Here is a 56497-nt window from a genome sequence, read left to right on the forward strand (position 1 = left end):
TTTGAGCAAATCCTGCCCGCGATAATAGAGTTCACCGCCGGTCGGCACTTCAATCATGGTCAGCAAACGGCCCAGCGTGGATTTACCACAGCCGGATTCGCCCACCACGGCCAGCGTTTTGCCGCGTTCAAGCGTAAACGACACGCCGTCGAGCGCTTTTACCGTGCGTTCCGGGGCAAACATCCCTTTCTTCACCGGGTAATGCTTTTTCAGGTCAATCGCATGCAACAACGGCTGCGATGCGGTGTTATCAGGACTCATAAAGTAGGTCTCCCGGCATCATCCAGCGGATAATGGCACTTCGACTGACGCCCGTTCGCGAGGTCACGCAGCGCCGGTTCTTCTTTGCGGCAAAGATCGGTGGCATACGGACAACGTGGATTGAGCAGGCAGCCGTCAGGACGGTCATATTTGCCCGGTACCACGCCCGGCAGGGACTGCAAACGCGCCTTATCTGCCGCGAACTCCGGCAGCGAGCGCAGCAGCGCCTGGGTGTACGGATGGCGCGGCGCACGGAAAATCTCCGTGGCTTTTGCCGATTCCACCACCTGACCGGCATACATCACGATGATGTGTTGTGCGGCTTCCGCCACCAGCGCCAGGTCATGGGTGATCAGCATCAGTGCCATGTTCTCTTGCTGTTGCAGCTCAAGCAGCAGTTCGATGATCTGCGCCTGAATGGTGACGTCGAGCGCGGTCGTCGGCTCATCGGCAATCAGCAGTTTTGGACGGCAGGCGATCGCCATCGCGATCATCACGCGCTGGCTCATGCCGCCGGAAAGCTGGTGCGGATAGACGTCGAGGCGTGAAGCCGGGTCAGGAATACCGACCAGGTTCAGCAAATCGATGGTGCGCTGACGACGGGTCTTTTTATTGCCACCCTGATGCACCTTGATGGCTTCCATGATCTGGAAACCTACGGTGTAACACGGGTTGAGGCTGGTCATCGGATCCTGGAAAATCATCGCGACTTCGGCACCGACAATCTGGCGGCGCTCTTTTTCGCTCATGCTTTTCAGGTCGCGGCCACCAAACTCCAGCTTCTCAGCCATCACTTTGCCGGGGAAGTCGATAAGGCCCATCAGCGCCAGTGAACTCACCGATTTGCCGGAGCCGGATTCACCGACAATCCCGACCACTTCGCCCTGTTTTACGCTGTAGCTGATACGGTCCACGGCGCGAAACGGCGTGCCTTCATCACCAAAGTGTACGGAAAGCTTATCAACGGTCAGCAGCGTTTTGCCGACCGGTACGTCTTGAATCAATGTGGTTTCCATCTCTCGTCCCCTACTGCTTGAGTTTAGGGTCAAGGGCGTCGCGCAGGCCGTCACCCATCAGGTTAAATGCCAGTACCGTCAGCAGGATGATCACGCCGGGGAAGGTCACAACCCACCAGGCACTTTGAGCAAACTGTAAGACGTCGGACAGCATCGTGCCCCACTCCGGCGTAGGCGGTTGCGCGCCCATGCCGAGGAAGCCGAGAGCCGCCATGTCGAGGATGGCGTTGGAGAAACCGAGCGACGCCTGAACAATCAGCGGCGCTAAGCAGTTAGGTAAAATGTTGATGAACATCTGGCGGGCCGCACCGGCCCCCGCCACGCGCGATGCGGTCACGTAGTCGCGGTTAACTTCCACCAGCACCGCTGCGCGGGTTAAACGCACGTAGTGCGGCAAGGCCACGAAGGTCAGCGCCAGCGAGGCGTTAACGATCGACGGGCCGAAAATCGCCACCAGCACCAGCGCCAGCAGCAGGCTCGGCAGGGCCAGCATGATATCCACCACGCGCATGATGATCGCATCGATCACACCGCCGTAATAACCGGCAAACAGGCCGAAAATCACGCCGAGGATCAGCGAAAGCACCACCACCAGACAACCGACCAGCAGCGACAGGCGCGCGCCGTACATCAGACGCGACAGAATATCGCGACCCACGTCATCGGTGCCGAGCAGGAATTTCCAGCTGCCGCCTTCCATCCAGACCGGCGGACGCAGCAGCGCGTCACGGAACTGTTCAGCGGGCAGATGCGGCGCGATCACATTCGCCCCGATCGCAATCACCAGCATGATGATGATGTAAGCCAGGCCGGTAACGGCCCCTTTATTACGCTTGAAGTAATGCCAGAATTCGCGCAACGGCGGCATCGGCACTGGCGCAGTCGTCACGATTTCATTCGCGACGGGCTCTGTAACCTGAGACATTTTGCGCCCCTTATTTTCTGTGACGAATACGCGGGTTGACCACGCCGTAGAGCACGTCTACCAGCAGGTTAACCACGATGATCAAAGTCGCGACCAGCAACACCCCGCCCTGCACGACCGGATAGTCGCGGCGCTGGAGTGCGTCGATCAGCCACCGGCCTAGCCCCGGCCAGGAGAAGATGGTTTCCGTCAGGATAGCGCCGCCGAGCAGCGTCCCGACCTGCAAACCAATGATGGTCACCACCGGCAAAAGCGCATTGCGCAGTGCGTGGACGACAATCACCCGCATACGGCTGACGCCTTTGGCGCGCGCGGTACGGATATAATCTTCACCCAGCACTTCCAGCATGGAAGAACGGGTCATACGCACGATAACGGCCAGAGGAATGGTGCCAAGCACCAGCGCCGGCAAAATCATGTGCATTACGGCGTCTTTAAAATCGCCCGGCTCGCCCCAGATGAGGGAGTCGATCAACATAAAGCCGGTCAGCGGCATGCTGTCATCAAGGAAGACCGTATCGCTTATTCGCCCCGATACGGGCGTGAGGTTGAGCTGTACCGAAACCAGCATCACCAGCATGATCCCCCACCAGAATATCGGCATCGAATAGCCGGTCAGTGAGATACCCACCGCCGTGTGGTCGAATATCGATCCCCGTTTTACCGCTGCCAGTACACCCACCGGGATGCCGACAAGGATCGCGAAAATCATCGCGCAAATGCCCAGCTCCAGCGTCGCTTTGAAACGCGGTACAAACTCCTGCCAGACAGGCGTTCGGCTTTTTAAGGACGTGCCCAGGTCGCCGTGCAGCACCCCGTTCACATAGTGGAAGTATTGTTGATAAAGAGGCTTATCGAGCCCCATATCTGCCATTAACTGGGCATGACGCTCGGGGGAAACACCGCGCTCGCCTGCCATGATGGTGACCGGGTCGCCTGGTATCATGTGTACGAAGGCAAAAGTCAGCAAAGTTATGCCGATAAACGTTGGGATAACTAACCCCAAACGTCGGAGTATGAACTGAAACATATCCCGTACTCTCTGTATAAAATGCCCGGAGAACCGTAGCTCGCCGGGCTTATTGTGGCTCACATTTCTTTCTTGAGAATCAAAGCTGTACTGAATGGCCCGTGAGCACCACACAACGCAGCTCACGGGTTATTATTCAGCAGGCGATCACTCCATTGAGACGTTTTCGAAGTGATGCTTGCCAAGCGGATCAACCACATAGCCTTTGACTTCTTTACGAACAGGTTCGTACACAGTGGAGTGAGCGATGATCAGCGCAGGTGCCTGGTCATGCATCACAACCTGAGCCTGCTGGTACAGCGCAGCACGTTTGGCATGATCGGATTCAGCACGAGCAGGCTGGATCAGATCTTCAAACGGCTTGTAGCACCAGCGGGAATAGTTGGAACCGTCTTTAGCTGCGGTGCAGCTGAACAGCGTGGCGAAGAAGTTGTCCGGATCCCCATTGTCCCCGGTCCAGCCCATCATCACAGACTGGTGTTCGCCCGCTTTTGCACGCTTGAGGTATTCACCCCACTCGTAAGTGACGATGTTGGCTTTCACACCCACTTTCGCCCAGTCAGCCTGGATCATTTCAGCCATACGACGTGCGTTCGGGTTGTACGGACGCTGTACCGGCATTGCCCACAAATCGATAGTGAAACCGTCTGCGTGACCTGCTTCTTTCAGCAGCTCTTTGGCTTTTTCAGGATTGTATTCGTAATCCACCACGTCTTTGTTGTAGCCCCACATCGTTGGTGGGATCAGGTTTTTAGCCGGCTGGCCAGCACCCTGATAAACCGCATCGATGATGGCTTTTTTGTTCACAGCCATGGTCAGTGCCTGACGCACTTTCACTTCATCTAACGGTTTTTTCTCAACGTTGAAGGACAGATAACCGACGTTCAGACCTGGCTGTTGCATCAGGTTGATGGTTTTATCTTTCTTCATGGCAGCGATGTCAGCCGGGTTCGGGTACGGCATTACCTGGCATTCGTTTTTCTGCAATTTCGCATAACGCACGGAAGCGTCAGGCGTGATGGAGAAGACTAAACGGTCGATCTGCGGCTTGGTGCCCCAGAAGCCTGGGAAGGCTTTGTAGAGGATGCGTGAATCTTTCTGGTATTGCACAAGCTGGAACGGACCGGTACCGATCGGATCCAAATCGACTTTCTCAGGGGTTTTGGCTTTCAGCATGTTGTCAGCGTATTCCGCAGACAGGATTGACGCGAAGTCCATCGCCAGGTCAGCCAGGAATGGAGACTCAGGGCGGTTCAGTACGAACTGCACGGTGTTGTCGTCCACTTTCACGATCTTATTGATCAGATCGCCCATGCCCATACCTTCGAAGTATTCGTAGCTGCCGCCGGACACACCGTGGTAAGCGTTATTTTTGTCCAGCTGACGCTCGAAGGAGAACACAACGTCGTCCGCGTTGAAATCACGGGTCGGTTTGAATTCCTTGTTATCCTGCCACTTCACGCCTTTGCGCAGGTGGAAGGTGTAGGTTTTGCCGTCTGCCGACACGTCCCACTTTTCAGCCAGACCGGACTGAATTTCTGTGGTCCCGATCTTGAACTCAACCAAACGGTTGTAGATAGGCACGGAGCTGGCGTCATACGTGGTGCCTGAGGTGAACAGCTGAGGGTTGAAGCCTTCAGGTGAACCTTCAGAACAATACACTAACGTTTTTGCCTGCACGCTTGCCGCAACGGTCAGCGCAATCAGGCCCATACTGAATTTCAGTAGCCCCGACTTACCTAAAGAGATTGTCATCGCTTCTGCTCCATTGATGAATGGTGATGTGGATGTGTGTGTTGTGTTTTGCAGCTCACGGCACCCTTTATTTTTATTTGCGGGTGACTGTGTTGGTTGTGCGCTGCAATAAGTCCAACCAGAGCATGGTGAACTGCCATTTTTTTTCCATCGAACTGTAAAGCGGGCTTTACAGATCTTTACCGGAAATAATCACTGGTCTTCCTTGGGGCTATCAATTTGGCAACTCCTATCCCTGACGTCAATATAACCATCAGGCATTTACACAGACTGTGAGTAACAGCAAACAAACATAAAAAAACATTCTGTTAACCAAATCAGGATGAATGTTCATTTTTTGAACCCAAAACCCACACAATCAACTTTGTAAAAGAATATTCACGGGTGTTTCACTCATATTAAATCCCTAAAAATTTCTCGCTAAATGATGAATATATGAACGGTTATTTTTGAGATAGGGGTGGAAACCAGCGGAAAATGCTGGGAAGAGCCGCGATTGTCGCAAAGCTGTCATAAAAAGCGTCCGCCAGTGGCACCGGCAAAACACCCCAAAATGGCGCAAATGTGCCGTGGTGGTGCATCTCCTCCGACACCCACTCCCTGCTTATTTTTTCAACGAAAGAGCGCGCAAGGGCTGAAATATATCGAAACGATCATGTTTCCCAAATTTGAATTCTGGCGTGTTTATTGCTTTGCGCGACATATGCAGTATCCGGTCAGCGTTTTGCAAAACGAAAATGCAGGTTTAAGAGGCAATCTGACGCAGATTTGCGGCACGTAACGCATAAACGATCACGTACATTCGGGGCATTTGCATTACCAATGCATTTGCATTACCCTGCCGAAATCGCTCAATTAAGCATCACAAGGAGTCTCGTCTATGCCTGCCTCAGTCACATGGGGAATCAAACTCGAAGCCGAGTCTAAAGTGACCCGTCGCTTTCAAACCACCATCCCCGCAGCCATACGCAAGGCGTTAAATCTCAGCGGGAACGATCGCATTCAATACAAGATTTTACCGGACGGACAGGTGGTTATTTCGAGGCAACTCGAAGAACCGGAAGATCCTGTCATCAATGCCTTTCTGGATTTCGTGGCGACGGATATGCTCAATCATCCGGAAAATATGCAACCGGTGACCTTATCTGTGCATGAAAAGATGAGTGTACTGACCACTGGCGTTGCCGTTGACCTTGAGAGCCCGCTTTCTGACGATGATGAGTAAAGGACTATGCATAATCAGGCCATGGAGAGTAATGGGTGGACGCTGCTCGCTCACCCGTTGATTCTGCAACAGATAGAGAAACTCACCGAGCAGGTCGTACAGCTGCGCCGTAAAGACCCTGTGGGTTACAAAAACAGGAATGCGACCAAGAGACTGGCGGCCATTAATAAGTTGATGTTTGAAGTCATCCCGCAAGACCCTGCCCGGGCGGAGTTTCGACAGGGAGATACGTTAGGCGGGGAGTTTACTCACTGGTTCAGGGCAAAATTCTTTCAGCAATACCGTCTTTTTTTTCGCTACAACTTTAAAAGCCGGATCATCATTTATGCATGGGTTAATGATGATAAAGAACTGCGAGCCTATGAGAGTAAAACAGACGCTTACCGGGTATTTCGCAAAATGCTCAAAAGCGGTGAGCCGCCTGACAGCTGGGTGGCGTTGTATGAAGCAGCAAAAAAGGAAAACCTGAAGGAAGAAACAACCTGAGGGGTATCGTACAAAACAAAAAGCCCGCAACCAGAAGGCTGCGGGCTTTTCGTTATCTGATGACTGAATGCATCATCAGACGGGGATATGGTCGGCGAGAGAGGATTCGAACCTCCGACCCACTGGTCCCAAACCAGTTGCGCTACCAAGCTGCGCTACTCGCCGAGTGGGGCGCATCTTACTGCGACGGTTTCAGAGCGTCAACGGCTTTTTAATGCATATTCACCGACTGCCCAGAAATCATCCGATACGCCGCCAAATTAACCTATAACTTCTGATCCGTCTGAGGTTTTGCACACCAGTTGTTCGCCGGATTGATGCCACCGTCCGGAGAGGTGTAACCCAGGCAGCCTAAAATCGAATCGAACAACTCAACATGACGCTTCTTCGCCCCGACGCGTTGCTGCGCCTGGAGCTGCTCGAACGCCTCTTTATGATCCGCCTGCTCGAGAAAACTGTCGGATGCCCACACCATCATCGGCACGCGGAACTGCTCCGGCGGCGCCATCTCGCGCGGTGTTCCGTGCAGATGTGAGTTTTCATCAATGGATTCGCCGTGATCGGATGCGTAAAACACCAGCGCTTTCTTATCACGCAGCTGATCTATCACGTTGTCGATAAAGGTGTCGGTGTACAACACGCTGTTATCGAAGGCATTTATCAGCTCATCTTTGGTACAGGTGTTGCTCTTACACTCCGGCGTATAACGTGCGTAGCTGCGCGGATAACGCTGAGAGTAGAGATAATGCGAACCTTTGGTATGCAGGATCACCAGATGTTTGCCTTTCGGATGATTTTTCAACGACTCCTGTAATTCATTCACCAGCAACATATCGTCCACCGGCTTACCGTCATTACGCTTTTCAGAGGCGATGATTTCACGGAAGGAGAAATTGTTGGTGTTGGCGTTGTTGTAGAACCACAACTCGCTTTGCATCGCGAACAGTTCAGAGGTGAAACCTAATGATTTCATCACTGCAAAAATGTTCTGCTCTTTCAGGGTGCGCTGAGGATTATCTTCCGTACCGCCTTCCCTCACGAACATACAGCGCAGAGAGAGCTTGGTCGCCGTGTCGCACGACGTCCCGCGAAACGCCACCAGATTCTTCTCTTTCGACAGGCGCGGCGTAGTGTCGCGCTCGTAACCCAGAATACCCATATGATCCCAGCGCGTGGTTTCACCGATGATAAATACCACATAGGTATCGTCGATATCTGCCGGTGGCACGTAGGTAAACTCTTTCGCCGGATCAAGGAAATGGCTGGCATCCTGACCTTCATCCACCTGGGTATAAGCATATAAACCCAGCGCGGCCAGCCAGTTAGACGGTAAATAAGAGTGGGCAACAACGCCGCCATAGCTCGGCAAATCGACGTTGGTTTTCTTCTCGTTCACACTTTGTTCGTGATCGAGATAACGCAGCGGCAGCCAGACCAGCAATGCCGTTGCCAGCAGAACCATCAGCGGCAACGCGCGCTGCCCCGGTGTTTTAATCTGCTCAATCAGCGTCAGCCGCAGGTTGTTTTTCCAGATCAGGAACAGCGGGATCGCACTGACCAGCGCCATCCAGACAAACAAATGCAGGCCAATGATCTCTTTGCTGAGGTCAATGTCAGTGGTCATCACCGACACCACGATGCCGTAGCCGATCACCACATTGAACATCACCATGTAATAGCTGGCGGCGACGGAAATCAGCACCAGCAGGCTGGCGACGATGCGGAAAAACAGCCGTCCGCCCAGTGACACAAGGCGCAGTACGAAGAAGGTAAACAGCACGATGGCGCAGACTTCAGTGACAGCCTGCATCAGTTCAATGGAAGTGAAGTGATTAATTAAGGCGGCAAAGCGGCGCTGAAACACGGAGACATTGAGGAAAATGCCAATATAAATCGCTAACAATAATGAAATATTTTGCTGCGATAGAGTCTTCACTCTATTCATGTAATGTGGTTTTCCGGGAAGTTTTTTGAAAGATTCTGAATCATTGTGACATGTTTATGCCCGGCGAGTTCACAGATTATGCTGAGATTACGTTTATATACATAGCGGCCAAATGCCTGAGCGCAAGCGCCCTGCAGAGGAGATGAGAAGATCGTGCCGGGAATTTCAGACAGGAAAAGGGAGGCCGAAGCCTCCCGGATAGTGCATTAAAACGCCCTGGTGAAGGCGGTACTTCTCTAAAAATTACTTAATATTCAAGGTTACATCGATGTTGCCACGGGTGGCATTGGAGTACGGACAAACCTGATGTGCTTTGGCCACCAGCGCTTCTGCGTCGCTGCGTTCAAAGCCCGGCAGGGTGATATCAAGCTGAACTTCGATACCGTAACCGCCCGGGATTGCCCCGATACCCACCGCGCCTTCAATTTTCGCGTCAGCAGGGATCTTAATTTTTTCCTGTGCAGCCACGGCTTTCAGTGCACCGAGGAAGCAGGCTGAGTAACCGGCAGCAAACAGCTGCTCAGGGTTGGTACCGCCGCCCATGCCGCCCATTTCCTTTGGTACACCCAGTTTGATATCCAGCACGCCGTCGTCAGAAACAGCGCGGCCGTCACGGCCACCGGTTGCAGATGCATGAGCACGATACACAACTTTTTCGATAGACATATTTCGTTCCTTTTCGGGTCAGATGACTGAATGACAAGAGTGATGTAATCAGAAATTTATACACGATTTAATCGTGCGCTATGTATTAGATACTAGCAGACAAATTCGAAAGCGCACGTCGTATTTATCTGCTTGCTGCAATAGGTACCATCAATCACCGAAAGCGGCGGGCAACACCTTGCCCGCCGTTCAGGATTTGTCTTTCAGATTCTCGCGCAGAGATTCGAGCTGCTGTTTGAGCGTCATCATTTCACTGAGCTCGCACTCGGTCGCACACAAAATCGCTTCAGGAATGCCCTGAGCTTTCTCGCGCAACTGCCTGCCCGCCTCGGTCAGGGTAATAATGACCTGGCGCTCATCGGCTTTCGCCCGACGGCGCAGCAGTAAACCGGCGGTTTCAAGGCGTTTGAGCAGTGGCGTCAGCGTCGCCGAATCCAGAAACAGCTTGTCGCCGATCTCAGAGACGGTCACTTCGTCGCGCTGCCAGAGAACCAGCATCACCAGATACTGCGGATACGTCAGCTCCAGCTGGCTGAGCCATTTGCGGTAAACCTTATGCAACGCAAGATTCGCGGAATACAGTGCGAAACACATCTGTTGATCCAGATGCATGCGGTTGGGCGTGGAATCGTTGTCTGTTTTCATGTTCATGCCGCCAATCTATATAGCGCGCGATATAATCGCAATCGCTTTCTGGGGGAAATATCCGCTGACGCCATCAGTGCAGGCGCCCGGCAATCAGAATCCGTTCACTCTGTGCAACAGATAAGGATAAAACGGATTCGACGATACGCGCATCAGTTGATCCATACTGACCACCAGCGCGCCGTTTTCACCGCGGGCCGCCAGTGTACCCAGCCGGATGCCAAACTGTGCCGGCCCCTGAGGAGTACGGCCATACAGCGAATCATCTGGCGGGAACGGCAGCGCAACGTGCGAAAGCGAGAAGAACTCCGCGGGATAATCCAGCCCCAGCGGCGTCGTCACCACGGCAGTCTGACCTGCCGCCGTGATCTGCGCGACCGTCGCGGCCTGATCGGGCGCCGCATTGGTGATCACCGTGGTCTGGTAACGCCGTGGCGCAGGCGGAAGTAAACGCCCTACCGCCGTCTCTGACGCCACCCGCAGCAGCGGACCGACGTACGCGCTGCGGTTAATATCAAACAGCACCAGCTGGCTGCCGTTCGCAGGCAGCTGATTAAACAGCGCCGTCACGACTGCCCGGCTACTGACGGTGGAATCAACCACCGACTGGAATGCCAGCACCGGTGGTAACTGCGCCAGCTTGCCGGATTGCGCATCCCGGGTGATTTGCTGCTGCAACACATGGGTCAGCAGATAAGACTGGCGGGCGGCTTTGACCGGAAACGAGTTGTATTTAAACGGATTGAATTCCGGCATCAGGTTCAGCCAGGCGGTTTTGGCAAAGGCGGGGAAAATCGCAGGCCAGCCTGCATATCCGGCAAAGCGCGCGAAGCTCGTCACGCCGATCATCGGGGAAATCAGCACCACGCGGGAGGGCCGCACCAGCGCGGAGTCATCAAGCGAATCCAGCGTATATTTCATCGCCAGCGCACCGCCGTTTGAAAAGCCCACCAGTTGCAGCGGCACATCCGGCCCGGCGACACGGCGCGCCTCGCGCACCGCCAGCCGCGTTGCCGCCATCCACTGCTCCCAGTCCACCCGCGTCAGGCCACCGGGCACCGTTCCGTGGCCCGGCAGGCGAATACCGACGGCCACGAATCCGCGACGGCGATAATCCTGCGCTATATGGCGCAGGCTGTAAGGGGAATCGGTCAGGCCGTGCAATAACACCACCGCGCCGACCGGTTTGCCGTCAGGCATCAGCTCATAAGACCGGTTCCAGTCCTGTGCAAAATGCTCAGGGTAAATCGGGCTGCGGTCGTAATAGCGGTTAAGCGGAATACGTTCTTCGGCGTCCAGCTTGTCCGTCACTTCCTGCTTCACTTCAAGAAATGCCTGCTGTTCCGCGCGTAAATACGCCGCCCAGTCACTCTTATCCAGCTGTTCCGCACTCAGTTCGTCCGGCACCAGTTTGTGCCACGGCTCAAGCGGCGGCCCCTGTAAGGCGTCATAAGTGCGCACGGCCAGAAGCGTAATAATCACCAGAATCAGCGCCAGCAGCAGCTTTTTCAGGCGTACATAGAGACGACGAAGTTGCATTAATTAGGGGTTTCCTCTGGCTAATGTTGCGAGGTATGCACCAGCCTCTGCCAGGCACATTACTGCGCAATGATGGATCGTTTTCTGGACATGAATCCGCCCGCTTTTCTGCCAAGAATAATAAATCATCAGTTCATACAACTGTATACCGGAACCTTTATCGGGCCACGTTTATCTTTTTCCTGCGGGACATCGCGCAAATTTTCGCCCCATTTTTGCTCAGTTGCCTTACGTGCGTGGTGCAACAAACGTACAACGCTTTCACGCGATAAATAATAAATCATTTAAAATCAACAAATAATGATTTGGCACAGGCCTTGCTTAAGTGAATTCAATCTTGTGTACCAGATGGAATTCAACTTATGACCGACGCCTCACATTCTACCAGCTCACCTTATCGCGGTTTTACCCTGCGGGACTGGCAGCAGCATTACCGCACTGCGCCGGGCAGCCTGCGTACCACGCTGTCGATGGTGTTGGGTAGCCTGAGCCCCACCGATAACGCCTGGCTTTATCGCGCCAGCGCCAACCAGCTTGAAGATCAGATTGCGCATCTGGAAAGCCTGCGCCAGAAGGCCGAAGGCTCGCTGAAAGACCTGCCTTTATTTGGCGTCCCCTTCGCTGTCAAAGACAATATTGATATTGCCGGCTGGCCGACCAGCGCCGCCTGCCCGGCGTTCACTTACACCGCCGAAGCCGATGCCACCGTGGTCGCGAACCTGAAAGCCAAAGGCGCGATCGTCATAGGCAAAACCAATCTCGACCAGTTTGCCACCGGTCTGGTAGGAACCCGCTCGCCGTTTGGTGCCGTGCGCAACACCTTTAACCCGGACTATGTCAGCGGCGGCTCCAGTTCCGGGTCGGCCTCCGTTCTGGCACGCGGCCTGGTGGCCTTTTCCCTCGGGACCGACACCGCCGGCTCGGGCCGTGTCCCTGCCGGATTCAACAATGTCGTCGGGCTAAAACCGACCAAAGGCTGGCTGTCGAATACCGGCGTGGTGCCTGCCTGTCGCCTGAATGACTCGGTATCAATTTTTGCGCTGACCGTTGCCGACGCGCAAACCGTCGCCCATGCCGCAGGCGGATACGACGCCACGGACGCCTATTCGCGCCGAAATCCGCGCACTGCGCCGGTGGCAATTTCGGCTCATCCACGCTTTGCGGTGCCGGACAGCCTGGAATTCTTCGGTGATGCGCTGGCCGAATTTGAATTCGATCAGGCACTGGAACGCCTGAGCAGCAGCGGCGTCACGCTGGTCCCGGTGGATTTCACGCCGTTCCGTGAACTCGCGGAGCAGCTGTATTACGGCGCATGGGTAGCAGAACGTACGGTTGCGGTCGGTCAGATTTTCGAAGAAAACCCGGAAGCGATGGATCCGGTGGTGCGCGGCATCGTCGCCAGTGGTCTGAACTACAGCGCCTGCGATGCCTGGCGCGCCGAATATTTACGCGCGGAGCTGTCGCGCAAAATCAATCTGGCGCTGGAAGGGTTTGATGCGCTGGTGGTGCCGACCTCACCGACCATCCGCACTCAGGCAGAAATGGCGCAGGAGCCGGTGCTCTACAACTCGCAGTTCGGCATTTACACCAACTTCACCAATCTGGCGGATTTGTCTGCTCTTGCGCTGCCGTCCAGCCTGCGCGCCGACGGCCTGCCCGCCGGGATCACCCTGGTCGCCCCGGCCTGGCACGACGATGCGTTAGCCAGCTTTGGCCGTCAGTGGCAGCGCAGCCTGAGCCTGCCGCTGGGCGCAACCGGGCTGGCGATGAAGCCCGAAGAATTCATGACCTCCGCGCCGGTCAGTGCTGCCAGCGTGCGCGTCGCCGTGGTTGGCGCGCACCTGACCGGCATGCCGCTCAATGTTCAGCTCACCAGCCGCAACGCGGTGCGCGTCGAGCAAACCACAACCGCCGCGACCTACAAACTTTACGCCCTCGCGAATACCACGCCGCCAAAACCGGGGCTGGTACGCGCCGGATCGGGCAGCGCGATTATCGTCGAACTCTGGGATATCCCGCTGGCGCGCTTCGGGGAATTCGTCGCTGAAATCCCGGCACCGCTGGGTATCGGTTCGCTCGAACTGGCCGATGGCCGCACCGTGAAAGGCTTTATCTGCGAGCCGTGGGCGATTAGCGAAGCCACAGACATCACTCATTTTGGCGGCTGGAGAAGTTATATCCAGAGCCTGAATTCACCGGTCAGAAGCTGAGGGCGCGCACATGTTTACTACCGTGTTAATTGCTAACCGTGGCGAAATCGCCTGCCGCGCGATCCGCACGCTGAAACGTCTGGGCGTCACCAGCGTGGCCGTGTATTCCGATGCCGACCGCAATGCACCGCACGTCACGCAGGCGGATATCGCCATCGCGCTGGGCGGCGAAAAGGCCAGCGAAAGCTACCTGATGATCGACAAAATTCTGGCCGCCGCGGCAGAAACCGGCGCGCAGGCGATTTATCCGGGATACGGTTTTTTGTCCGAGAGCGCAGAATTTGCCGATGCCTGCGAAGCGGCGGGCATTGCGTTTATCGGGCCGACCGCCGGGCAAATCCGCGAGTTTGGCCTCAAGCACCGCGCCCGTGAATTAGCCGGTGCCGCGAATGTGCCGATGACGCCGGGCACCGGTTTGCTCGCAAGCCTGGAAGACGCCGTGAAAGCGGCCGCAGACATCGGTTATCCGGTGATGCTGAAAAGCACCGCAGGCGGCGGAGGCATTGGCCTGACGCGCTGTGACGACGAAGACGCCCTGCGCGCAGCGTGGGACAGTGTGAAGCGTCTCGGCGAGCAGTTTTTCCGCGACGCCGGGGTGTTTCTGGAGCGCTTTGTCGACCGCGCCCGTCACGTCGAAGTACAGATTTTTGGCGACGGCAAAGGCCGCGTGGTGGCACTCGGCGAACGCGACTGTTCATTGCAGCGCCGTAATCAGAAAGTGGTGGAAGAAACGCCTGCGCCGAACTTGCCGCAGGCCAGCCGCGAAGCGTTACATCGCGCTGCCGTGGAGCTGGGCGAATCGGTGAATTACCGCAGCGCCGGAACCGTGGAATTTATCTATGACGCCGCGCGCGACGAATTTTATTTTCTCGAAGTAAACACCCGTTTGCAGGTGGAGCATCCGGTCACCGAAATGGTCACCGGTCTGGATCTCATCGACTGCATGCTGAAAGTCGCCGCAGATGAGCCGCTGGACTGGCCTGCGATGGAAAAAGCCCCGCAGGGCGCGTCGATGGAAGTGCGCATTTACGCCGAAGATCCGCTGAAGAATTTCCAGCCAAGCCCCGGCGTGCTGACCGAGGTGTTCTTCCCCGAAGACGTGCGCGTCGATGGCTGGGTATCCACCGGCAGCGACGTGTCGGCGTTTTACGATCCGATGATCGCCAAACTGATTGTTCACGGCACCGACCGTCAGGACGCACTGGCGAAAATGTCGGTCGCACTGGCCGCCACGCGTCTGCACGGCATCGCCACCAACATTGATTATCTGCGTCAGGTGGTCGCCACGCCGGTGTTCCGCGACGGCGACATGTGGACGCGCATGCTCGACAGTTTTGCTTATGCACCCAACGCCATCGAAGTGATCGCGCCCGGTACTTACAGCAGCGTGCAGGATTATCCGGGGCGTCTCGGTTACTGGGATATCGGCGTGCCGCCGTCCGGCCCGATGGACGATTTTGCCTTTCGTCTCGCCAACCGCATTGTCGGTAATCATCTGGATGCCGCCGGTCTGGAATTCACGTTACAGGGACCCACGCTGCGTTTTCATTGCGACGCCATTATCGCCCTGACCGGCGCACGCTGCCCGGCCACGATCGATGGCGAACCGGTTTCTTACTGGCAGCCGGTCGATGTCAAAGCCGGTCAGACGCTGACGCTGGGCCGCGCCACGCAGGGTTGCCGCACCTATCTCGCCGTGCGTAACGGTTTCGACGTGCCGGTGTATCTCGGCAGCCGCTCGACCTTTGCGCTCGGGCAGTTTGGCGGTCACGCGGGCCGTACGCTGCGTGTCGCCGATATGCTGACCGTTTCGCAGCCGGAACTCGCGGCCTGCACCACGCCTGCGCCGGTGGGTTTACCGCAGGCGGCAGCCGAAAACATCGTGCCGCCTTACGGCGATATCTGGAATATCGGCGTGCTTTACGGGCCGCACGGCGCGCCGGATTTCTTCACCAAAGAATCTATCGACACCTTCTTCGCCGCCGAATGGCAGGTGCATTACAACTCCAACCGTCTCGGTGTGCGGCTTGTTGGCCCGAAACCGCAATGGGCACGGCAGGACGGCGGCGAAGCCGGGTTACATCCGTCGAACGTGCATGACTGTGAATACGCCATCGGCGCGATTAACTTCACCGGCGATTTCCCGGTCATTCTGACCCGCGACGGGCCAAGCCTCGGCGGTTTCGTCTGCCCGGTGACCATCGCCAAAGCCGAATTGTGGAAAGTCGGCCAGGTAAAACCGGGCGACAAAATTCGTTTCCATCCGATCAGTTTTGAACAGGCGCAGGCGCTGGAACTGGCGCAACAAGGCACGCTCGACTCGCTGATGCCGATCAACGCCATGGCGCTGCCGGTGCCGTCGCTGCTGCCCGATACCACCGCCTCCGCCACCATTCTCGCTGCGCTTGCGGCGACAGCCGATCGTCCGTCGGTGGAATACCGCCAGGCTGGCGACGGCTACGTTCTGATTGAGTACGGCGATAACGTGCTGGATCTGGCGGTGCGGATGCGCATTTACCTGCTGATGAACGCCATTAAAGCCACCGGTCAGGAAGGCATTGAGGAGTTGTCGCCGGGCGTGCGTTCGCTGCAAATCCGCTACGACAGCGGCGTGCTGCATCAGACGGCGCTGCTGCAACATTTACTGACGCTGGAAAACAGTCTGGCCGATGTCAGCCAGCTCAAAATCCCCACCCGCATCGTGCACATGCCGATGGCCTTTGAAGATTCCGCCACGCTCGGCGCGGTCGAACGCTATCAGCAGACCGTGCGTGCCGACGCGCCGTGGCTGCCGAATAACGTCGATTTCATCCAGCGCACCAACGGGCTGGCGAGCCGCGACGAAGTGAAAAACATCATTTTCGACGCCAGCTATCTGATCCTCGGGCTGGGCGATGTGTATCTCGGCGCGCCGTGCGCGGTGCCGGTCGATCCGCGCCACCGCCTGCTCAGTTCCAAATACAACCCGGCGCGTACGTTTACCGCCGAAGGCACGGTCGGCATCGGCGGCATGTACATGTGCATTTATGGCATGGATTCACCGGGCGGCTATCAGCTGGTGGGCCGCACGCTGCCTATCTGGAACAAATTCCTGAAAAACGAGCAATTCAAAAACGGCGAGCCGTGGCTGCTGCACTTCTTCGATCAGGTGCGGTTTTATGAGGTCACCGAAGCCGAACTGGACATCCAGCGCGAAGCGTTCCGCGAAGGCCGCGCACAAGTTCGTATCGAAGAAACCGAATTCGACTTTGCGCAATACACGCAATTCCTTGCTGACAACGCCGCCGATATTGCTGAATTCCGCGCGAAACAGGCCGAAGCCTTTACCCGCGAAGTCGCGCACTGGCACGAAGCCGAAAGCGCCGCGGTGGAAGCCGCCGCCAACGCCGTGCAGTTAGTGGAAGACGATGCGGATCAGGACGGGCATCTCGTCAGCGCCGATCTGAACGGCAATATCTGGAAAATTCTGGTCGAGCCGGGTCAGCAGGTCGAAGAAGGCCAGCCGCTGATCGTCGTCGAAGCCATGAAAATGGAACTCTCGGTGAACGCGCCCTGCGCCGGCACCGTTCTGAAAATCAGTTGCCAGCAGGGCCGTCCGGTCGGGCCAGGTGATGCGCTGCTGTGGCTGGATTTAGCGGTTTAAGCGGGTTGAACCCACAAGGGACTCTTTATGCAACTGACTGACGCCAAATCGGCACGCAGTAAAAATAACCGCCCGGAAGGGCTGGCAGAACGTATTTATCAGCAGCTGAAAACCGACATTTTCAGCTTCCGCCTGCTGCCGGGCGATCGGTTCAGCGAAAACGACATCGCCGATCGCATGGAAGTCAGCCGCACGCCGGTGCGTCAGGCGCTGTTCTGGCTCGAACGCGAAGGTTACGTCGAAGTGTTTTTCCGCAGCGGATGGCAGGTGCGGCCTTTCGATTTCGACTTCTTCGAACAGCTTTACGACCTGCGCATTGTGCTGGAACTGGAAGCGGTCAAACGCCTGTGCGCCTGTGCGCCGGCGTCTCAGCCCCTGCAACTGGCGGAGCTGAAAGATTTTTGGATAGACAAGCCACGGCTGCAAGACGGGCAGGCAGTCTCGCGCTTTGACGAAGAGTTTCACATGACGCTGGTGGCCGCGGCCGGTAACGCCGAAATGGCGCGTATTCACCGCGAACTGACCGAGAAAATCCGCATCATCCGGCGGCTGGATTTCACCAAAGATGAGCGGATCAACGCCACTTATCAGGAACACGCGAGCATTTTGCTCGCCATCATCGGGCAACGCACTGAGGAGGCACAACGCCAACTACACGACCATATTGCCGTCAGTAAAGCCGAGGTGCGCAAAATTACCCTGCACATGCTGCATCAGGCCCGGGCGGAGAATAACGGAACACTTCCGTCATGACTTTTTTAAACATTTTTTCGACTTTCTACATACCAGCGTTCTCTTAATCATCTTTCATTTCGAGGGTACATCTATGCAACGTCGACGTTTTATTAAAGCCTTTGCTCTGTCCGCCACCGTAGTCAGCATGGGGTTAGCCTGGAGCGCGCAGGCAGCAGACACCATCAAAATCGGGATCATGCATTCCCTTTCCGGCACCATGGCGATTTCAGAAACGCCACTGAAAGACATCGCGCTGATGACCATTGACGACATCAACGCCAAAGGCGGCGTGCTCGGCAAAAAGCTGGAACCGGTGGTGGTTGATCCGGCCTCTAACTGGCCGCTGTTCGCCGAAAAAGCCCGCCAGTTGCTGACGCAGGATAAAGTCGCGGTGGTGTTCGGCTGCTGGACGTCGGTATCGCGCAAATCCGTGCTGCCGGTGTTTGAAGAGCTGAACGGTCTGCTGTTCTATCCGGTGCAGTACGAAGGCGAAGAGATGTCGCCAAACGTGTTCTACACCGGCGCCGCGCCTAACCAGCAGGCCATTCCGGCGGTGGAATATCTGATGAGTGAAGACGGCGGCGCCGCCAAACGCTTCTTCCTGCTCGGCACCGACTACGTTTATCCGCGCACCACCAACAAAATTCTGCGCGCCTTCCTCCATTCCAAAGGCGTGAAAGACAGCGACATCGAAGAAGTCTATACGCCGTTCGGTTACAGCGATTACCAGACCATCGTTTCCAACATTAAGAAATTCTCCGCAGGCGGCAAAACGGCGGTGATCTCCACCATCAACGGCGATTCCAACGTGCCGTTCTACAAAGAGCTGGCGAATCAGGGCGTGAAAGCGACCGACGTGCCGGTGGTGGCGTTCTCGGTCGGTGAAGAAGAACTGCGCGGCATCGACACCAAACCTCTGGTCGGTGACCTCGCGGCGTGGAACTACTTCCAGTCCGTGGATAACCCGACCAACAAGAAATTCGTTGCCGAATGGAAGGCGTACGCCAGGGCTCACAAACTGCCTAACGCCGATAACGCGGTGACCAACGACCCGATGGAAGCGACCTATGTCGGCATCCATATGTGGGCGCAGGCGGTAGAAAAAGCCGGTACGACGGACGTGGATAAAGTCCGCGCCGCCATGGCAGGCCAAACCTTCGCCGCCCCGTCCGGTTTCACGCTGACCATGGATAAAACCAACCACCACCTGCACAAACCGGTGATGATCGGCGAAATCGAATCCAACGGTCAGTTCAACGTGGTCTGGCAGACCGACAAACCGGTCCGCGCCCAGCCGTGGAGTCCGTACATCGCTGGGAACGATAAGAAGCCAGATACCCCGGTGAAAACGACTAATTAGGGATGGGAGCCCAGGCACGCTGAGAGCTTGGGCTTGCACTGAGACCTTGGGCTTGGCGTCCAAACTGCCTAAGACCTTGGGCTCGCCGCCCAAACTGGCCCAAAGGAGGCATAAACGTGCCTCCTTTGGAATCCTGCGTTTTTTCTCTGAGACACCGACAGCATCGCGCCATACAGGCACCGTGTTCCAGGAGCATCCGTTCTCGCCGCAAAATACCGCCGCTACGCGGTACCTTCGCGGCGGGTTCGAGCCATAGGTCTCGAACCTCTTGCTCAGCGGAATTTTTGAATGCGGCCTAATGGCTATGTAAGTCAAAAAAAATAGCAGAGCAGGTCTGTTTTGACCTTAAAAATGCCTCAAAGGCGCACTCAAAACGGCGGCGAATGAACGGTGAGAAACCGCACGGGGCTTTTTCCGGGCGGGTCCGAACCTGAAATGAGAGCACCGCGCAGCGGCGCCGTTTGCGCCGTGAACGGAAGTCTCTGAAACACGTTCCCTGCCAGCAGCGATAGCTGTCGGTGTCACAAACAAAAAGGCGCGGGATGTCCAGAAGGGGCGCGCCTTGGCGCTCCTTCTGGGCGGGTGTGGGCTGCAGGCCCGCGGTCTTAGCCAGTTTGGGCGGCGAGCCCAAGGTCTTAGCGGGTGTGGGCTGCAAGCCCGCGGTTTAAGCCAGTTTGGGCGGCGAGCCCAAGGTCTTGGCGGGTGTGGGCTGCAGGCCCACGGTCTTAGGCTGCAAGCCCGCGCTCCCAGAGGTATTACTTTTATGGCGAAAACATGATGAAAACTTTACTTCGATCTCTGTTTTTCCTGCTTGGCTGCCTGCCATGGCTTGTTCACGCCGGTCCGGCCAACGATTTTGCTGCCGCCAGCCGCAGCCAGCAGGCCACGTTATTGCAGCAATGGGCGGCAGATCCGCAGCCGGAAAGGTTGCCGCTGCTCGAGGCGCTGAAGCAGGAAAACGTCGTCATCGACGAAGCGAAACACGCATTCACACAGAATGGCGATCAGCTGACGCCGCTGGAAGGCGACGTTAAACCCCAGGGCGAAGCCAAAAAAGTCTGGCTGAACAATCGCCTGCGAATTTTGATCGCCAATGCACTTTCCGCGCACCGTCTGGTGAGCACCGACAACACCATTCGTTTGCAGGCCGCTAAAGCCTTACAGCGCGACGCGCAGGCCGACCAGTTGCCGCTGCTGACCCGTCGTCTTGAGCTGGAAAAAGACAGCACGGTGCACGATGCACTTTCTATCGCGCTGGCGAATTTACAGCTCGCCGACGCCAGCCCGCAGGTGCGCCTGAAAGCCGTTGAGCTGCTCGGCACCTCGGGCGATCCGGATACACAAGGCCGTCTGCAAAGTCTGACCGATCCGAAAACTGAGCCAGATGCGACAGTGCGTAACGCCGCGCTCACCAGCCTGAAAGCGGTGCAGCATCGTCTGCTGATCGGCGATTTACTGGGTCAGGCGTTTACCGGCTTGTCTCTCGGCTCAATTCTGCTGCTCGCCGCGCTCGGTCTGGCGATCACTTACGGTTTGCTGGGCGTGATTAACATGGCGCACGGCGAAATGTTAATGCTCGGCTCTTACTCGACCTACATGGTGCAGTCGCTGTTTCAGCATTACGCGCCGGGGCTGCTGGCGCTGTATCCGCTGGTCGCGCTGCCGGTGGCTTTTTTCATCACCGCCGGAATGGGTATGGCGCTGGAGCGCACCGTCATCCGCCATTTATATGGCCGTCCGCTGGAAACCCTGCTGGCGACCTGGGGCATCAGCCTGATCCTGATCCAGGGCGTGCGCGTGCTGTTTGGCGCGCAGAACGTCGAAGTGGCGAATCCCGGCTGGCTCTCCGGCGGCATTCAGCTCCTGCCCAATCTGGTGCTGCCGTACAACCGCATCGCGGTGATCATCTTCGTCTTGCTGGTGCTCGGCCTGACCTGGCTGCTGCTCAATAAAACGCGGCTCGGCATGAACGTGCGCGCGGTGACGCAAAACCGTGCGATGGCGGCCTGCTGCGGCGTGCCGACCGGCCGCGTCGATATGCTGGCATTCGGCCTCGGCTCCGGCATCGCCGGTTTAGGCGGCGTCGCGCTGTCGCAGCTGAGTAACGTCGGGCCGGAACTCGGTCAGGGCTACATCATCGATTCCTTCTTAGTCGTGGTGCTCGGCGGCGTCGGGCAACTGGCAGGCACCGTGGTGGCGGCCTTTGGTCTGGGCATAGTGAACAAAATTCTTGAGCCGGAAATCGGCGCGGTACTGGGGAAAATCCTGATCCTCGCGCTGATAATCCTGTTTATCCAGAAACGTCCGCAGGGACTCTTCGCCTTCAAAGGCAGGGTGATTGACTGATGAGCCAGCCGCTGACGATAACCGGCGTACAAAAAGCGCCGAAGATTGCGATTTCGGTGGGCACGCTGGTGCTCATCCTCCTGATTGTGATGCCGTTTCTGGCGCTGCTGCCCGCCAGCAACCCGCTGGCGATCTCAACTTACACGCTGACGCTGGTCGGCAAGATCCTTTGTTATGCGATCGTCGCGATCGCACTCGATCTGGTCTGGGGCTACGCCGGTTTGCTCTCGCTCGGTCACGGGCTGTTTTTCGCGCTCGGCGGCTACGCGATGGGCATGTATTTGATGCGCCAGGCCGCAGGCAGCGGGCTGCCGGACTTTATGTCGTTTCTGTCGTGGACCGAACTGCCGTGGTTCTGGGCCGGCACTCAGCATTTCGCCTGGGCGCTGTGCCTGATCGTACTGGTACCGGGCGCGCTGGCGTTTGTGTTCGGTTATTTCGCCTTCCGTTCGAAAATCAAAGGCGTGTACTTTTCGATCATGACGCAGGCGCTGACTTACGCCGGTATGTTGCTGTTTTTCCGCAATGAAACCGGCTTCGGCGGCAATAACGGCTTCACCGGTTTTACCACCCTGCTCGGCTTTCAGGTCACCGCCACCGGCACGCGCGTGGGATTATTTCTGGCGACGGTTCTGGTGCTGGTCGCCAGCCTCGCTCTCGGTTTCGCGCTGGCGCGCAGTAAATATGGCCGCGTGCTGACGGCAGTGCGCGACGCCGAAAACCGGCTGATTTTCTGCGGCTACGATCCGAAGGGTTTCAAGCTGTTCGTGTGGACGATTTCCGCCATGCTGTGCGGCCTGGCGGGCGCGCTGTACGTGCCGCAGGTCGGGATTATTAACCCCAGCGAAATGTCACCGACCAACTCCATCGAAGCCGCCATCTGGGTGGCACTCGGCGGGCGCGGCACGCTGATCGGCCCGGTTATTGGCGCAGGCATCGTCAACGGCGCGAAAAGCTGGTTCACCGTCGCCATTCCCGAATACTGGCAATTTGTCCTCGGCGGCATGTTTATTCTGGTGACGCTGTTCCTGCCGCAAGGCGTGATTGGCCTGCTGCGTAAGAGGAAATCCTGATGAGCCCGATGACCATGACCGAAGACCTGTTTACCCAGCCGCACCTGGCGGACCGCCACCGCGCGCAGACCGACCCGATTTTGCAGCTGGAAAACATCAACGTCAGTTTTGACGGATTTAAGGCGCTGACCAATTTGTCGCTCAATATCGGCGTCGGCGAACTGCGCTGCGTGATCGGGCCGAACGGCGCAGGGAAAACCACGCTGATGGACGTGATCACCGGCAAAACCAAACCGCAAAGCGGCCGCGTTTATTACGATCAGCGCACCGATCTGACGAAGCTTGATCCGGTGCGCATCGCGCAGTCCGGCATCGGGCGGAAATTCCAGAAACCAACGGTGTTTGAAGCGCTGACGGTGTTCGAAAATCTGGAAATCGCTCAGAAAACCAATAAATCGGTATGGGCGTGCCTGCGCGCCAAAATGAACAGCGAACAGCGCGACCGCATTGATGAAATGCTGGGCACGCTGCGTCTGGCGGCGGAACGCCATCGCCCGGCGGGGTTGCTGTCCCACGGTCAGAAACAGTTTCTCGAAATCGGCATGCTGCTGGTGCAGGAGCCGCATTTATTACTGCTCGACGAACCGGCGGCGGGCATGACCGATGCCGAAACCGAATACACCGCCGAGCTGTTCAAACAGCTGGCGGGCAAACATTCGCTGATGGTGGTCGAGCACGATATGGGGTTTGTGGAAACCATCGCCGACCACGTGACGGTGCTCCATCAGGGGCAGGTGCTGGCCGAAGGTTCACTGCGCGACGTGCAGGCCAACGAGCAGGTTATCGACGTGTATTTAGGGCGCTGAGGAATCGCAATATGTTGCAGGTAAATGAACTGAATCAGTTTTACGGCGGCAGCCACATTCTGCGTGGCCTGTCTTTTGAGGCAAAAATCGGCGAAGTGACGTGCCTGCTCGGGCGCAACGGCGTCGGCAAAACCACCTTGCTGAAATGCCTGATGGGGCTGATCCCGGCGAAATCCGGCACCATCAGCTGGCAAAATCAGGTGATCAATTCCCGCAAACCGCACCAGCGCGTGCAGGCGGGAATTGCCTACGTCCCGCAGGGACGCGAAATTTTTCCGCGCCTGACCGTCGAAGAAAATCTGCTGATGGGCCTGTCGCGTTTTTCCGGCAGCCAGGCAAAGCAGGTGCCGGATGAAATCTACCATCTGTTTCCGATCCTGCTGGAAATGAAACACCGACGCGGCGGGGATTTGTCCGGCGGCCAGCAACAACAGCTGGCGATTGGCCGCGCGCTGGCCTGCAAACCGAACCTGCTGATCCTCGACGAACCGACCGAAGGCATTCAGCCGTCGGTGATCAAAGAAATCGGTGCGGTGATTAAACAGCTCGCCGCCCGCGGCGACATGGCGATCCTGCTGGTCGAACAATTCTACGATTTCGCCGCCGAACTGGCCGACAGCTATCTGGTGATGTCGCGCGGCAGCATCGTCAAACGCGGTCGCGGAGAGGAAATGGAGGCCGAAGGCGTACGGGGGCTGGTGGCAATCTAGCGCTCATCACACTCCTTAAACAAAAAACTTCTCGCCAGCGGCGGGTCAGCATCAAATTATTTGCTGCTCGCCGTCGCGGTTTGCGGCATCTCACACTTCTTTCCGGCTAAAAATCCTGCTGCAAAATATTCGGCGCTCACCGGAAAATCATTTCGCTGTCACCCTTTCATCGCCTCTCTATACTTGCGCACAGGTACTTCTTTTCCCCACACCGGATGTTCAGGAGAGTAACGATGACTACGCATCAATTTCAGGCAGAACCCTTCCCGTTAGCCTTTGACCCGCAAACGACGGCGTTAGTGATGATTGATATGCAACGCGATTTCGTTGAGCCCGGCGGGTTTGGCGAAGCGCTGGGCAATGACGTGTCGAAAGTGCGCACGGCGATTGCGCCGTGCAAAAAAGTGCTGGATGCCGCCCGCGCGCAGGGAATGCTGGTCATTCACACCCGCGAAGGCCATCGCGCCGATCTGAGCGATTGTCCTCCGGCTAAACTGACCCGTGGCGGCCAGACGTTTATCGGCACTGACGGTCCGATGGGTCGCATTCTGGTGCTCGGCGAAGCCGGTCACGACATCATTCCTGAGCTGTATCCGGTTGCCGGTGAGCCGGTTATCGATAAGCCAGGCAAAGGCGCGTTTTATCAGACTGATCTGCATCTGGTGCTGCAAAACCACGGTATCAGAACCCTGATTGTCTGCGGCGTGACCACCGAAGTGTGCGTCACCACCACCGTGCGCGAGGCCAATGACCGTGGCTTTGAATGCATTATTCCTCAGGACTGCGTCGGATCTTATTTCCCGGAGTTCCAGAAATCCGCGCTGGAAATGATCAAAGCGCAGGGCGCGATTTTCGGCTGGGTCAGCGACGCGAACGCCATCATCAACGGCTTAAAGGCATAACGTGCAACTGCCCGTCGTTTCGCTCGGCTATCTGGCTAAAGACCGCTTCGCGCAGCCGCTGACGGCGCACAGCCGCTTTCAGCATGCAATGAACCTGATGGCGGATGACGGGCAGTTACTGACGCTGCTCGATGCCAGCCGCTACCCGAATTTGCCGGATGCCATCCGGGTTCAGCTTCCACACGGCTGGGACTGGCGACGAATGACCGGCGAATTAACCGGGCTGGATCACGCAGAAATCTGGCAGCCGCAGATAACGCCGGTGCCGCCCGAACAGCGGCCACAACACTACGCCACGCTGGTGAAAGCGCTGATCAAACAGCCGGTGGAAAGTGAACTGATGCTGCTGCCCGGCGGTGACAGCAACAAGCGCCAGCCGCATATTTTTGCGCAGGACAGCACAGAAAAGCTGACGTTTCAGGTGTTACGGCTGATCGGCTTCGGCGGCGGGCTGACGCCGGACGGCGACGATTATCTGCTCGGTTATCTGGCCGGATTGTGGCGCTGGCAGACGGCGCCGCGCATCGCACGACATTACCGGCTGATGCAGGAGATCATCGCCAGCCATCTGACGCGCACCAACGATATCAGCGCGCATTACCTGCGCCGCGCGCTGGACGGGCATTTCTCTGAGCCGCTTTGTGACCTGCTGATGCTGCTGACCACACCGGCCAGCGACGACATAGTGCGCAGCGCGGCGCAGAACGTCATGCAGTTTGGTGCCAGTTCAGGCACTGACTGTCTGGCAGGCCTTCTGCACGGAATGCGCACGCTACAGACCACGTTGTAACTCACTCTTTTTCTCTTCATGCCGGTTGCCCCTGCGCGCCGGCAGGGGATCCCTTTGCCTGTAAAAACAGGCAGTAAGCACAGGTAATTGTTATGAGTGTCATTTCTCAGGTTTTCAGCAATATGTATCAGGACTCGGTGTCGCTGATGCAAATCTCCGCCAACATCAGCAAACAGCCGGGCATCGAACAGGCCTCTGTGGTGATGGGCACGCAAACCAATCTGGCGCAGCTGGCGGATGCCGGTCTGGGTCAGGAGATGAAAGCCGGTCCAAACGATTTGATTATTGCGGTCAAAGGCGATGAAGCGGCCTGTCAGGAAGCCATGACGCTGGCGCGCGAACTGCTCAGCAGCAAACCGCAGGAAGCCGCCACAGACGGCGTTTTCGCGCCAAATCTGGTGAGTCTGGATATGGCGCTGGAACGCCATCCCGACATCAATCTGGCGCTGATTTCCGTGCCGGGTGATTACGCCGCCGCCGAGGCGATTAAGGCGCTGCAACTGGACATGAACGTGATGCTGTTCAGCGATAACGTCAGTCTGGCGCAGGAAAAACAGATCAAAACGCTGGCGCGCGAAAAGAACCGGCTGGTGATGGGGCCGGACTGCGGCACCGCGATCATCAACGGGATGCCGCTGGGTTTTGCTAACGTCGTGAAACGTGGCGCGATCGGCGTGGTCGGCGCGTCCGGTACCGGCGTGCAGGAAGTCACCTGCCGCGTGGATCATCTCGGCGCGGGGATTTCTCAGGCGCTCGGCACCGGCGGCCATGACCTGCATGAAGAGATCGGCGGCATTTCCATGCTGCACGGCCTGAACATGCTGGCAGGCGATCCGGATACCGAAGTGATTGTGCTGATTTCCAAACCCCCTGCCCGCGCCGTCGCCGAACGCATCCTGGAACAGGCCAGCGCCTGCGGCAAGCCGGTGGTGGTGAACTTCCTCGGCGCAGATGCGGCAGATATCGCCCGCGATCGCGTTTTCCCGGCAACCACTCTCGCAGAAGCCGCCGGTAAGGCAGTGGCGCTGCTCGACGGCAAGCCATCCGTGACGGCTTTCGGTGAAATCATCCGCCCTGAGCAATGCCACGCCTTACCGGCGACACGCACCGATATTCGCGGCGTCTTTGCCGGAGGCACTTTCTGTTATGAAAGCCAGCTGATTTGTCAGCAACAGGGTTTTCACGCCGCATCCAATACGCCGGTTACCGGCAACAAAAAACCGGATGACGTGTGGCGCAGCCGCGGTCACACCCTGATCGACATGGGCGACGACGATTACACCCGTGGCAAACCGCACCCGATGATCGACCCGACGCTGCGCAATCAGCGCATTGCCGCCGAGCTCAGTGACCCGCAAACCGCCGTTCTGCTGTTCGATCTGGTGCTGGGTTATGGCGCGGCCGCCGAACCGGCAGCGGAATTACTGGAAATCCTCGCACAGCATCCGCGCGATCAGCGCCCGCTGCTGGTCGCCCACGTCTGCGGCACCGAAGCCGATCCGCAACAACGTTCACGTCAGATCGACGCATTGCGCCAGGCAGGTGTGGTGATTGCTGAATGCAACGCACAGGCCGCGCTGTGGGCCAGCCAGATTGCCCGCATTCAGGCAGAAAAGAAGGGAGAAAAATAATGAATACGTTACTCAATCAGCCACTTTGCGTGGTCAATGCCGGTCTGAACAGCTTTGCTGAAAACCTGAAAACCGCCGGTGGCAATGTGGTGCCGCTGAGCTGGCAGCCGCCTGCGCTGGGCGATATCGCTGCCGGTCTGAGTCTGGCGGAATTGCTGCGCCACCCGCTGGTCGAAAAAGCCAACGACGTGGCGTTTGCCCGCTATCTCAGCGCGCAACCGGCGCTGGTGGATGTGCTGGCCGCGCGCGAGGCCATTCCGGCCATGAGCGAGCGCAAACTCATTCTGCACTCCGGCCCGCCGATTGCCTGGCAAGACATGTGCGGCCCGGTGAAAGGCGCGATCATCGGCGCGGTGATTTACGAAGGCTGGGCAACCGGTCATCAGAATGCAGAGCAGATGATTGAAGCGGGCAACATTGCGCTCGAGCCTTGTCACCACTATCACGCGGTCGGTCCGATGGCCGGTATTATCAGCCCGTCGATGCCGCTGTGGGTGATTGAAAACAAAACCAACGGCAAACTGGCATTCAGCAATTTCAACGAAGGTCTTGGCAAAGTTTTACGCTTTGGCGCCAATAACGAAGAAGTTCTGGATCGTCTGCGCTGGATGGCTAAAGAGCTGGCTCCGGCGATGAAAGCGGCGGTACTAAAACTCGGTGAGATGGAACTGAAACCGCTGATGGCGCAGGCGCTGCACATGGGCGATGAAGTGCATAACCGCAATGCGGCAGCCACCGGTTTGCTGATCAAGCGTCTGGTTCCGGCGCTGCTTGAATGCAATTTGCCCGCTGAACAGCTTCAGCGCTGCGTGGCGTTTATCACCGGTAACGATCACTTCTTCCTCAATCTGTCGATGGCGGCCTGTAAGGCAATGATGGATGCGGCGGCGGACGTGCCTTACAGCTCGATGGTCACGGTGATGGCGCGTAACGGCGTTAACTTTGGTATCCGTCTTTCCGGCACCGGCGACCGCTGGTATCAGGCTCCGGCCAATCCGGTAGAAGGCCTGTTCTTCCCCGGTTACGGCGTGGAAGATGCCGCCGCCGATCTGGGCGACAGCGCGATCACCGAAACCGCCGGTGTCGGCGGCTTCGCAATGGCCTCGTCTCCGGCCATCGTCAAATTTGTCGGCGGCACGCCTGCGGATGCCTCCAGTAACAGCCGCAAAATGCAGCTGATCACTCTCGGCGGCAATCCGGCATTTACCCTGCCTGCGCTGAACTTCGCGCCGACGGCGGCGGGCATCGACGCCCGTAAAGTCGCCGACCGCGCCATCCTTCCGATCATCAATACCGGTATCGCCCACAAACTGGCGGGTGTCGGCCAGATTGGCGCGGGGATCACTACCGCACCGATGTCCTGCTTTACCGATGCACTTCAGGCGCTTTCTCAGGAGATCCCGGCATGAACACACCTTTAGCCGTGGTGGCCGTCGGTGGAAACGCGCTGATCGCCGATGAACACAAAAACAGTATTCCCGATCAGTATCAGGCGGTGATTGAGAGCGTGCGTCCGGTTGTGGACATGATTGAAGCGGGCTGGGACGTTGTGCTCACGCATGGTAATGGCCCGCAGGTCGGGTTTATTCTGCGCCGTTCGGAGCTGGCTGCCGGTGAAGTGGCGCCGGTGCCGCTTGATTACGCGGTCGGCGATACGCAGGGGGCGATTGGCTATATGTTCCAGAAAGCCCTGCTGAACGAGCTGCAAAAACGCGGCATTTCGCGCCCGGTTGTGGCGCTGGTGACGCAAACGCTGGTCAGCGCGCAGGATCCGGCGTTTCAAAATCCGGTTAAACCGGTCGGCGCATTTATGGATGAAGCGACCGCCCGTCAGCGTCAGCAGGAACTCGGCTGGAGCATTGCCGAAGACGCCGGACGCGGCTGGCGCAGAACCGTGCCTTCGCCACTGCCGCTCGACATTCTGGAGCGCCAGACCCTCAGCACGCTGCTGGCACAGGGCTGCATTGTGATTGCCTGCGGCGGCGGGGGCATCCCGGTGGTACGCGATGAGCATCAGCAACTGACGGGCGTGGAAGCGGTGATTGATAAGGATCTGGCGTCAGCGCTGTTAGCGGAACAACTCGGTGCGGATTTACTGCTGATCCCGACCGGCGTGAAACAGGTCGCCGTGAATTTTGGCACGCCGCAGCAGCAATGGCTGAGCAATCTCAGCGTGGAACAGGCCGAAACGTTTATTCGCGAAGGGCAGTTTGGCGCGGGCAGTATGCAGCCGAAAGTCGAGGCCATCGTGAAATTTATCAACAACAGCCAGCAACAGGGAAAACACGCCAAAGGGCTGATCACCAGCCCGGAAGCGATTAAAGCCGCCCTGAATCATCAGACCGGCACCTGGATTTCACATAATTAAAATAAGGATATCAACATGGAAAACACTATTTTACTGGCAGTGAACGGCACGCTGATGCGCGGTCTGGAACTGAACCCGAACATGACCGGCGCGGGTGGCGTGTTCGTGCGCGAAGACAGCACCGATGCCCATTACCGTTTGTGGACCATCAACGACCGCCACCCGGGGATGATCCGCGTTCAGCAGGGCGGAAACACCGTCAGCCTGGAAATCTGGGCGCTGCCGCCCGCTTCTTTCGCCGCGTTGCTGAGCAGCGAACCGGCAGGGCTGAGCATCGGTAAAGTGAAGTTGCAGGACGGCAGCGAAGTGCTGGGCGTTTTGGCAGAACCCTGGCTGGTGGAAGGACAAACCGACATCACCGCAACCGGCGGCTGGCGCCAGTATACCGGGCATCATCACACCCGCTGAGAGAACGGCCTTCACTGAAAAGGATTGGGTTATGCGTAAAACAGAAAATGCACCGAATACGGCGTCAGGCCTGCGTATCGCCATGATATTACTGGGCATTGCCGTCACACCGGTTTTGCTTTCTTCATCAAGTCTGGGCAATCAGTTGTCAGGTTCGCAGCTGATTACCGTGGTGGCGCTCGGCGGAATTATTCTCACGCTGCTGGCGGCCATCACCATCTGCGTGGGTGAAAAAGCCCGCCTGCCGACCTACGGCATTGTGAAATATGCCTTCGGTGAAAAAGGCGCGGTGGCGATTAACATTCTGATGGCCGTCAGCCTGTTTGGCTGGATTGCGGTCACCGCCAATATGTTCGGCCATTCAGTCCATGATTTGCTGGCAGAGCATGGGCTGGACGTGCCCGTGCCGCTGCTGGTGACGCTCGGCTGCGGCGTGTTCGTTGCTTCGACGGCGTTCGGTTTTGCCGTTCTCGGCAAAATCGCGCAGGTCGCCGTGCCGGTGATTGCGCTGGTGCTGGTTTACATCCTGTATGTGGCGATGCACGGCCACGCGCCGGTGGCGGACAGCCTCAGCCAGATGAATACGGGCGTGGCGGTGTCTACCGTGGTCGGCACCATTATTGTGCTGGTCGCGACATTGCCCGATTTCGGCAGTTTTGTGCATAACCGCAAACATGCGCTGATTGCCGCAACCGCCGCGTTTCTGGTGGCGTATCCGCTGCTCTACTGGGCCGGGGCCATGCCGAGCGCGCTGAGCGGTCAGGGTTCCCTTCTCGGGGCGATGGCTGTTTTCGGCGCGGTGCTGCCGGCGGCGATGTTGCTGATTTTTGCCTGCATCACCGGCAATGCGGGGAATATGTTCCAGGGCACGCTGGTGGTTTCCACCCTGCTGACCCGTTTCCCTAAATGGCAGATTACGCTGGCGCTGGGCGTGCTTGCGGCGATTATCGGCAGCATGGACATCATGGCCTGGTTCATCCCCTTCCTGCTGTTTTTAGGGATCGCTACCCCGCCGGTGGCCGGGATTTATATCGCGGATTTCTTCCTGTACCGTCGCAACGGCTATCAGGCAGACGTCCTGACCCGTGAGCCACCAATCAAGTTACTGACTTTTGTCGCCTGGCTGCTCGGTTCCGCCGTCGGTTTCATGACGGTAAAAGGCATGATGACGCTCACCACCATTCCGTCAGTGGATTCAATGCTGGTGGCCTGCGTCTGTTATGCGCTGTTTAGCCGGATGCAAAAGCACTGACGGCGAAAAGGGTAAAATACGGCATAATTAAGGAAATCCGTCATGACGACGGGTTTCCTTTTTTTATGGCAGGAGCGCCTTTGTATGCTGATTTCTGATGAAAGTATTCGTATCGTCCATCTGGTCGCGAAATACCAGAGCATTACCACCGCCGCCGATCAGCTGAACAAAGTCCCTTCTGCCATCAGCTATACCGTGAAAAAGCTCGAGGAAAGCCTCGGCGTGGCGCTGTTTATCCGCAAAGGCAATCACATTGAACTGACGCCTGCCGGGCACTATTTTATCCGCCACAGCAAAACCCTTCTGAGCGATCTCGATGCCCTGAAACGCAATACGGCCCTTATCCATGAAGGCGTCGAGCAGGAATTTATCATCGCGGTGAATAACATCGTGCCGGTGCCTGTGCTGGTGGATTTTATCAGTGCCTTTGAGCGGGCATTTCCCTCGACGCGGCTGTCGCTGAACGTTGAGGTCTACAACGGCTGCTGGGACGCGCTTTACAGTAAACGGGCCGATCTGGTGATTGGCGCGCCGCATAATGTGCCGGGCAGCGAAGGGGTGATCACCGAAAGTCTCGGCCAGCTGGAATGGGATTTTGTCGTCGGCCCGCAGCATCCGCTGGCAACGCTGATGCAACCGCTGACCAACGCCGAGCTGCGGCAGTATCCGGCGGTGTGCATTCGCGATACGGCAGTGAATTTTGCCCATCAGCAGGCGTGGCTGCTCGAGGGGCAAAAACCCTTATTCGTCCCTGATTTTGCCATCGCCATTTCCCTTATCGAGCGCAATACCGGCATCGGCTATCTGCCTCATCACCTCGCCCTGCCGTTACTCAACAATGGCCGGCTGGTGAAAAAACCGATGCAGGAACATAAACATGCGACCCAACTGTTCCTCGCCGCCCGCTCCGACGGCATGGGCAAAGTCTGCCAGTGGTGCCTCGATTATCTGCTGGCACCGGGCGTTAAGGGGGAATTGTGCGGGAAGTGAAACCGGGTAGAGTGTTTTAATATGACGAAAAAAGTCGCTATTCATCTTTCGCGGAGATCAAATCTTTGTTTCGTTATTTAGAGGCAAATATCGTCACGCTCAATGCTGAATGGGAGAAAATCCATGGCACCAATGACACGATTTGAAGCGGCGTTGAAACGGGGGGAACAAACGGCTAATGACCCTTCCCGTCCGGTTTCAGTCGAATATCGCCCAGGGCAACATGCTTTTATGATCATGCACGGCAATGGCGTCGGCTATCTTATAAACATTGATCTCATTGAAGAACTTCAGTTCGCCACGCAAGAACAGCTTAACAGCGCAGAGGTAGATGGTTTCAGCAAAGCGCTGCGCATTCCGGCATGTGATGTGGACATCTACCTTCCGGGTTTACTGGCAAAAATTCTCTTTGACGCCAGTGATTTACAGAAAATTGTCGCCTCGATCAACGGCGCCATGCGCAGTGCTGTTAAAGCCAGCACCAGCCGGGAGAATGGCAAAAAAGGCGGACGTCCGCGTAAAAATGCAGAGTTAAGTTAATGCCCAAAATCAAAAGCCAGGAAGCGCTGGTACGCCAGCGTATGCGCGGGATCATACTGGCAGTGCTGGTGATGGTTATCGCGGGGTGTTACCAGTGGTGGAAACAAGGGAAACTGATTTCCGAGCAGTGGAGCCCGAACAAAGAATATGTGGTGCGCGAATATAAGACCTTCGATTTTATCCCGCGCATGACCATGCCGGGCGATGGCGGCCACTACTCAGGCTATATGCGGGTGTATAACCGCGACGGCAAACAGTTTTATGAAGAGTATTCCGACCTGCTCGACTTTATCGAAGGCCCGTTCTGGGCGAAGGAAGGCGTGTACTGGATGGGCAATGAAAATCAGGACATCGTGCGCCTGCCGACGTCACCGGTGGAGTAAATCACAGACACAAAAAAGCCGCGACAATGCGCGGCTTTTTTTATTTTCAGGCGTAATGGCGAACCATTAGCTCCTGATTTTGCGGTAGATAAACAGTACGACAATCGCACCGATCACCGCGACGACGAAGCTGCCGAAGTTGAAACCGTCTACGCGACCAAAGCCGAAGAAAGTACTGATGTAACCCCCGACCACAGCACCGACCACACCCAGGACTACGGTCAGAATGAAACCACCGCCATCTTTGCCAGGCATGATCCACTTAGCCAGAATACCTGCAATAAGACCAAAGATGATCCAGGATAAAATTCCCATTTTCGACTCCTCCGAATAAATTTCCGCTACCGTGAATATTGTTCAGCCAAGTCGGCCAAACAAATGCAGAATGATTGAAATCCTGCGGTTTGGGTGGCAGGTTTACTTTCATACCCCACGCACAACCCGTTTCTGATACTACCCTGAAAGCGTAGCACTCTTTAAACAAACCCGCCAAAAATCAGCAGGAAGGAGAAAACAGCAGCAAAGATGGGTGTTTTTACAGTCTGCGTCAGCATTATCGCGGTTTCGTCAGTTCCCCGCACAGGGACGTAAAATTGCGTAAAAAGTAGACCAAATATTTTGAATGACTTACTCAAATCAATCCGTTTTTCATCTCTGTGCATCAGGCTTATTATGCATCCATCGAAAGGCAACCACCTTTCACTCACATAAACCTGAATGGAATACACATCATGAAAAACGTCAAAATTTTTGCTGTAGCTGCAACCCTCTCCCTGATTTCTTTCGGTAGCTTCGCGGCTCAGCAGGTGAATCAGCCGTCCGGTGACATGCAGAAAATCGGTGTTATCTCCGCTGCCAACTCAACCACCCTGAGCGGCCTGGAAACCAAACTGTCACAGCAGGCGAAAGAAGCCGGTGCTTCTTCTTACCGCATCATCTCCGTGACCGGTAACAACAAACTGCACGCTGACGCTGAAATCTACAAATAATCTCCTGCGATAAAACCCTCTGAAAAGCCTGTGGAAGTCTGACTTCCACAGGCTTTTTTTGTATTTACCTCTCCATCTTCAGATTTTCTTTATCCGCGCATTGCCACTTCCCGGTCAGATTCACTATTCTGATTTATCATTTCTGCACTCCGACTCACCACGATAAAACGCGAATAAAAAGGAATCCTGTCATGAAGACCCGTCTCAGCCATGCCCCGACCGAAAGCGATCTCGAGGAGATCAAAAGTGGCCTGCGTAATTTCAACAGAAACTTTATCCCTCAATCAAAATTCCGTGCGTTAGGGATTTTTGTGGAAGATGAAAAAGGCAACAAACAGGCGGGGATTGTGGCGGAAACCGTCGGGAATTGGATGTACATCCAGATGCTGTGGGTCGATGAATCGCTGCGTGGCAAAGATGTCGGCACGCAACTGATCACCGAAGCGGAAGAAGAGGCCAAAGCGCGGGGCTGTCGTTACTCACTGGTGGATACGTTCAGTTTTCAGGCGCGCCCGTTCTATGAACGCATGGGCTATCACATGCAAATGGCGCTGGAAGATTACATCGCCGATTCCCGCGCACCGGACGATGCGCCTTCCACGCACACCCGCTTTTTCCTGACGAAATCACTGTAAACGTCTTTAGCGCAGTCAGCCTGTGAGCTGACTGCGTCACTCATCTTATTTCGCGGAAAGCGCTAACCACGCCAAAACGGACGGGCGCTGCCACTGCGATTGGGCATAGGCGATGAGTTTTTCCGGCATCGGATCGCCGTTCAGACGCAGGCGGTTCAGCATCAGCGCCAGATCCACATCCGCAATGCTCCATTCACCAAACAGATTCGTTTTATCACCGAGCAAACGCTCTGCGGCATCGTAGAGTTTTTCGGCGGCCTGCTGGCCTTTGGCGGTCAGCGGCGGGCGTTTCGCGCCAGCGAACACCACTTCAGTGGAGCGTTCTTCGCGGATGGGCATCAGATCACTGCGCAACCAGGCCTGAACTTCGCGGGCTTTGGCGCGGTTTTCAGGATCAGCCGGATAAATGGCAGGAAACGTCGGGGCGGGAAACAGCTCATCGACATATTCATCAATCGCAGAAGATTCGGATAACACAAAGCTCCCGTTGGTTAACGTCGGTACGCGGCGGGTCACGGAAATCGCCGAATAGGTTTCTTTCAGGTTCTCCGCGTCAGCCAGATCCACCTTTTCCAGTTCGAAGGGGATGCCTTTTTCGGTCAGCGCGACAAAAGCGGACATCACGTAAGGGCTGTAAAAATTGGCGTCGGAATACAAAATCAGCGAAGGCTGGCTCATGGCAAACTCCTGAAAGAAATCAAACAAAGGAACAAAAACATAGCGCAGAAAGCGGGGTGTGTCGTTAAAAAGCCTTCCACCCGGAGGCAGAAGGCGGTGAAGCGTTATTTCAGCCGGAATACCTGCACGATCTCATTCAGGCGGCGGGCCTGATCTTCGAGAGATGCAGAGGCGGCAGACGCCTGCTGAACCAGAGCCGAGTTTTGCTGGGTGACGCCGTCCATTTCGTGCACGGCCTGCGTCACCTGGCTGATGCCGCGCGACTGTTCGTCCGACGCCGAGACGATTTCGCTCATGATGTCACGCACGTCAGTGATGGCCTTCATGATCTCTTTCATCGTCTCACCGGCATTTTTCACCAGCCCGACACCGTGATCGACGCGTGAGGTCGATTCTGCGATCAGCGCGGAAATCTCTTTGACCGCATCGGCGCTGCGTTGCGCCAGGCTACGCACTTCCGAGGCCACCACCGCGAATCCGCGCCCCTGTTCCCCTGCCCGTGCAGCTTCCACTGCCGCGTTCAGCGCCAGAATGTTAGTCTGGAAGGCAATGCCGTTAATCACCGATGTAATGTCGGCAATGCGACGGGAACTGTCGTCTATTTCGCCCATAATGCCGACAACGTCAGACATAATGCGATCGCCTTTACCGGCAATCGTGGTGGCATTTTCAGTGAGTTCCGTGGCGACATGCGCGTTATCGGCGTTCTGTTTTACGGTAGCGGTGAGCTGCTCCATACTCGCCGCCGTTTCTTCCAGCGCCGCCGCCTGTTGTTCGGTGCGCGAGGCCAGATCGATATTTCCTGCCGCAATCTGCGACGCGCCGCTGCCGACCGCATGGCTGGTGGAAATAATGTCCGTGACCACGTGGCGCAACTGCGCCTGCATGGTTTGCAGTGCGAAGAAGATGCTGGTGCGGTCGTTTTTCTGCGTCAGGATCGGATGCGTTAAATCGCCATCGGCCACCGTCAGCGCGATTTTCGCCGCATCTGCCGGCTCACCGCCGACCGGGCGCAACACTTTGCGGGTAAAGATAATGCTGAGCACCGCAAACACCACCACAATGCTCAGCACCATCAGCACCAGCGCGGAATAGAGCTGGCGCGTGCTTTCCTTCATCACCGCGTTGACCGGCGCAACGATGCCCAGCATCCAGGGTGTACCGGTATCACCAATCTGAATCGGCACAAACTCGGCAAAGGCGTTTTCACCCAGCACCGGATCCTGCTGTTCGCTGCTGTAGGGCTGACCGGTCTGAATACTTTTCAACAGCGACGCATCGTTTTCCAGCTTCTGTGTGACCTGATCTTTTTTTGGCGAAGAAAGATAATGGCCGGACTGCGAAAACAGCATCGCGTAACCGGTGCCCTGATAGGGTTTGATGCCGTTGACCATGGTCTGCAAGGTTTGCAGCGAGAAATCCGCCGTGACCGAACCGAGGAATTTTCCCTCCACGATGATCGGTACCGCGATCGACGTCAGCAGCGTTTCCACACCGTTGTAGGGGTAGCTGTACGGCTCAAGAATCACCTCTTTTTTGAGTTTGCGCGGCAGCAGATAGTAATCGCCGCTGCCCGGCGTTTCATAATCGGTGAGGTTGTGCAGCACCACGTTGCCACTGGTGTCGCGGTCAACATAACGGACGTAACGGCCATCCGGATCCTGCCCTGCCTGTGCGGCTAAGTCAGCGTCTTTCCCGTCGAACGCATCCGGCTCCCAGGCCAGTGACATCGACAGAAAATCCGGGTGATTTTTCAACGCATTTTGCAGCAAGGTATCGGCCAGTTTGCGGTCGGCATGCCCGGCTTCGCGCAGGCTTACCATGCTTTGCACCAGATCGCGGGCAGCATAGAGGGCGGTATCGAGTTTCTGACGGGCGAGATAGCCGTCGGTATTGGCGGTTTGCTGGAGATAACGCCGGGCGATGTCGCGCTGCTGGTTGGCCGACTGCCAGCTGAGCAAACCGACCGTAATGGTATAACCCAGGCTGATGGTGAGCAGCCCGACGATCAGCATCAGCGTGCGGGTACGCATCGGCGGTTTCTGTGGGTGTACATGCTTCTTTGGCGCAGCCGTGGCCGCAGGTGAGAACGCCTGAATCTGACTCATAAAATCCCCCGGAACAGTCAACGTGCTGTGAAAAACTCACTGTGAAAAATGGGTTATCTGTCCCTGATACGTGGCCTCTGAGGATGAGCAGGAATTCCGTTATCGTCTGAATTATCGGCACAGACTGAGGATGCTTTAGCCACAACGGTAAAAATCCGTCGCGAAAAGATAAACGTTCGCATCCTGCCCACGGCTCCCTATACTGCTGTTATGTCGGCTGATTCAGACCTGTTCAGGAAACTCCTATGAAGTCATGGCTTTTACCTCTGTTGCTGCTCGCACCGCTGTGCTCGCAGGCGGCATCGACGCCGAAAGAAATCAAAACCCGCTTCAGCCAGTTTAAGGTGGGGGACAAGACCATTTGCCTCGACGAAGTGATCTACGCTGATAACAAAAAAATGAAGGTTATCGAGAACGGCTTTGTGGTGTCGAAGCGCAAAAACATGCTGATTTACCAGAGTAATACGCTGTTTTTGCTGGGTAATAACGTCACGGTTAATATCAAGGCGATCATTGAAAGCCGGATCGGCAAAACCTCATTCAGCAATCAGTTTAAGCAGGCGATGATTCAGGTCGAAGGGCTGGATGATCCGTCGCGGGCAGACGATAAAGCTAAAATTATTCAGTCATTTGAAAACGTGGTGGCCGATAAAGACAATCAGACGCCGTACAGTTCTGTGGCGCTGACCGAAAAAGGCTACATCATCACCCAGGCCGAAGCCCATTCGACGACCATCAGTGAATGCTACGTGACGCCTTATAAAAAACCGGATACCGCAAAATAATTCAGAGGGAAATGATGACCGTATTAGTACCAATGAACGCGGCGTTCTATGACGAATTTGCCGAACTGCTGGCAAAAGATTACGCCGGGGAGAATGTGACTGCCGGTCTTTGGGCCGCCGATACCGCGCTGGAACGCGCCCGTCATTCCATTCAGGCGTCGTTGCCGCAAGGGATTGAGACGCCGGATCATTATCTTTATGAGATTAAAACCGACGCGCAAAATGACAGGGTCGGCTATCTGTGGTTCGCTAACGTGGAGCGCTACAAAGTACACAGCGCCTTCGTTTATGAGCTGATGATTTATCCGCAGTTTCGCCGTCAGGGCCATGCCGCTGCGGCATTCCGGCTGATGGAACAGCGCCTGCGTGAAATGGGCAGTGCGGCGATCGAACTCAATGTGTTCGCCAGCAATCCCGCTGCGCAGGCGCTGTACGCCAGCCTTGGTTACGTCACCACGAAAATGACGCTGCGCAAGCCGCTTTAACGGACGTATTTCATAAAGTTAGTGGTCTGCCCCACCCGGTCGTAAAGTTTGCGGGCGGTGTGGTTGGTGGTTTGCGTCATCCAGTAGACGTTGGCTTTGTCGTTTTCATCAGCGTACGCGTAGACCGCTTCAATCAGTTTCTGCCCGATCCCCAGCTTGCGCGCACTGTCATCGACGTATAAATCCTGCAAATAAACCACCTGGCGCATATGCCAGCCGTGATCGTGATTAATGCAGTTCACCAGCCCGACCAGTTTGCCCTGACATTGCGCCACAAAACCGAACATGCTGGCGTAGTCAGACCGCGAAAGCCGCTCGAATGTGTAATCAAACTGAGCCGGATCGAGTTTTGACTGGTAAAAATCCAGATAACTGCGCCAGAGAACCTCCCAGCTTTCGCGGTCAGCGGGCATTAACGGGCGGATCACAACATCTTGCGGCTGGCTCATCAGAGCATTCTCCTCACAAATAGAAAACGTTACGGACGTGACTGCGGGTAATGTATCAGGTCGTGGAAACGCACGGAATGCCCGCTGTTGTTGCGGTATGCATGCGGACAATCGGCAGCAAAACGCAGGGCTTCACCGGCGCGCAGCACACGCGTGACGCCATCGACGGTCAGCGTCAGTTCGCCTTCAATCACAATCACATGCTCAATCACGCCGGCTTCGTGCGGTGTGGATTCACTGCACCCGTCCGGCTCGAGATCGATAACAAACATGTCCATGCGCAGCGTGGTATCGAAAGGAAACAGCGGCACCACACGCATTCCCGACGTGTCACTGTTGAACGTGGTCAGTAAGCCGTGGCGATGCAACGCCGCCGACTGCGCGGGTGGCGTTTCGAGAAATTCCGAAAAAGAGACGTTCAGGCCGCTGGCGATTTTCCACAGCGTCGCGACGGTCGGGCTGGATTCGCCGCGCTCAATCTGCCCGAGCATCGCCTTGCTGACACCGGTCTGTTCTGCCGTCTGGCTGAGGCTCAAGCCGCGCTCGCTGCGCACGGCTTTCAGCTGGCTGCCAATATGGCGGGTAAGTTCCTGCATTGTGTCTCCTCTGCGACGATGATCGTTCATCGCGATTGTGCGTTATAACGCACAGTGATATCTTGAGCGCAACAGGTGTGCGCTATAACGCACAACAGCATAACGTCAGCGTCCGGTAACCAGAAGGATTTTCACAAATGGCCTCGCGTTTCAGTTGGCAGGATTTAACGTTTTCGGCGGTCATCGCCGGATTTGTCGCGGTATTGGTGGGTTACACCAGCTCGGCGGCGATTATCTTTCAGGCGGCGGAAGCCGCGGGCGCCAGCGTGGCGCAGATTGGCGGCTGGCTGAGCATGCTCGGGCTGGGGATGGGCGTCACCAGCATCGGTTTATCGCTCTATTACCGCACGCCGGTGGTGACCGCCTGGTCAACGCCCGGCGCGGCGTTACTGGTCACCAGCCTGCCCGGCACCTCGATTAACGAGGCCATTGGCGTGTTTGTGTTTGCCACCGGCCTGATCCTGCTGTGCGGCGTGACCGGCCTGTTCGCCAAAATGATGCATTACATTCCGCAGGCGCTGTCGGCGGCGATGCTCGGCGGCATTCTGCTGCGCTTCGGGCTGAACGCCTTTACCTCGCTGCAAAGCAATTTTGCCCTCGCGGGCAGCATGTGTCTGGTGTATTTGCTGGCGAAGCGCGCCCTGCCGCGCTATGCGGTGGTTCTCGCGCTGGCCGCCGGGTTGATTGTCGCCGGATGGCAGGGCGATATCGCCCTGCACGGCCAGTCGCTGACGTTCGCCGCACCGGCGTTTGTCATGCCCCATTTCACGTTGTCTTCGATTATCGGCATCGGCATTCCTTTCTTTATCGTCACCATGGCCTCGCAGAACGCGCCAGGCATTGCCACGCTGAAAGCCCACGGTTACAACCTGCCGGTATCACCGCTGATTTCATGGACGGCGCTGACAGCGCTGGTTTTGGCCCCGTTCGGCGGTTTTACCGTCTGTATCGCCGCCATTACCGCCGCAATTTGTATGGGCGAAGATATCCATCCCGATCCAAAAAAACGCTATATGGCCGCCGTTGCGGCAGGCGTTTTTTATCTGATTGCAGGCGTGTTTGGCGGATCCATTGGCATGATGTTTACCGCGCTGCCGGAAGTGCTGATCCACACCATCGCCGGGCTGGCGTTGCTCGGCACCATTGCGGGCAGTCTGTACCGCGCGCTGGAAAACGAAAGTCAGCGCGACGCGGCAATCATCACCTTTCTGATCACCGCATCCGGCGTCACGCTGCTGGGCATCGGTTCGGCATTCTGGGGGCTGGCGGGCGGTGTGATTACGCATCTGCTCCTGAGCATTCCGGCGCGCAAGCGTGATAAATCCGCCGGGAAAGGTTGAGTCCGTTCAAGTTATGGGTAACAGGTTTTCGTAACACGGCGCAAAGTGATGGCGGTCACGTTTTCAGATCGGTAAACCCTCTTTACTGGAGCCAATCAGGCCCTTTAAAGAGCGAGAATTCCATGACTATTGCCACACAATCCTGCGTCGTCACCGGGAAAAAAGACGTCGCGGTGATCAACCAGACCCTCGACTACACCGGCCAGGGCACGCTGGTCAAAGTGACCCGCGGCGGCATCTGCGGCTCGGATCTGCATTACTACGAACACGGCGCCGTGGGTGATTTCAAAGTGCGCGAGGCGATGGTGCTGGGGCACGAAGTGGTCGGCGTGGTGGAGAAATCGGATAACCCGAATTTGCAGCCCGGCCAGAAAGTGGCGCTCAATCCGAGTAAACCGTGCAGAGCCTGTAAATATTGCCTGTCCGGCGACGAAAATCAGTGTACGACCATGAAATTTTTCGGCAGCGCGATGTATTTTCCGCACATCAACGGCGCGTTCACGCAGTATAAAATTGTCGACAGCGATCAGTGTATTCCTTACGACAATCAGGTCAGCGACAGTCTGATGGTGTTCGCCGAACCGCTGGCCGTCGCCATTCATGCCGTGAATCAGGCGGGCGATATTCATGGAAAAACCGTGTTTGTTTCCGGCGTCGGCCCGATTGGTTGCCTGATCGTGCTGGCGGCGAAAGCCAAAGGCGCGGCGCAGATCGTGGTGACCGACCCGAGCGAACGCTGCCGCACGCTGGCACTGGCGGTTGGCGCAAGCAAAGCGCTGGACGCCGCACAGGGAGATTTCAGCGAATATCAGGCAGAGAAAGGCTTCTTCGATGTCTCCTTTGACGCCTCCGGTCATCCGTCTTCCATCCGCCGTTGTCTGGAAGTGACCCGCGCACGCGGCACGCTGGTGCAGGTCGGCATGGGGCCGGTGGTGAATGAATTTCCGCTGATGATGCTAATTGCTAAAGAAATTAACTGGGTCGGCAGCTTCCGTTTCACGGAAGAATTCAACACGGCAGTGGAATGGCTGGCGAATAAAACCGTCGATCCGATGCCTTTATTGTCGGCGGAATTCCCGCAGGAAAGTCTGGTGGACGCGCTGGAATTCGCGCTGGATAAATCCAAAGCCTCGAAAGTGCAGCTGGTTTTCTAGTCTGCCACCTCACTCACATTATCAAAACATCGTTTCATTTTATGATGTCCTCTGATTTTTAACCTCAGAGGACATTTGCATTATGGTGAAGGACAACGCGAAAAAACAGGTCGCCCTGCTGCTGGCCGACGGTTTTGAAGAAGGCGAAGCGGTGATTGTGCTCGATATTCTCGAGCGGCTGGACATTCAGGTCACTACGCTGGCGTGCCAGAAAAGCCTGACGCTGCGCACCTATCACGGCATTCAGATGCAGGCTAACGCACTGCTTTCCGCGCAGGGCGACCGTTTATTCGATGCCGTGGTGATGCCCGGCGGCCCGGAAGGATCGGTGGCGCTGGCGGCCAGCAAAGAGGTGGTGGAATTTGTCCGCCGTCACGACGAGGCCGGTAAACTGATCTGCCCGCTGTGCTCCGCGGCCGCACGCGTGCTGGGCGGAAACGGACTGCTGAAAGGGCGTCGCTACGTCTGTTCCGGCGATTTATACCAAGATGTGAAAGACGGCGTGTACGTCAATCAGTCCTTCGTGGAAGACGGCAACTTACTCAGCGGCAAAGGATTAGGGCTGGCGTTCGATTTTGCCTTCCAGCTGGCCTACCGCCTGACCGGCGACGCTGAAACCACCAATTTCCAGGCCGATCATATCGATTATCACCACTGGCGTGCCGACCAGACACTCTGATTAAAACATTCAACTTCCGGCGGATGATGCAGGTCGTCCGCCCCTGTCAGCATCATGTCCGTTTTTGGCATTCTCCCTTAAGCATTTGAGGCGCAAACTGGCTTCACACTCATCTGATGGAGTCCGAAAATGGCACACAGCGCCCTGTTAAACATCGACGTTCAGCGTTCCTTCGAACAAAAAGATTTCTGGCAGCAGGATGATTTACCGGCTTTCAGTGCCGCCTTAACCCGCCTGATCGACGGCTGTCAGGCCCGCAACGTGCCGGTCATCGACGTCTTTCACGTCAATCCGGATGGCGTGTTTTCGCTGGATTCCGGGCTGGTAACGCCGATGTCTTTTCTCAGTCATCAGCCGCAACATGTGGTGCATAAACACGTCCACAATTCACTGACCGAATCCGGCCTCGACGGCTGGCTGCGTGAAAACGGCATCACGCATCTGATCATCGCCGGAATGCGTACCGAACAGTGCTGTGAAACCACGGCACGCGTGGCATCCGATCTCGGTTATTCGGTGACGTTTGTGACAGAAGCAACGCTGACCTTCCCGATGACGCACGCCAGCGGCGTCACGCTGAGCGCTCAGGAGATCCAACTGCGAACCGAACTGGTGCTCGATGACCGCTTTGCCACCATCACCGACGTAGCCGGTGCGCTGGCGGAACTCGACCGCGCTGTGTGAAGATAGCGTTTTCCCCTGCACACGGATCAACACTATGCAGCGACATGTCTACTTTGTGACGCTCCCCGGCGTGATGGCGTTAGATCTCGCCGGCCCGGCGGAAGCGCTACGGCTGGCCGGGCAATTTACGCTGCATTACATCGGGCCACAGCCTGAAGTCGTGATGTCGACCGGTCTGACGGTCAGCCATTTACAGCCGCTGCCGGAAAGTCTGCCCGGGGGCAGTATTTTGATCATGCCGGGGGTGGCGGAATCCGCCGAAAACTTCGCCTCACCGGTCGCGCAAATAGCCTGCGACTGGCTGCATCAGCAGAAAAGCGCGATTGAAGCGGGAAGTTTAACGCTGGTCTGCATCTGCTCCGGCAGCCTGCTGGCCGGAAAAGCCGGGCTGCTCGACGGCTATCAGTGCACCACGCACCACGACGTGATCGAGCGCTTACGCCAGCAGGTGCCTGCTGCCCAGGTGAAAGATAACCGGATATTTGTTGAGGACCGTTTCGTGCTCACCAGTGCGGGCATCAGCGCCGGTATCGATCTGGCGCTGCATCTTATCGCCACACATTCCGGGCCGCAGGCCGCGCTGGATGTCGCCCGCGAAATGGTGGTCTATTTCCGCCGCGCCGGCGATGATCCGCAGCTTTCCCCGTGGCTGCGTTACCGCAATCACCTGCACCCTGCCGTGCACCGCGCGCAAAACCTGATGGCCGCCGAACCGGAATCCCCCTGGCAGGTGGAAGACGTCGCCGCCAGAGCGCACATCAGTAGCCGCCACCTCACCCGTTTGTTCCGCCAGCATCTGGGCATCAGCGTGCGCGACTACCACGAACAACTGCGCATCGCCGTCGCCCAACAACGCCTGCAACAAGGCGCGGGTATCGAAAAAGCCGCCCTCGCTGCCGGGTTTTCATCTGCAAGGCAATTGAGGCGGGCGCAGGAACGGTGGGGTGAACATAAGGCTGATTGCAAGCTGAGCAATAAGTGAGTAAAATTTTACCCACTGACGGTTTGTGGGACTGAATAGCCGGGCTAAACAGTACGTCAGTGTCTGCCTGTAAAGGCCGCTGGCCGTGCCGCGACAGGATGAAAATCTAAAGACCTCCGCCTGAAGCTGTTAAAAACAAAAAAGCGACCCTGAGTCGCTTTTTTGCTATCTGCGCCTTGTCGGCAGTTTCAATCCTTTCATTCTGGCATCAAAAATATGCCAGAAACTGAATCGTCCGTTTACCCCAACCGGCCCGGCCCATTTCTCTCTCGGATAACCTGTGATCACTTTTAACCGTATATCATTCTCAGGATGATTATTTTTTGTTATATCAAAAAACAAACAATAATCCACACCCATATAATGTTCTTCGAGGTAATAAAAAGTTTCATGATGCTGATGCGGCGCCCTGCCCAATATTGCGTTATCGCCGATAAGTTTATTAATAAGTTCGGGTAAGCGGTAGGAATAAGAATACCTTTCCCGGCAGAAATATCGCCGGTGCTTACCAGGGCTGTGCGGATATATCCAGAGTTCTGACTCAGCCTGATGCGCCGTAAAGCAATGATCAGTATAAACAATATAGATCCGCAACTGACGGACAGGATAATCATGACTGGCAGGCCTTACCGCGATAATCGTTGAAGCACGCAGATGCTCCAGCGTATAAACCTCACCGTTTATTTCAAAAGGCAGCCAGGATGTCATTATGTTTTGCCCGAATAAATGAAAATAAAGAGTATCCGTAAAAATAGGGCAAAGATAATGAAATAGATTAATCGTCATGAGGTGTATTCTTATCATAATAAAAATGCACGCAGTAATTAATAATATAACGCACGATTATTCGCATCAATAATAAATATTCTTTCTCATTCAGCTCACCCAGTTCCGTCTGTCTATTTTCCCCAGCCCCATCGCCAGTAATAAACCGCCGCCCAGGCCGCAGATAAACAGGTACGCGATATTCAGCAGCGGATAGTGCGGGAAATCGAGATGCAGGCTGCGCAGGCCAATGATGATCAGGGCATGAAAGCCGTAAATGGCCAGCGAATGGCGGGAGATCAGCACAAATCCCGGCAGGATGCGGTGGGTCAGCGCATTTTTGAAAATGATAAACAGCGAGATGGCGGAGATAAAGACCAGCGGGCCGCTGTAGACGTAAAACGTGTCGGCGAAATTCTGGTTAATCTGCATTTGCCGGTAAGTGCCCGTGGCAACCGCCAGCGTGCTGAGTATGAACATGCCGCTGGCCGCCAGGGTGACCGGCGTTTTTTCGGTATGCAGCTGGCTGAGGGCGCGCCCCATCAGGGCATAGAGCACGTAATAGAAAGTATCGCCGCTGATGTACAAATCCAGCGGCAGGAGGTGGATTTTTTGCCACGTGATGGCCGGAAGTTGCGGGTTCGCCAGAACGCCGAGCAGAAGCCCGGCGATCAGCAGATATTTTCCGGAGACGGCTTTAACGTTAATCAGCGGGGAAAGCAGGTAAATCACGATGATCGCGTAGAAGAACCAAAGATGATAAAACACCGGTTTTTCGAGGATCAGTCGCAGAGACGGCCAAAATCCAATTTTTGTCATCGTGAGAATATAAATCAGCGAGACGGCGCTGTAGAACAGCAGGCATAACGTGACGCGCAGAAAATGCCGTTTTTGCGCGCTCTTTTCGCCGAAAAACAATGCGCCGGAAATCATAAAGAACAGCGGCACACAGACACGCGAAGCCGAATTGAGCAGGTTAGCCACCGTCCATTCCGCGGTATGCACCACAGCGAAATTGACCACCAGTGACGTGCTGGCGTGAACCATCACCACCATCATGCAGGCGAGCGCGCGCAGATTATCTATCCAGCTTATTTTTTCGCTCATTACCTGCAAATTCCTTCCTGTTGATGTGTTGTTTGCAGCCTAGCCAGCTTTGAGAGGGCTAACAAGGCAAAAGTATCATTCTCAGATTGTGCTGAACGTGAATCCGGTGATTGCGTTACGCTCAAATAATCGGCAAAATAGCCAGTATTACTGCCTCGCTTGCGAAACCCGCCCGGACAGTCTCTTATTTTCTGCTAATTTTCAACCGATTAGCCTTACGTCTGTGAAATAACTAAAAATGCATAATTCTCCAAATACTGCGTCCCTTCTGGGTCGGCAGGCGCTTTTGTTCCCTCTTTGTCTGGTGCTTTTTGAGTTCGCCACTTATATCGGCAACGATATGATCCAACCCGGCATGCTGGCCGTGGTGGCGAATTTCAATGCCGGAGAAGAGTGGGTGCCGACCTCCATGACGGCTTATCTGGCGGGCGGCATGTTCCTGCAATGGCTGCTCGGGCCGCTGTCCGACCGCCGCGGGCGTCGTCCGGTGATGCTCACTGGCGTCATCTTCTTCATCATCACCTGTCTGGCTATTTTGTTTGTACAAAACATTGAGCAGTTTATGGTGATGCGTTTCCTGCAGGGCATTAGCCTGTGCTTTATCGGGGCCGTGGGTTACGCCGCGATACAGGAATCCTTCGAGGAATCGGTGTGTATTAAAATCACCGCCATGATGGCGAACGTCGCGCTGATTGCGCCGTTGCTCGGGCCGCTGGCCGGTGCGGCGCTGATCCACGTCGCTCCCTGGCAGTCGATGTTTGTGATTTTCGCCGCACTCGCAGCCATCGCGCTGTGGGGGTTGTGGAAATCGATGCCTGAAACAGCGTCCCGCCTCGGCGAACCTTTCTCCATGCCAAGCCTGCTGCGCGATTATAAACACGTGCTGAAGAACCGTCAGTTCGTGTGTGGCGCGCTGGCGATTGGTTTTGCCAGCCTGCCGCTGCTGACGTGGATTGCGCAGTCGCCGGTGATTTTGATCAGCGGTGAAGGTCTTTCGACCTACGATTACGGTCTGTTGCAGGTGCCGATTTTCGGCGCGCTGATCGTCGGTAACGTTACACTGGCGCGCCTGAGCGGTAAGCGCACGGTGGATTATTTGATCAAACTGGGCGCAGGGCCGATGGTGATTGGCCTGATGATTGCAGCCGCGGCGACACTGTTTTCCGCGCATGCGTACCTGTGGATGACCGCCGGTCTGAGCCTGTACGCGTTCGGGATTGGCGTGGCGAATGCCGGTTTGTACCGTCTGACGCTGTTTTCCAGCGACATGAGCAAAGGCACAGTTTCTGCCGCGATGGGCGTCATCAGCATGATGATTTTCACGGTCGGGATTGAGCTGGCGAAAGTGGCTTACGTCGAAGGCGGTGCGGGGATGTTTAACCTGTTCAACCTGATAAGCGGCCTCGCCTGGCTGGCGCTGGTGGTGGTTTTCCTGCGCAGCCGTCAGGTAGTGCTGCCGACGAACAGCGTAGTGTGATGTAAAAAATGCCAACAACGCCGGTGCCGGGGCGTTATTGGCGCAGGGAGTGTGGACACGGACTGCACGGAAGAACCGGAGCGTACACTAGGTACGTGAGGATTCTGAGTACAGTCCGGGTTCAAAATACCAGGGCAAAATAGCCCCGTTAAAACTTAGAAAAGTCCCATCGGTTTACTCGAATAACTCACCAGCAGGCATTTGGTTTGCTGGTAGTGATCCAGCATCATTTTGTGAGTTTCCCGCCCGAGACCGGACTGTTTGTAACCGCCGAACGCCGCATGCGCCGGATAGGCGTGATAGCAGTTGGTCCAGACGCGGCCCGCCTGAATGTTGCGCCCCATGTGGTACGCCACGTTGCCATCGCGGCTCCAGACGCCCGCCCCTAATCCATACGCTGTATCGTTGGCGATTTGCAGCGCCTCATCCATATCTTTAAACGTCGTCACCGCCAGCACCGGTCCGAAGATTTCTTCCTGGAAAACACGCATATTGTTTTTACCCAGCAAAATGGTCGGTTGCAGGTAATAACCCTCGTTCAGCGAGCCTTCGAGTTTTTTCTTCGCGCCGCCGGTCAGCACTTCCGCGCCCTCTTTTTTACCGATTTCGATGTAATCCAGAATGGTTTTCATCTGCCCGGCAGACACCTGCGCGCCCATCTGCGTTTCCATGTCTAACGGATTACCGGTTTTAATGGCTTCGACGCGTTTAATGGCGCGTTCCATAAAGCGTTCATAAATGGATTCCTGCACCAGCGCGCGGCTCGGGCAGGTACAGACTTCGCCCTGATTGAAGGCAAACAGCGCGAAGCCTTCCAGCGCTTTATCGAAGAATTCGTCTTCTTTGTCCATCACATCCGCAAAGAAGATATTCGGGGATTTACCGCCCAGTTCCAGCGTTGCCGGGATCAGGTTTTGCGCCGCGTATCCGGCAATTTGCTGGCCGACTTCGGTCGAACCGGTAAACGCCACTTTGGCGATGCGTTTGGACGTCGCCAGATATTCACCGATTTCGCCGCCCGCGCCGTTAACCACGTTGATCACGCCCGCAGGCAGAATGTCCTGCACCATTTCCATCAGCAGCAAGACGGAAAGCGGCGTCAGTTTGGCCGGTTTGAGCACGATGCAGTTCCCGGCCGCCAGCGCCGGCGCCATTTTCCAGCAGGCCATCAGCAGCGGGAAGTTCCACGGGATGATTTGCGCCACCACGCCCAGCGGTTCGTGGAAATGATAGGCGACGGTGTCGCTGTCGATTTCGCTGATACCGCCTTCCTGCGCACGCACGCAGGAGGCGAAATAGCGGAAGTGGTCGATGGCTAACGGCACATCTGCGCCGCTGGTTTCGCGGATCGGTTTACCGTTATCCCAGGTTTCGGCGTTTGCCAGCAGTTCGAGGTTTTGTTCCATACGATCGGCGACTTTCAGCAGCAGGTTTGCCCGTTGCTGTACCGGCATTTTGCCCCAGTCGTCTTTGGCTTTATGGGCGGCGTCCAGCGCCAGATCGACGTCGTCAGTGCTGGAACTGGCGACTTTGCACAGCACTTCGCCGGTCACCGGCGTCAGGTTGTCGTAATACTCATTTTTTACCGGCGCGACCCATTCACCGCCAATGAAGTTGTCGTATTGTTTTTTGAGTTTGAGCGGGAAACCGTATTCTTCCGGTTTGACGGCATGAGGATTTTTATCATAAGCCATGATGGAACTCCTTTATGCAGCAGGTAATAGCAGAGCGCTGCATAAAGTTTAGGCAGTGGTTGGTTAACCCGCGGGATGTAAAGAGAACTCTTCGAGCGGCCTCACACCTTTTTTGCGATAAAGTTGGCGTTACCGCTTCCGGGTGGCGTCGTGCGCGCAAAACTCTCGCGCTGGAACAGGCGCTCAACCAGTTTTATCAGCTCAGGACGCTCAACGCACCAGCCGGGCGCGATACGGCGAAAGTTGATGTAGCCCAGAGAACAGGCCACCGCGATATCGGCGACGTTCAGGCTTTCCGAGTTGAGCAGCGTGCGTTTTTCGGCGAGTTTTTCCAGCGCATCCAGCCCGCGCAGCAGCTTTTCCCGCTGACGCAACACCCAGGCTTCGTTACGTTTATCGGCATCGCGACGGCCTTCCAGCACTAACGCCACGGCGGCGTCGGTCACACCATCGGCCAGCGCTTCAATTTGCTTCACCCGCAGAGCTTCCAGCGGCTGCCACGGCAACAGCGTGGGCGCAACGTTCATCAGCTCGATGAACTGCGCAATGATCGGGGAATCATAAAAAATTTCACCCTCGTCGGTGACCAGTGCGGGGACTTTTCCAAGGGGATTAAACTGCGTGATTTTGCAGCCCGGTTCGTGCGGCGTGTCATTAATGAAATCAAACGGGATGCCTTTTTCCAGCAACATCACCGAGATTTTACGTACATACGGGCTGGTGTAACTGCCGATCAACTTCATCAGACCCTCCTCGATTTCGCCGGAACCTTATTTAAAGCTAGCAGCCGTGCCGGGGTTTACCAGTCACGGCGGCCAGTTTTACAGGTTATTGTGCGGGAAACAGGAACGGGTTAATGCCGCTGCCGGAAAAACCTTTGTCTTCCATGCGGTCGTCGAGCAACAGCGTGGCGAGGTCATCTGCCACGGCGTCTGCCTGCGGATCTTTATCCTGATAAATCAGTTTCAGATAGGCGCCGCAGTCATCGCAGGCTTCGGCTTTTACCGTTGCCTGTTCATCGTCGATGGACCACAGGTTGAGATGTTGCATCTCGTCACAGTTGCTGCATTTTGCCCGCACCACATGCCATTCGCTTTCGCACAGATTGCAGTGCAGATAGCGCAGACCGCTGGCCGTGATCACCGCAGACACAGGAATGCTGCCGCAAACCGGGCAGAACTGACGGTTCTCGCCGTAATCCGCACGCCCGACGCCACGCAATTGTGCCGCCATCTGCGCCCAGTACAGGGATAACGCGGCCCAGATAAAGGGGGCGTGATCGGCCGGAACGTGTTTGAAATCCTGGCAAAGCAGTTCTGTCGCCATCATTTCACGCTGAAGGTTCGGGGACTGCTCAAGGCTTTCCAGCACCGCGCGTACCGGCTCAGAAGCGTCCGGCTTCAGGACAGCAATCAGCGCGTCCAGCAGCATCAGCCAGTGCGGCGTACGCGGAAACAGGCTGCAATCGAGCGGCGGTTTACCGGCGGCTTTTTGCAATTCGTCACTCAGACTGATGTCGAGCGGGAACGTCTCAAGCACCTGCTGCTGCGCATCGCAAATTGACGCCGCAAAGTTCAGATACCCGTCGAGCGGGCTGTCTTCTGCCAGTTTTTTCAGACGACCGGCGCGGTTCTGGTAGAGCGTTTTCAGGTTAGCGAACAGTACCGGCGGGATGTCCCCCGCCGTTTTTTTACCGTCAGCCAGCAAGTCCTGTGCAACTATCTGGATGCTCATCCGGCTTTCCTCTCGTCTTGTTCTTTTTTCTGCTCTTCATCGCGCACCTGACGGTACCAGCGCGGATGGTGATACTTCGCCCATGACACCGGCACTTTGCCGCCGGTCATCGCCGAAATCGACCCTTTCGCCCAGGTCGCCGCGTAAACGTGCATGATGATCACCAGAATCAGCCCGATACCGGCCACGGAATGCACCAGCAGCGCCAGACGGATCAGCGGTATCGGGAAATAATCCGCAAACCACGGACGCCAGATGATCACGCCGCTGGCCATCAGCAGTACCAGGCAACCGATCGCCGCCCAGAACACGCATTTCTGGCCGAAGTTATAGCGACCGGTGTCGCCGACTTCATGGTTGGTCAGCACTTTATCGATATTTTTCGCCCACACGAGGTCGTCTTTTTCCGGCAAATTGTGCTTCCAGTAACGGAAGAACATGCCGAGAAAAGAGACGAACATCACCACGCCGAAAAACGGATGGAGAATGCGCGCCAGTTGCGGGGTGCCGTACACGTTCATCAGCCAGTTAAACGACGGGAAAAAGAAGCCGATACCGCTGAGCGCCAGCGTCACAAAACAGAACGCCACGATCCAGTGATTGAGGCGTTCCACCAGGTTATAGCGCTGGATTAACTTCTCTTTTTTCATGGCCGTTTCTCCTCATCGTCATGTTTATCCTCTTCGGCGTGCTCTTCCTCTTTGACGTAATTCGGTCCCACGCCGAGGAAGTGAAAGGCCGCTGCCGCAAAGGTCACCGCGAAGCCCACCGCCGCCAGCGGTTTCCAGACACCTTTCCACAAAGTGACTGCTGCGCTTATCGCCGGATCTTTTGGCAGGCCGTGATACAGCTGCGGATTGTCGGCGTGATGCAGCACGTACATCACGTGCGTGCCGCCAACGCCCTGCGGATCGTACAAACCGGCGTGCTCAAATCCGCGGCCTTTCAGCTCGCTGACGCGTTCTGCGGCTAAATCCTGCATCGCGGTTTTGGTGCCAAAATGGATCGCGCCGGTCGGGCAGGTTTTCACACAGGCCGGTTCCTGGCCGACACTCACACGGTCAACGCACAGCGTGCATTTGTAGGCACGGTTGTCGTGTTTGTTGATGCGCGGAATGTTGAACGGGCAACCGGCGATGCAGTAACCACAGCCGATGCAATGTTCAGACTGAAAATCGACGATGCCGTTGGCGTACTGCAAAATCGCGCCTTCCGCCGGGCAGGCTTTCAGACAGCCCGGATCGGCGCAGTGCATGCAGCCGTCTTTGCGGATAAGCCATTCCAGCTTGCCGTTTTGTTCCACTTCCGAGAAACGCATCACCGTCCAGGATTTCGCGCTGAGATCCATCGGGTTGTCGTACACGCCGGTATTAATCCCGACGTCATCGCGCAGGTCGTTCCATTCGGAACAGGCGACCTGACAGCCTTTACAGCCGATGCAGGTGGTGACGTCGATGAGTTTCGCCACTTCCTGCTGATGATCGCGGGCACGCGGCGCTGGCGTAAACCCGTTGGTTGCGGACTTACGAAGTATGTCCTGAGATTGCATTGCCATAATTCGCCTCCGTTAGACCTTTTCCACGTTAACCAGGAACGCCTTGAACTCCGGCGTTTGCGAGTTAGCGTCACCGACTGACGGCGTCAGCGTGTTGGCTAAATAGCCCTTACGCGTCGCGCCTTCAAAACCCCAGTGGCAAGGAATGCCAATGGTATCGACGTGCTTGCCGTCGATGGTCAGAGGCCGGATGCGTTTGGTCACCACGGCTTTCGCCACAATGAATCCGCGCTTCGAGGAGACTTTCACCTCGTCGCCTTGCGCAATGCCTTTCGAGGCGGCCAGACCTTCGCCGATCTCGATAAATTGCTCAGGCTGCGCGATGGCATTCAGCAACGCGTGTTTGGTCCAGTGGCGGAACAATTCGGTGATCGAATAGGTGGTCGCCACATACGGGAAATCTTTGGCGGTGCCCATATTCGGCAGATCGCTGGCAAAAATACGCGCCACCGGATTCGAAATCACCGAAGGATGCAGCGGATTAGTGCCAATCGGCGATTCGATCGGTTCGTAATGCTCAGGGAACGGGCCGTCAGCCATTTTGTCGGTGGCGAATAACCGCCCGACGCCTTCCTGTTGCATGATGAACGGTCCGACGCCGGAACCCGGCGCAGCAGCGCTGTAATCCGGCACGTCAAAACCAATCCATTTCGCACCATCCCAGCGGATGATTTCGCGTTTTGGATCCCACGGCTGCCCCTGCGGGTCGGCGGAGGCGCGGTTATACAGAATGCGGCGGTTGAGCGGCCAGCACCACGCCCAGCCGGACGTACAGCCCAGGCCGGAAGGATCGGCGTTATCGCGGCGCGCCATCTGGTTACCGGCTTCGGTCCAGCTGCCGGCGTAAATCCAGCAGAAACTGGCGGTGCTGCCGTCGTTTTTCAGATGCGCAAAGGTCGAAATCTGCTGGCCTTTTTTCGCCAGCACATTGCCCTGATCGTCATGGATATCGGCCAGCGCTTTGCCGTTGGCTTCGCGGGCAATTTCTTCCGGCAGCGGGTCGAGCGGATCCTGATAATCCCACGCCATATTCATCACCGGCAGCGGATTGGCACCGCCTTCCTGCCGGTACAGCTCGCGCAGTTTCATGAACAGGCGTGCGATGATTTTGCCGTCGTGCAGCGCTTCACCCGGCGGCTCAGACGCCTGGAAGTGCCATTGCAGCCAGCGGCCGGAGTTGACGATCGAGCCGTTTTCTTCAGCAAAACAGGAAGACGGCAGGCGGAACACTTCGGTCTGAATATCGGCGGTCTGCACGTCGTTCATTGCGCCGTGGTTTTGCCAGAAGTTGGAGGATTCCGTCACCAGCGGGTCGATCACCACCATGTATTTCAGTTTTGAGAGCGCACGCGAGGATTTGTTTTTGTCCGGGAACGCGGCCAGCGGGTTGAAGCCCTGCACGATATAACCGTTCAGTTTGCCTTGCGTCATCAGCTCGGCTTGCTGCATCACGTCGTAGCTTTTGTCCCATTTCGGCAGCCAGTCAAAGCCCCAGTCGTTCTCTGCCGTGGCGTGATCGCCCCAGAAGCTTTTCATCATACTGACGAAGAAGTTCGGCGTGTTTTTCCAGAAATTGACCTGCCCGTCCACCAGCGGCGCTGGCGTGATCTGTTGCAGGTAATCGGTGAAATTGGTCTGTTTTTCTGACGGCAGAGGCATATAGCCCGGCAGGTTCAGCGACAGCAAACCGAGGTCGGTGTAGCCCTGAATATTGGAGTGACCGCGCAGCGCATTGACGCCACCGCCCGGCATACCAATGTTGCCGAGCAGCAGCTGGATCATCGCCGCACAACGGATGATTTGCGCGCCGCCGGTGTGGTGCGTCCAGCCCAGCGCATACAGAATGGTCGAGGTTTTATCGCGCGCGCAGGTTTCCGCCAGAATGGAACTGATCAGCAGGAAATCTTCTTTCGAAGTGCCGCACAGACGCTCTACCAGTTCCGGCGTGTAGCGGGAAACGTGCTCTTTCAGCAGATTCCAGACACAGCGCGGGTCCTGCAGGGTTTTGTCTTGTTTCGCGAAGCCTTTCTCATCGAGCTGATAATGCCAGCTTTCTTTGTTGTAGGATTTTTTCGCCGCATCAAATCCACTGAACAGCCCGTCGTTAAATTCATAGTCTTCACGCACCAGCAGGCTGGCGTTGGTGTATTCACGGACGTATTCAGTCTGAATTTTATTGTGCGTGATCAGGTAGTTGATCATCCCCAGCAGGAACGCGGTGTCGGAACCGGCGCGGATTGGCGCATAGATATCGGCCACGGCGGCGCTGCGGTTGAAACGCGGATCGACGACGATGACTTTGGCGTTATTTTTGGTTTTCGCCTCAATCACCCATTTGAACCCGACCGGGTGCGCTTCTGCGGCGTTTCCGCCCATAATCAGAATGACGTTGGCGTTTTTGATATCGACCCAGTTGTTGGTCATCGCACCGCGACCAAATGACGGCGCTAACGCCGCAACGGTCGGGCCGTGGCACAGACGCGCCTGGCAGTCGATCGCCACCATGCCCAGCGCACGGGTGAATTTCTGATCCAGCAGGCCGGTTTCGTTACTGGCCGCAGACGAACAGAGCATGCCGGTGGTCAGCCAGCGGTTAACCGTGACGTTATTGTCATTTTTCTCGACGAAGTTGGCGTCGCGGTCATCTTTCATCAGGCGGGCGATACGGGAAATCGCCTCATCCCATGAGATGCGCTGCCATTGATCAGAACCGGGCGCGCGATATTCCGGATACCTCAGACGGCCTTCGCTGTGGATGTAATCCAGCACGCCTGCGCCTTTCGGGCACAAGGAGCCACGACTGACCGGATGATCGGCGTCACCCTCTACGTGGAAGATATTTTCAGTGACGTTTTTCGCGCCGTCGCCCTGGCTGTAAATCAGCATCCCGCAACCGACTGAACAGTAGGTGCAGTTGTTGCGGGTTTCACGCGAGCGAAGCAGTTTATATTGGCGGGTTTC

52 protein-coding genes, 1 tRNA gene and 1 pseudogene (2 of these 54 only partly in view) are annotated in these 56497 nt (G+C 56.4%); 31 read left to right on the forward strand and 23 right to left on the reverse strand.

Translation table 11 applies throughout. The features are described from left to right. From dppF to dppA, 5 genes are all read right to left on the reverse strand, one after another. Positions 1-261, reverse strand: partial view of a dipeptide ABC transporter ATP-binding subunit DppF gene (gene dppF / locus ACO0U8_RS17715; RefSeq protein ID WP_122097202.1) — the start only. 753 nt of this gene lie to the left of the window's left edge; only the first 261 of its 1014 coding nucleotides appear in the window; the start codon lies at positions 259-261; the stop codon falls past the left edge of the window. Beyond that, a complete protein-coding gene (gene dppD, locus ACO0U8_RS17720; RefSeq protein WP_122097201.1) occupies positions 258-1277 on the reverse strand; it encodes a dipeptide ABC transporter ATP-binding protein in 1020 nt (339 codons plus the stop codon). The genes dppF and dppD overlap by 4 nt, the downstream gene beginning before the upstream one ends. A gap of 10 nt (positions 1278-1287) precedes the next feature. Then, on the reverse strand, positions 1288-2202 hold the full coding sequence (gene dppC / locus ACO0U8_RS17725; RefSeq protein WP_421671353.1) for a dipeptide ABC transporter permease DppC: 915 nt from the start codon (positions 2200-2202) through the stop codon (positions 1288-1290). Positions 2203-2212: 10 nt separating this feature from the next. Then, positions 2213-3232, reverse strand: a complete 1020-nt coding sequence (dppB, locus tag ACO0U8_RS17730) for a dipeptide ABC transporter permease DppB (protein ID WP_056775743.1) — start codon at positions 3230-3232, stop codon at positions 2213-2215. A 147-nt stretch (positions 3233-3379) separates the two neighbouring features. Next, positions 3380-4987 (reverse strand): dipeptide ABC transporter periplasmic-binding protein DppA, encoded by a 1608-nt coding sequence (gene dppA, locus ACO0U8_RS17735; protein ID WP_056775745.1) that lies wholly within the window; start codon positions 4985-4987, stop codon positions 3380-3382. A gap of 460 nt (positions 4988-5447) precedes the next feature. On the opposite strand from dppA, the gene ACO0U8_RS17740 reads away from it, so the two are divergent. From ACO0U8_RS17740 to ACO0U8_RS17750, 3 genes are all read left to right on the forward strand, one after another. Continuing rightward, a complete protein-coding gene (locus tag ACO0U8_RS17740) occupies positions 5448-5768 on the forward strand; it encodes a hypothetical protein (RefSeq protein ID WP_421671354.1) in 321 nt (106 codons plus the stop codon). 99 nt (positions 5769-5867) lie between these two features. Next, on the forward strand, positions 5868-6212 hold the full coding sequence (locus ACO0U8_RS17745; protein WP_183849859.1) for a type II toxin-antitoxin system PrlF family antitoxin: 345 nt from the start codon (positions 5868-5870) through the stop codon (positions 6210-6212). A 6-nt stretch (positions 6213-6218) separates the two neighbouring features. Then, the gene (locus ACO0U8_RS17750; protein ID WP_122097198.1) at positions 6219-6698 is read left to right on the forward strand and encodes a type II toxin-antitoxin system YhaV family toxin; all 480 of its coding nucleotides are present in this window, start codon (positions 6219-6221) and stop codon (positions 6696-6698) included. 88 nt (positions 6699-6786) lie between these two features. Here the strand turns inward: ACO0U8_RS17750 and ACO0U8_RS17755 are convergent. From ACO0U8_RS17755 to ACO0U8_RS17775, 5 genes are all read right to left on the reverse strand, one after another. Then, positions 6787-6863, reverse strand: a tRNA-Pro gene (locus tag ACO0U8_RS17755). A 100-nt stretch (positions 6864-6963) separates the two neighbouring features. Next, on the reverse strand, positions 6964-8643 hold the full coding sequence (eptB, locus tag ACO0U8_RS17760) for a kdo(2)-lipid A phosphoethanolamine 7''-transferase (protein ID WP_056775752.1): 1680 nt from the start codon (positions 8641-8643) through the stop codon (positions 6964-6966). Positions 8644-8886: 243 nt separating this feature from the next. After that, complete coding sequence (locus tag ACO0U8_RS17765; protein WP_056775755.1) at positions 8887-9309, reverse strand: organic hydroperoxide resistance protein; 423 nt, start codon at positions 9307-9309, stop codon at positions 8887-8889. 189 nt (positions 9310-9498) lie between these two features. Then, entirely contained in the window at positions 9499-9954 is a 456-nt protein-coding gene (locus tag ACO0U8_RS17770; RefSeq protein WP_056775757.1) for a MarR family winged helix-turn-helix transcriptional regulator, read from the reverse strand. A gap of 93 nt (positions 9955-10047) precedes the next feature. Further along, positions 10048-11493 carry an alpha/beta hydrolase gene (locus ACO0U8_RS17775; protein WP_056775759.1) on the reverse strand — a complete coding sequence of 482 codons (1446 nt, stop codon included), beginning with the start codon at positions 11491-11493 and terminating at the stop codon, positions 10048-10050. Between the two features lie 362 nt (positions 11494-11855). Between ACO0U8_RS17775 and atzF the strand changes: the two genes are divergently transcribed. From atzF to ACO0U8_RS17865, 18 genes are all read left to right on the forward strand, one after another. Further along, complete coding sequence (gene atzF, locus ACO0U8_RS17780) at positions 11856-13703, forward strand: allophanate hydrolase (RefSeq protein ID WP_421671355.1); 1848 nt, start codon at positions 11856-11858, stop codon at positions 13701-13703. A 10-nt stretch (positions 13704-13713) separates the two neighbouring features. Next, on the forward strand, positions 13714-17346 hold the full coding sequence (gene uca / locus ACO0U8_RS17785) for an urea carboxylase (protein WP_421671356.1): 3633 nt from the start codon (positions 13714-13716) through the stop codon (positions 17344-17346). A 27-nt stretch (positions 17347-17373) separates the two neighbouring features. Then, entirely contained in the window at positions 17374-18099 is a 726-nt protein-coding gene (locus ACO0U8_RS17790; protein ID WP_217204226.1) for a GntR family transcriptional regulator, read from the forward strand. A gap of 73 nt (positions 18100-18172) precedes the next feature. Further along, positions 18173-19441 (forward strand): urea ABC transporter substrate-binding protein, encoded by a 1269-nt coding sequence (gene urtA, locus ACO0U8_RS17795; protein WP_421671357.1) that lies wholly within the window; start codon positions 18173-18175, stop codon positions 19439-19441. A 777-nt stretch (positions 19442-20218) separates the two neighbouring features. Next, positions 20219-21787: an urea ABC transporter permease subunit UrtB gene (gene urtB / locus ACO0U8_RS17800; protein ID WP_421671398.1), complete on the forward strand. Its 1569-nt coding sequence runs from the start codon at positions 20219-20221 to the stop codon at positions 21785-21787. Beyond that, positions 21787-22860, forward strand: a complete 1074-nt coding sequence (gene urtC, locus ACO0U8_RS17805) for an urea ABC transporter permease subunit UrtC (protein WP_122097190.1) — start codon at positions 21787-21789, stop codon at positions 22858-22860. The genes urtB and urtC overlap by 1 nt, the downstream gene beginning before the upstream one ends. Positions 22861-22868: 8 nt before the next feature. Beyond that, entirely contained in the window at positions 22869-23666 is a 798-nt protein-coding gene (gene urtD / locus ACO0U8_RS17810) for an urea ABC transporter ATP-binding protein UrtD (protein WP_056777157.1), read from the forward strand. A gap of 11 nt (positions 23667-23677) precedes the next feature. Next, the gene (gene urtE / locus ACO0U8_RS17815) at positions 23678-24376 is read left to right on the forward strand and encodes an urea ABC transporter ATP-binding subunit UrtE (protein WP_414070279.1); all 699 of its coding nucleotides are present in this window, start codon (positions 23678-23680) and stop codon (positions 24374-24376) included. 233 nt (positions 24377-24609) lie between these two features. Further along, positions 24610-25278, forward strand: a complete 669-nt coding sequence (locus tag ACO0U8_RS17820) for a cysteine hydrolase family protein (protein WP_421671358.1) — start codon at positions 24610-24612, stop codon at positions 25276-25278. Position 25279: 1 nt separating this feature from the next. Next, positions 25280-26068, forward strand: a complete 789-nt coding sequence (locus tag ACO0U8_RS17825) for a DUF2877 domain-containing protein (protein ID WP_421671359.1) — start codon at positions 25280-25282, stop codon at positions 26066-26068. 92 nt (positions 26069-26160) lie between these two features. Beyond that, positions 26161-27699, forward strand: coding sequence for an acyl-CoA synthetase FdrA (fdrA, locus tag ACO0U8_RS17830; protein WP_421671360.1), 1539 nt, complete (start codon positions 26161-26163; stop codon positions 27697-27699). Beyond that, positions 27699-29108 (forward strand): DUF1116 domain-containing protein, encoded by a 1410-nt coding sequence (locus tag ACO0U8_RS17835; RefSeq protein ID WP_421671361.1) that lies wholly within the window; start codon positions 27699-27701, stop codon positions 29106-29108. Before fdrA ends, ACO0U8_RS17835 begins: the two co-directional genes overlap by 1 nt. Beyond that, the gene (gene arcC / locus ACO0U8_RS17840) at positions 29105-30067 is read left to right on the forward strand and encodes a carbamate kinase (RefSeq protein ID WP_122097181.1); all 963 of its coding nucleotides are present in this window, start codon (positions 29105-29107) and stop codon (positions 30065-30067) included. Before ACO0U8_RS17835 ends, arcC begins: the two co-directional genes overlap by 4 nt. 15 nt (positions 30068-30082) lie before the next feature. Continuing rightward, entirely contained in the window at positions 30083-30475 is a 393-nt protein-coding gene (locus ACO0U8_RS17845) for an allophanate hydrolase-related protein (protein WP_056775786.1), read from the forward strand. A 31-nt stretch (positions 30476-30506) separates the two neighbouring features. Then, a complete protein-coding gene (locus tag ACO0U8_RS17850; RefSeq protein ID WP_421671362.1) occupies positions 30507-31727 on the forward strand; it encodes a cytosine permease in 1221 nt (406 codons plus the stop codon). An 84-nt stretch (positions 31728-31811) separates the two neighbouring features. After that, entirely contained in the window at positions 31812-32717 is a 906-nt protein-coding gene (locus ACO0U8_RS17855; protein WP_421671363.1) for a LysR substrate-binding domain-containing protein, read from the forward strand. Positions 32718-32840: 123 nt separating this feature from the next. Then, on the forward strand, positions 32841-33257 hold the full coding sequence (locus ACO0U8_RS17860; RefSeq protein ID WP_122097178.1) for a DUF2442 domain-containing protein: 417 nt from the start codon (positions 32841-32843) through the stop codon (positions 33255-33257). Continuing rightward, a complete protein-coding gene (locus ACO0U8_RS17865; RefSeq protein ID WP_421671364.1) occupies positions 33257-33640 on the forward strand; it encodes a hypothetical protein in 384 nt (127 codons plus the stop codon). Before ACO0U8_RS17860 ends, ACO0U8_RS17865 begins: the two co-directional genes overlap by 1 nt. Positions 33641-33706: 66 nt before the next feature. Here ACO0U8_RS17865 and ACO0U8_RS17870 read toward each other — a convergent pair whose 3' ends face one another. Further along, positions 33707-33955, reverse strand: coding sequence for a GlsB/YeaQ/YmgE family stress response membrane protein (locus ACO0U8_RS17870; RefSeq protein ID WP_056775793.1), 249 nt, complete (start codon positions 33953-33955; stop codon positions 33707-33709). Between the two features lie 416 nt (positions 33956-34371). On the opposite strand from ACO0U8_RS17870, the gene bhsA reads away from it, so the two are divergent. Both bhsA and ACO0U8_RS17880 read left to right on the forward strand, forming a co-directional pair. Beyond that, entirely contained in the window at positions 34372-34629 is a 258-nt protein-coding gene (gene bhsA, locus ACO0U8_RS17875; RefSeq protein ID WP_217204221.1) for a multiple stress resistance protein BhsA, read from the forward strand. Positions 34630-34820: 191 nt separating this feature from the next. After that, a complete protein-coding gene (locus ACO0U8_RS17880; protein ID WP_217204220.1) occupies positions 34821-35264 on the forward strand; it encodes a GNAT family N-acetyltransferase in 444 nt (147 codons plus the stop codon). 45 nt (positions 35265-35309) lie between these two features. On the opposite strand, the gene yfcF is transcribed toward ACO0U8_RS17880, so the two are convergent. Further along, a complete protein-coding gene (yfcF, locus tag ACO0U8_RS17885) occupies positions 35310-35942 on the reverse strand; it encodes a glutathione transferase (protein WP_056775806.1) in 633 nt (210 codons plus the stop codon). Between the two features lie 104 nt (positions 35943-36046). Next, positions 36047-37975, reverse strand: a complete 1929-nt coding sequence (locus ACO0U8_RS17890; protein WP_240994015.1) for a methyl-accepting chemotaxis protein — start codon at positions 37973-37975, stop codon at positions 36047-36049. A gap of 320 nt (positions 37976-38295) precedes the next feature. Here ACO0U8_RS17890 and ACO0U8_RS17895 point away from each other — a divergent pair, with 320 nt between their 5' ends. Both ACO0U8_RS17895 and ACO0U8_RS17900 read left to right on the forward strand, forming a co-directional pair. Further along, entirely contained in the window at positions 38296-38835 is a 540-nt protein-coding gene (locus tag ACO0U8_RS17895) for a hypothetical protein (RefSeq protein ID WP_421671365.1), read from the forward strand. A gap of 14 nt (positions 38836-38849) precedes the next feature. After that, the gene (locus tag ACO0U8_RS17900) at positions 38850-39320 is read left to right on the forward strand and encodes a GNAT family N-acetyltransferase (RefSeq protein ID WP_122097174.1); all 471 of its coding nucleotides are present in this window, start codon (positions 38850-38852) and stop codon (positions 39318-39320) included. On the opposite strand, the gene ACO0U8_RS17905 is transcribed toward ACO0U8_RS17900, so the two are convergent. Then, the gene (locus ACO0U8_RS17905; RefSeq protein ID WP_421671366.1) at positions 39317-39769 is read right to left on the reverse strand and encodes a GNAT family N-acetyltransferase; all 453 of its coding nucleotides are present in this window, start codon (positions 39767-39769) and stop codon (positions 39317-39319) included. The genes ACO0U8_RS17900 and ACO0U8_RS17905 overlap by 4 nt on opposite strands. Before the next feature lie 29 nt (positions 39770-39798). Next, positions 39799-40365 carry a helix-turn-helix domain-containing protein gene (locus ACO0U8_RS17910; RefSeq protein ID WP_421671367.1) on the reverse strand — a complete coding sequence of 189 codons (567 nt, stop codon included), beginning with the start codon at positions 40363-40365 and terminating at the stop codon, positions 39799-39801. 137 nt (positions 40366-40502) lie between these two features. Here ACO0U8_RS17910 and ACO0U8_RS17915 point away from each other — a divergent pair, with 137 nt between their 5' ends. The 5 genes and pseudogenes from ACO0U8_RS17915 to ACO0U8_RS17935 all read left to right on the forward strand — a co-directional run bounded on the left by ACO0U8_RS17915 (position 40503) and on the right by ACO0U8_RS17935 (position 45204). Further along, complete coding sequence (locus ACO0U8_RS17915) at positions 40503-41705, forward strand: benzoate/H(+) symporter BenE family transporter (RefSeq protein ID WP_421671368.1); 1203 nt, start codon at positions 40503-40505, stop codon at positions 41703-41705. A 122-nt stretch (positions 41706-41827) separates the two neighbouring features. After that, complete coding sequence (gene idnD / locus ACO0U8_RS17920; RefSeq protein WP_217204216.1) at positions 41828-42859, forward strand: L-idonate 5-dehydrogenase; 1032 nt, start codon at positions 41828-41830, stop codon at positions 42857-42859. Between the two features lie 82 nt (positions 42860-42941). Further along, complete coding sequence (locus ACO0U8_RS17925) at positions 42942-43538, forward strand: DJ-1/PfpI family protein (RefSeq protein WP_183849898.1); 597 nt, start codon at positions 42942-42944, stop codon at positions 43536-43538. A gap of 129 nt (positions 43539-43667) precedes the next feature. Next, positions 43668-44210: pseudogene (locus ACO0U8_RS17930) on the forward strand (isochorismatase family protein); the annotation flags it as partial. Positions 44211-44256: 46 nt separating this feature from the next. After that, positions 44257-45204: a GlxA family transcriptional regulator gene (locus ACO0U8_RS17935; RefSeq protein WP_421671369.1), complete on the forward strand. Its 948-nt coding sequence runs from the start codon at positions 44257-44259 to the stop codon at positions 45202-45204. A 165-nt stretch (positions 45205-45369) separates the two neighbouring features. Here ACO0U8_RS17935 and ACO0U8_RS17940 read toward each other — a convergent pair whose 3' ends face one another. Together ACO0U8_RS17940 and ACO0U8_RS17945 are read right to left on the reverse strand one after the other, a co-directional pair. Beyond that, positions 45370-45990, reverse strand: coding sequence for a hypothetical protein (locus ACO0U8_RS17940; RefSeq protein WP_421671370.1), 621 nt, complete (start codon positions 45988-45990; stop codon positions 45370-45372). Positions 45991-46080: 90 nt separating this feature from the next. Then, complete coding sequence (locus ACO0U8_RS17945; RefSeq protein ID WP_421671371.1) at positions 46081-47076, reverse strand: acyltransferase; 996 nt, start codon at positions 47074-47076, stop codon at positions 46081-46083. A 238-nt stretch (positions 47077-47314) separates the two neighbouring features. On the opposite strand from ACO0U8_RS17945, the gene ACO0U8_RS17950 reads away from it, so the two are divergent. Continuing rightward, the gene (locus tag ACO0U8_RS17950) at positions 47315-48553 is read left to right on the forward strand and encodes an MFS transporter (protein WP_390973688.1); all 1239 of its coding nucleotides are present in this window, start codon (positions 47315-47317) and stop codon (positions 48551-48553) included. A 155-nt stretch (positions 48554-48708) separates the two neighbouring features. Here ACO0U8_RS17950 and ACO0U8_RS17955 read toward each other — a convergent pair whose 3' ends face one another. The 6 genes from ACO0U8_RS17955 to fdnG all read right to left on the reverse strand — a co-directional run. After that, positions 48709-50247, reverse strand: coding sequence for an aldehyde dehydrogenase family protein (locus ACO0U8_RS17955; RefSeq protein WP_122097164.1), 1539 nt, complete (start codon positions 50245-50247; stop codon positions 48709-48711). Between the two features lie 101 nt (positions 50248-50348). Further along, positions 50349-50990: a glutathione S-transferase gene (locus ACO0U8_RS17960; RefSeq protein WP_421671372.1), complete on the reverse strand. Its 642-nt coding sequence runs from the start codon at positions 50988-50990 to the stop codon at positions 50349-50351. 85 nt (positions 50991-51075) lie between these two features. Continuing rightward, positions 51076-51981, reverse strand: a complete 906-nt coding sequence (fdhE, locus tag ACO0U8_RS17965) for a formate dehydrogenase accessory protein FdhE (RefSeq protein WP_136374792.1) — start codon at positions 51979-51981, stop codon at positions 51076-51078. After that, a complete protein-coding gene (gene fdoI, locus ACO0U8_RS17970) occupies positions 51978-52631 on the reverse strand; it encodes a formate dehydrogenase cytochrome b556 subunit (protein WP_056775841.1) in 654 nt (217 codons plus the stop codon). The genes fdhE and fdoI overlap by 4 nt, the downstream gene beginning before the upstream one ends. Then, entirely contained in the window at positions 52628-53536 is a 909-nt protein-coding gene (fdxH, locus tag ACO0U8_RS17975) for a formate dehydrogenase subunit beta (protein ID WP_421671373.1), read from the reverse strand. The genes fdoI and fdxH overlap by 4 nt, the downstream gene beginning before the upstream one ends. 12 nt (positions 53537-53548) lie before the next feature. Continuing rightward, positions 53549-56497 carry the 3' portion of a formate dehydrogenase-N subunit alpha gene (gene fdnG, locus ACO0U8_RS17980; protein WP_421671374.1) on the reverse strand. 99 nt of this gene lie beyond the right edge of the window, so 2949 of the gene's 3048 nt are visible here — the last part of the coding sequence; its start codon lies beyond the right edge, outside the window — the gene reads right to left on this strand; it ends in the stop codon at positions 53549-53551.

Origin of the sequence: Rahnella sp. EDr1-12 (assembly GCF_049206505.1) — a bacterium.
GTDB lineage: Bacteria > Pseudomonadota > Gammaproteobacteria > Enterobacterales > Enterobacteriaceae > Rahnella > Rahnella rivi.

What these genes read in the sequence shown, in the direction of transcription:
- atzF (WP_421671355.1), top strand. Translation starts at nt 11,856, where the DNA reads ATGACCGACGCCTCACATTCTACCAGCTCACCTTATCGCGGTTTTACC.
- ACO0U8_RS17770 (WP_056775757.1), bottom strand. Translation starts at nt 9,954, where the DNA reads ATGAAAACAGACAACGATTCCACGCCCAACCGCATGCATCTGGATCAA.
- idnD (WP_217204216.1), top strand. Translation starts at nt 41,828, where the DNA reads ATGACTATTGCCACACAATCCTGCGTCGTCACCGGGAAAAAAGACGTC.
- ACO0U8_RS17790 (WP_217204226.1), top strand. Translation starts at nt 17,374, where the DNA reads ATGCAACTGACTGACGCCAAATCGGCACGCAGTAAAAATAACCGCCCG.
- ACO0U8_RS17880 (WP_217204220.1), top strand. Translation starts at nt 34,821, where the DNA reads ATGAAGACCCGTCTCAGCCATGCCCCGACCGAAAGCGATCTCGAGGAG.
- ACO0U8_RS17765 (WP_056775755.1), bottom strand. Translation starts at nt 9,309, where the DNA reads ATGTCTATCGAAAAAGTTGTGTATCGTGCTCATGCATCTGCAACCGGT.
- urtE (WP_414070279.1), top strand. Translation starts at nt 23,678, where the DNA reads ATGTTGCAGGTAAATGAACTGAATCAGTTTTACGGCGGCAGCCACATT.
- fdrA (WP_421671360.1), top strand. Translation starts at nt 26,161, where the DNA reads ATGAGTGTCATTTCTCAGGTTTTCAGCAATATGTATCAGGACTCGGTG.
- ACO0U8_RS17845 (WP_056775786.1), top strand. Translation starts at nt 30,083, where the DNA reads ATGGAAAACACTATTTTACTGGCAGTGAACGGCACGCTGATGCGCGGT.
- ACO0U8_RS17895 (WP_421671365.1), top strand. Translation starts at nt 38,296, where the DNA reads ATGAAGTCATGGCTTTTACCTCTGTTGCTGCTCGCACCGCTGTGCTCG.
- eptB (WP_056775752.1), bottom strand. Translation starts at nt 8,643, where the DNA reads ATGAATAGAGTGAAGACTCTATCGCAGCAAAATATTTCATTATTGTTA.
- urtB (WP_421671398.1), top strand. Translation starts at nt 20,219, where the DNA reads ATGAAAACTTTACTTCGATCTCTGTTTTTCCTGCTTGGCTGCCTGCCA.
- ACO0U8_RS17835 (WP_421671361.1), top strand. Translation starts at nt 27,699, where the DNA reads ATGAATACGTTACTCAATCAGCCACTTTGCGTGGTCAATGCCGGTCTG.
- ACO0U8_RS17955 (WP_122097164.1), bottom strand. Translation starts at nt 50,247, where the DNA reads ATGGCTTATGATAAAAATCCTCATGCCGTCAAACCGGAAGAATACGGT.
- uca (WP_421671356.1), top strand. Translation starts at nt 13,714, where the DNA reads ATGTTTACTACCGTGTTAATTGCTAACCGTGGCGAAATCGCCTGCCGC.
- ACO0U8_RS17750 (WP_122097198.1), top strand. Translation starts at nt 6,219, where the DNA reads ATGCATAATCAGGCCATGGAGAGTAATGGGTGGACGCTGCTCGCTCAC.
- urtA (WP_421671357.1), top strand. Translation starts at nt 18,173, where the DNA reads ATGCAACGTCGACGTTTTATTAAAGCCTTTGCTCTGTCCGCCACCGTA.
- ACO0U8_RS17870 (WP_056775793.1), bottom strand. Translation starts at nt 33,955, where the DNA reads ATGGGAATTTTATCCTGGATCATCTTTGGTCTTATTGCAGGTATTCTG.
- fdoI (WP_056775841.1), bottom strand. Translation starts at nt 52,631, where the DNA reads ATGAAAAAAGAGAAGTTAATCCAGCGCTATAACCTGGTGGAACGCCTC.
- urtD (WP_056777157.1), top strand. Translation starts at nt 22,869, where the DNA reads ATGACCATGACCGAAGACCTGTTTACCCAGCCGCACCTGGCGGACCGC.
- fdhE (WP_136374792.1), bottom strand. Translation starts at nt 51,981, where the DNA reads ATGAGCATCCAGATAGTTGCACAGGACTTGCTGGCTGACGGTAAAAAA.
- ACO0U8_RS17940 (WP_421671370.1), bottom strand. Translation starts at nt 45,990, where the DNA reads ATGACGATTAATCTATTTCATTATCTTTGCCCTATTTTTACGGATACT.
- dppB (WP_056775743.1), bottom strand. Translation starts at nt 3,232, where the DNA reads ATGTTTCAGTTCATACTCCGACGTTTGGGGTTAGTTATCCCAACGTTT.
- ACO0U8_RS17960 (WP_421671372.1), bottom strand. Translation starts at nt 50,990, where the DNA reads ATGAAGTTGATCGGCAGTTACACCAGCCCGTATGTACGTAAAATCTCG.
- ACO0U8_RS17745 (WP_183849859.1), top strand. Translation starts at nt 5,868, where the DNA reads ATGCCTGCCTCAGTCACATGGGGAATCAAACTCGAAGCCGAGTCTAAA.
- dppD (WP_122097201.1), bottom strand. Translation starts at nt 1,277, where the DNA reads ATGGAAACCACATTGATTCAAGACGTACCGGTCGGCAAAACGCTGCTG.
- ACO0U8_RS17950 (WP_390973688.1), top strand. Translation starts at nt 47,315, where the DNA reads ATGCATAATTCTCCAAATACTGCGTCCCTTCTGGGTCGGCAGGCGCTT.
- ACO0U8_RS17905 (WP_421671366.1), bottom strand. Translation starts at nt 39,769, where the DNA reads ATGAGCCAGCCGCAAGATGTTGTGATCCGCCCGTTAATGCCCGCTGAC.
- ACO0U8_RS17935 (WP_421671369.1), top strand. Translation starts at nt 44,257, where the DNA reads ATGCAGCGACATGTCTACTTTGTGACGCTCCCCGGCGTGATGGCGTTA.
- urtC (WP_122097190.1), top strand. Translation starts at nt 21,787, where the DNA reads ATGAGCCAGCCGCTGACGATAACCGGCGTACAAAAAGCGCCGAAGATT.
- arcC (WP_122097181.1), top strand. Translation starts at nt 29,105, where the DNA reads ATGAACACACCTTTAGCCGTGGTGGCCGTCGGTGGAAACGCGCTGATC.
- ACO0U8_RS17915 (WP_421671368.1), top strand. Translation starts at nt 40,503, where the DNA reads ATGGCCTCGCGTTTCAGTTGGCAGGATTTAACGTTTTCGGCGGTCATC.
- ACO0U8_RS17910 (WP_421671367.1), bottom strand. Translation starts at nt 40,365, where the DNA reads ATGCAGGAACTTACCCGCCATATTGGCAGCCAGCTGAAAGCCGTGCGC.
- ACO0U8_RS17945 (WP_421671371.1), bottom strand. Translation starts at nt 47,076, where the DNA reads ATGAGCGAAAAAATAAGCTGGATAGATAATCTGCGCGCGCTCGCCTGC.
- ACO0U8_RS17925 (WP_183849898.1), top strand. Translation starts at nt 42,942, where the DNA reads ATGGTGAAGGACAACGCGAAAAAACAGGTCGCCCTGCTGCTGGCCGAC.
- ACO0U8_RS17850 (WP_421671362.1), top strand. Translation starts at nt 30,507, where the DNA reads ATGCGTAAAACAGAAAATGCACCGAATACGGCGTCAGGCCTGCGTATC.
- dppC (WP_421671353.1), bottom strand. Translation starts at nt 2,202, where the DNA reads ATGTCTCAGGTTACAGAGCCCGTCGCGAATGAAATCGTGACGACTGCG.
- bhsA (WP_217204221.1), top strand. Translation starts at nt 34,372, where the DNA reads ATGAAAAACGTCAAAATTTTTGCTGTAGCTGCAACCCTCTCCCTGATT.
- fdxH (WP_421671373.1), bottom strand. Translation starts at nt 53,536, where the DNA reads ATGGCAATGCAATCTCAGGACATACTTCGTAAGTCCGCAACCAACGGG.
- yfcF (WP_056775806.1), bottom strand. Translation starts at nt 35,942, where the DNA reads ATGAGCCAGCCTTCGCTGATTTTGTATTCCGACGCCAATTTTTACAGC.
- ACO0U8_RS17855 (WP_421671363.1), top strand. Translation starts at nt 31,812, where the DNA reads ATGCTGATTTCTGATGAAAGTATTCGTATCGTCCATCTGGTCGCGAAA.
- ACO0U8_RS17820 (WP_421671358.1), top strand. Translation starts at nt 24,610, where the DNA reads ATGACTACGCATCAATTTCAGGCAGAACCCTTCCCGTTAGCCTTTGAC.
- ACO0U8_RS17865 (WP_421671364.1), top strand. Translation starts at nt 33,257, where the DNA reads ATGCCCAAAATCAAAAGCCAGGAAGCGCTGGTACGCCAGCGTATGCGC.
- ACO0U8_RS17775 (WP_056775759.1), bottom strand. Translation starts at nt 11,493, where the DNA reads ATGCAACTTCGTCGTCTCTATGTACGCCTGAAAAAGCTGCTGCTGGCG.
- ACO0U8_RS17900 (WP_122097174.1), top strand. Translation starts at nt 38,850, where the DNA reads ATGACCGTATTAGTACCAATGAACGCGGCGTTCTATGACGAATTTGCC.
- ACO0U8_RS17890 (WP_240994015.1), bottom strand. Translation starts at nt 37,975, where the DNA reads ATGCGTACCCGCACGCTGATGCTGATCGTCGGGCTGCTCACCATCAGC.
- ACO0U8_RS17860 (WP_122097178.1), top strand. Translation starts at nt 32,841, where the DNA reads ATGGCACCAATGACACGATTTGAAGCGGCGTTGAAACGGGGGGAACAA.
- dppA (WP_056775745.1), bottom strand. Translation starts at nt 4,987, where the DNA reads ATGACAATCTCTTTAGGTAAGTCGGGGCTACTGAAATTCAGTATGGGC.